Annotated in this window: 42 protein-coding genes and 1 pseudogene; 18 read left to right on the top strand and 25 right to left on the bottom strand. The window is 71.4% G+C overall.

Features of this window, described 5'->3' with window-relative positions; genetic code table 11:
* Nucleotides 1-246: 246 nt before the first annotated feature.
* The 4 genes from AB0411_RS36565 to AB0411_RS36580 all read right to left on the bottom strand — a co-directional run bounded on the left by AB0411_RS36565 (nt 247) and on the right by AB0411_RS36580 (nt 4,732).
* Nucleotides 247-1,281 carry an NUDIX hydrolase gene (locus tag AB0411_RS36565; protein WP_366421549.1) on the bottom strand — a complete coding sequence of 345 codons (1,035 nt, stop codon included), beginning with the start codon at nt 1,279-1,281 and terminating at the stop codon, nt 247-249.
* 351 nt (nt 1,282-1,632) lie between these two features.
* Entirely contained in the window at nt 1,633-2,526 is an 894-nt protein-coding gene (locus AB0411_RS36570; RefSeq protein ID WP_366421550.1) for a carbohydrate ABC transporter permease, read from the bottom strand.
* Nucleotides 2,526-3,434 carry a carbohydrate ABC transporter permease gene (locus tag AB0411_RS36575; protein WP_366421551.1) on the bottom strand — a complete coding sequence of 303 codons (909 nt, stop codon included), beginning with the start codon at nt 3,432-3,434 and terminating at the stop codon, nt 2,526-2,528. Before AB0411_RS36575 ends, AB0411_RS36570 begins: the two co-directional genes overlap by 1 nt.
* Nucleotides 3,435-3,475: 41 nt before the next feature.
* On the bottom strand, nt 3,476-4,732 hold the full coding sequence (locus AB0411_RS36580; RefSeq protein WP_366421585.1) for an ABC transporter substrate-binding protein: 1,257 nt from the start codon (nt 4,730-4,732) through the stop codon (nt 3,476-3,478).
* A gap of 269 nt (nt 4,733-5,001) precedes the next feature.
* On the opposite strand from AB0411_RS36580, the gene AB0411_RS36585 reads away from it, so the two are divergent.
* Nucleotides 5,002-7,059: an NPCBM/NEW2 domain-containing protein gene (locus AB0411_RS36585; RefSeq protein ID WP_366421552.1), complete on the top strand. Its 2,058-nt coding sequence runs from the start codon at nt 5,002-5,004 to the stop codon at nt 7,057-7,059.
* 174 nt (nt 7,060-7,233) lie between these two features.
* Here the strand turns inward: AB0411_RS36585 and AB0411_RS36590 are convergent, their stop codons facing one another.
* Complete coding sequence (locus AB0411_RS36590) at nt 7,234-8,190, bottom strand: ROK family protein (RefSeq protein WP_366421553.1); 957 nt, start codon at nt 8,188-8,190, stop codon at nt 7,234-7,236.
* Nucleotides 8,191-8,331: 141 nt separating this feature from the next.
* Here AB0411_RS36590 and AB0411_RS36595 point away from each other — a divergent pair, with 141 nt between their 5' ends.
* A complete protein-coding gene (locus tag AB0411_RS36595; protein ID WP_366421554.1) occupies nt 8,332-9,372 on the top strand; it encodes a LacI family DNA-binding transcriptional regulator in 1,041 nt (346 codons plus the stop codon).
* Between the two features lie 150 nt (nt 9,373-9,522).
* Here AB0411_RS36595 and AB0411_RS36600 read toward each other — a convergent pair whose 3' ends face one another.
* Together AB0411_RS36600 and AB0411_RS36605 are read right to left on the bottom strand one after the other, a co-directional pair.
* Entirely contained in the window at nt 9,523-9,753 is a 231-nt protein-coding gene (locus tag AB0411_RS36600; RefSeq protein WP_366421555.1) for a hypothetical protein, read from the bottom strand.
* On the bottom strand, nt 9,750-10,070 hold the full coding sequence (locus tag AB0411_RS36605; RefSeq protein WP_366421556.1) for a hypothetical protein: 321 nt from the start codon (nt 10,068-10,070) through the stop codon (nt 9,750-9,752). The genes AB0411_RS36600 and AB0411_RS36605 overlap by 4 nt, the downstream gene beginning before the upstream one ends.
* A gap of 72 nt (nt 10,071-10,142) precedes the next feature.
* On the opposite strand from AB0411_RS36605, the gene AB0411_RS36610 reads away from it, so the two are divergent.
* Entirely contained in the window at nt 10,143-10,769 is a 627-nt protein-coding gene (locus tag AB0411_RS36610) for a TetR/AcrR family transcriptional regulator (protein ID WP_366421557.1), read from the top strand.
* Between the two features lie 72 nt (nt 10,770-10,841).
* Here AB0411_RS36610 and AB0411_RS36615 read toward each other — a convergent pair whose 3' ends face one another.
* The gene (locus tag AB0411_RS36615; protein WP_366421558.1) at nt 10,842-12,125 is read right to left on the bottom strand and encodes a DUF6986 family protein; all 1,284 of its coding nucleotides are present in this window, start codon (nt 12,123-12,125) and stop codon (nt 10,842-10,844) included.
* Nucleotides 12,126-12,319: 194 nt separating this feature from the next.
* Between AB0411_RS36615 and AB0411_RS36620 the strand changes: the two genes are divergently transcribed.
* Entirely contained in the window at nt 12,320-12,838 is a 519-nt protein-coding gene (locus AB0411_RS36620; protein ID WP_366421559.1) for a DinB family protein, read from the top strand.
* Nucleotides 12,839-12,943: 105 nt separating this feature from the next.
* Here the strand turns inward: AB0411_RS36620 and AB0411_RS36625 are convergent, their stop codons facing one another.
* The 4 genes from AB0411_RS36625 to AB0411_RS36640 all read right to left on the bottom strand — a co-directional run bounded on the left by AB0411_RS36625 (nt 12,944) and on the right by AB0411_RS36640 (nt 16,015).
* Nucleotides 12,944-13,906, bottom strand: a complete 963-nt coding sequence (locus tag AB0411_RS36625; RefSeq protein WP_086716698.1) for an electron transfer flavoprotein subunit alpha/FixB family protein — start codon at nt 13,904-13,906, stop codon at nt 12,944-12,946.
* A gap of 49 nt (nt 13,907-13,955) precedes the next feature.
* Nucleotides 13,956-14,741: an electron transfer flavoprotein subunit beta/FixA family protein gene (locus AB0411_RS36630; protein WP_086716699.1), complete on the bottom strand. Its 786-nt coding sequence runs from the start codon at nt 14,739-14,741 to the stop codon at nt 13,956-13,958.
* A 212-nt stretch (nt 14,742-14,953) separates the two neighbouring features.
* Nucleotides 14,954-15,460 carry a flavin reductase family protein gene (locus AB0411_RS36635; RefSeq protein ID WP_366421560.1) on the bottom strand — a complete coding sequence of 169 codons (507 nt, stop codon included), beginning with the start codon at nt 15,458-15,460 and terminating at the stop codon, nt 14,954-14,956.
* Between the two features lie 222 nt (nt 15,461-15,682).
* Nucleotides 15,683-16,015, bottom strand: coding sequence for a TlpA family protein disulfide reductase (locus tag AB0411_RS36640; RefSeq protein ID WP_366421561.1), 333 nt, complete (start codon nt 16,013-16,015; stop codon nt 15,683-15,685).
* 323 nt (nt 16,016-16,338) lie between these two features.
* Between AB0411_RS36640 and AB0411_RS36645 the strand changes: the two genes are divergently transcribed.
* On the top strand, nt 16,339-17,052 hold the full coding sequence (locus AB0411_RS36645; RefSeq protein ID WP_086716701.1) for a lysophospholipid acyltransferase family protein: 714 nt from the start codon (nt 16,339-16,341) through the stop codon (nt 17,050-17,052).
* 72 nt (nt 17,053-17,124) lie between these two features.
* On the opposite strand, the gene AB0411_RS36650 is transcribed toward AB0411_RS36645, so the two are convergent.
* From AB0411_RS36650 to AB0411_RS36670, 5 genes are all read right to left on the bottom strand, one after another.
* Entirely contained in the window at nt 17,125-17,850 is a 726-nt protein-coding gene (locus AB0411_RS36650) for a B3/B4 domain-containing protein (protein WP_366421562.1), read from the bottom strand.
* 12 nt (nt 17,851-17,862) lie between these two features.
* Nucleotides 17,863-18,441 (bottom strand): transglutaminase-like domain-containing protein, encoded by a 579-nt coding sequence (locus AB0411_RS36655; protein ID WP_366421563.1) that lies wholly within the window; start codon nt 18,439-18,441, stop codon nt 17,863-17,865.
* Between the two features lie 89 nt (nt 18,442-18,530).
* Nucleotides 18,531-19,619, bottom strand: coding sequence for a threonine aldolase family protein (locus AB0411_RS36660; protein WP_366421564.1), 1,089 nt, complete (start codon nt 19,617-19,619; stop codon nt 18,531-18,533).
* Nucleotides 19,598-20,359, bottom strand: a complete 762-nt coding sequence (locus AB0411_RS36665; protein WP_366421586.1) for an SDR family NAD(P)-dependent oxidoreductase — start codon at nt 20,357-20,359, stop codon at nt 19,598-19,600. Before AB0411_RS36665 ends, AB0411_RS36660 begins: the two co-directional genes overlap by 22 nt.
* Nucleotides 20,360-20,418: 59 nt before the next feature.
* On the bottom strand, nt 20,419-21,816 hold the full coding sequence (locus tag AB0411_RS36670; RefSeq protein WP_366421565.1) for a DUF6421 family protein: 1,398 nt from the start codon (nt 21,814-21,816) through the stop codon (nt 20,419-20,421).
* A gap of 506 nt (nt 21,817-22,322) precedes the next feature.
* Between AB0411_RS36670 and AB0411_RS36675 the strand changes: the two genes are divergently transcribed.
* The 4 genes from AB0411_RS36675 to AB0411_RS36690 all read left to right on the top strand — a co-directional run bounded on the left by AB0411_RS36675 (nt 22,323) and on the right by AB0411_RS36690 (nt 25,761).
* A complete protein-coding gene (locus tag AB0411_RS36675; protein WP_366421566.1) occupies nt 22,323-23,006 on the top strand; it encodes a glycerophosphodiester phosphodiesterase in 684 nt (227 codons plus the stop codon).
* Nucleotides 23,007-23,171: 165 nt separating this feature from the next.
* Nucleotides 23,172-24,053, top strand: coding sequence for an ABC transporter substrate-binding protein (locus tag AB0411_RS36680; protein ID WP_366421567.1), 882 nt, complete (start codon nt 23,172-23,174; stop codon nt 24,051-24,053).
* Between the two features lie 14 nt (nt 24,054-24,067).
* Nucleotides 24,068-24,952: an amino acid ABC transporter permease gene (locus tag AB0411_RS36685; RefSeq protein WP_366421568.1), complete on the top strand. Its 885-nt coding sequence runs from the start codon at nt 24,068-24,070 to the stop codon at nt 24,950-24,952.
* Complete coding sequence (locus AB0411_RS36690; protein ID WP_366421569.1) at nt 24,949-25,761, top strand: amino acid ABC transporter ATP-binding protein; 813 nt, start codon at nt 24,949-24,951, stop codon at nt 25,759-25,761. The genes AB0411_RS36685 and AB0411_RS36690 overlap by 4 nt, the downstream gene beginning before the upstream one ends.
* Before the next feature lie 27 nt (nt 25,762-25,788).
* Here the strand turns inward: AB0411_RS36690 and AB0411_RS36695 are convergent, their stop codons facing one another.
* The gene (locus AB0411_RS36695; protein WP_366421570.1) at nt 25,789-26,352 is read right to left on the bottom strand and encodes a GNAT family N-acetyltransferase; all 564 of its coding nucleotides are present in this window, start codon (nt 26,350-26,352) and stop codon (nt 25,789-25,791) included.
* Nucleotides 26,353-26,493: 141 nt separating this feature from the next.
* Between AB0411_RS36695 and AB0411_RS36700 the strand changes: the two genes are divergently transcribed.
* The 5 genes from AB0411_RS36700 to AB0411_RS36720 all read left to right on the top strand — a co-directional run bounded on the left by AB0411_RS36700 (nt 26,494) and on the right by AB0411_RS36720 (nt 30,224).
* Nucleotides 26,494-26,880 carry a VOC family protein gene (locus AB0411_RS36700; protein WP_366421571.1) on the top strand — a complete coding sequence of 129 codons (387 nt, stop codon included), beginning with the start codon at nt 26,494-26,496 and terminating at the stop codon, nt 26,878-26,880.
* 123 nt (nt 26,881-27,003) lie between these two features.
* Nucleotides 27,004-27,630 (top strand): DUF5134 domain-containing protein, encoded by a 627-nt coding sequence (locus AB0411_RS36705; RefSeq protein ID WP_366421572.1) that lies wholly within the window; start codon nt 27,004-27,006, stop codon nt 27,628-27,630.
* Between the two features lie 172 nt (nt 27,631-27,802).
* Nucleotides 27,803-28,738, top strand: coding sequence for a M56 family metallopeptidase (locus tag AB0411_RS36710; protein ID WP_366421573.1), 936 nt, complete (start codon nt 27,803-27,805; stop codon nt 28,736-28,738).
* Nucleotides 28,739-28,785: 47 nt separating this feature from the next.
* The gene (locus tag AB0411_RS36715) at nt 28,786-29,529 is read left to right on the top strand and encodes a phosphatase PAP2 family protein (protein ID WP_366421574.1); all 744 of its coding nucleotides are present in this window, start codon (nt 28,786-28,788) and stop codon (nt 29,527-29,529) included.
* Nucleotides 29,526-30,224 carry an HAD family hydrolase gene (locus AB0411_RS36720; RefSeq protein ID WP_366421575.1) on the top strand — a complete coding sequence of 233 codons (699 nt, stop codon included), beginning with the start codon at nt 29,526-29,528 and terminating at the stop codon, nt 30,222-30,224. Before AB0411_RS36715 ends, AB0411_RS36720 begins: the two co-directional genes overlap by 4 nt.
* Nucleotides 30,225-30,238: 14 nt before the next feature.
* On the opposite strand, the gene AB0411_RS36725 is transcribed toward AB0411_RS36720, so the two are convergent.
* Together AB0411_RS36725 and AB0411_RS36730 are read right to left on the bottom strand one after the other, a co-directional pair.
* Nucleotides 30,239-30,637 (bottom strand): VOC family protein, encoded by a 399-nt coding sequence (locus tag AB0411_RS36725; protein ID WP_366421576.1) that lies wholly within the window; start codon nt 30,635-30,637, stop codon nt 30,239-30,241.
* A gap of 195 nt (nt 30,638-30,832) precedes the next feature.
* Complete coding sequence (locus tag AB0411_RS36730) at nt 30,833-33,052, bottom strand: NADP-dependent isocitrate dehydrogenase (protein ID WP_366421577.1); 2,220 nt, start codon at nt 33,050-33,052, stop codon at nt 30,833-30,835.
* Between the two features lie 312 nt (nt 33,053-33,364).
* Here AB0411_RS36730 and AB0411_RS36735 point away from each other — a divergent pair, with 312 nt between their 5' ends.
* Nucleotides 33,365-33,709, top strand: a complete 345-nt coding sequence (locus tag AB0411_RS36735; protein ID WP_403151068.1) for an SDR family oxidoreductase — start codon at nt 33,365-33,367, stop codon at nt 33,707-33,709.
* An 85-nt stretch (nt 33,710-33,794) separates the two neighbouring features.
* Here AB0411_RS36735 and AB0411_RS36740 read toward each other — a convergent pair whose 3' ends face one another.
* Entirely contained in the window at nt 33,795-34,364 is a 570-nt protein-coding gene (locus tag AB0411_RS36740; RefSeq protein WP_366421578.1) for a hypothetical protein, read from the bottom strand.
* 126 nt (nt 34,365-34,490) lie between these two features.
* Nucleotides 34,491-35,333, bottom strand: a complete 843-nt coding sequence (locus AB0411_RS36745; RefSeq protein ID WP_366421579.1) for a DUF3761 domain-containing protein — start codon at nt 35,331-35,333, stop codon at nt 34,491-34,493.
* Nucleotides 35,334-36,373: 1,040 nt separating this feature from the next.
* On the opposite strand from AB0411_RS36745, the gene AB0411_RS36750 reads away from it, so the two are divergent.
* Both AB0411_RS36750 and AB0411_RS36755 read left to right on the top strand, forming a co-directional pair.
* Nucleotides 36,374-37,315, top strand: coding sequence for a hypothetical protein (locus AB0411_RS36750; protein ID WP_366421580.1), 942 nt, complete (start codon nt 36,374-36,376; stop codon nt 37,313-37,315).
* Nucleotides 37,316-37,387: 72 nt separating this feature from the next.
* Nucleotides 37,388-38,920, top strand: coding sequence for an amino acid permease (locus AB0411_RS36755; RefSeq protein ID WP_366421581.1), 1,533 nt, complete (start codon nt 37,388-37,390; stop codon nt 38,918-38,920).
* Between the two features lie 87 nt (nt 38,921-39,007).
* On the opposite strand, the gene AB0411_RS36760 is transcribed toward AB0411_RS36755, so the two are convergent.
* From AB0411_RS36760 to AB0411_RS36770, 3 genes are all read right to left on the bottom strand, one after another.
* The gene (locus AB0411_RS36760; protein WP_366421582.1) at nt 39,008-39,892 is read right to left on the bottom strand and encodes a SigB/SigF/SigG family RNA polymerase sigma factor; all 885 of its coding nucleotides are present in this window, start codon (nt 39,890-39,892) and stop codon (nt 39,008-39,010) included.
* A 299-nt stretch (nt 39,893-40,191) separates the two neighbouring features.
* Nucleotides 40,192-40,986 carry a hypothetical protein gene (locus AB0411_RS36765; protein WP_366421583.1) on the bottom strand — a complete coding sequence of 265 codons (795 nt, stop codon included), beginning with the start codon at nt 40,984-40,986 and terminating at the stop codon, nt 40,192-40,194.
* 512 nt (nt 40,987-41,498) lie between these two features.
* On the bottom strand, nt 41,499-42,548 hold the full coding sequence (locus AB0411_RS36770) for a hypothetical protein (RefSeq protein WP_366421584.1): 1,050 nt from the start codon (nt 42,546-42,548) through the stop codon (nt 41,499-41,501).
* Between the two features lie 658 nt (nt 42,549-43,206).
* On the opposite strand from AB0411_RS36770, the pseudogene AB0411_RS36775 reads away from it, so the two are divergent.
* Nucleotides 43,207-43,578: pseudogene (locus tag AB0411_RS36775) on the top strand (hypothetical protein); the annotation flags it as partial.

Genomic DNA, 43,578 nt, shown 5'->3' on the forward strand with positions numbered 1-43,578 from the left:
GGGGTGGGTGTCCGGACGTAAAGCGAAGCAGTCCGGACACCCACCCGCGCAGGCCCGTCACCGCACCCGACAGCCCGCGCAGCGGCACCGCCCGCCGCCAGGCGCCACGGCGAGACAGCCAAAAACGAGCGGAGGCCAGGCGCAGCGGCCCCGCCCGCCGCCAGGCGAAACGGCGAGACAGCCAAAAACGTGGGCGGCAAGCAAAGCGCAGCGGACCCTCACGGCGGAAAAGACAAAAACGTACGGCTACCCCACGGGAACCCCCGCCTCCAGGTGAAGCGGACAGCCCCGCTCACGCGCCCGCAGCGCCCAGCGGAGGCGGTTCCACCGGACGGGCGGCAGCATCTTCTCCGCCTCGGACTCCGTGACGAAGCGCCAGTCGCGGAGTTCGGCGCCGGGGAGGAGGAGTTTGCTGATGCGGTCGTCGGTCAGGGTGCCCCCGTCGTAGAGGAGGCGCAGGCCGCCGAAGCCGGGTGGTTTGGGAGCTTCCCAGTCGAGGACCAGCAGGCGGGGCGCGCGGGGCAGTTCGATGCCGAGTTCCTCGGCGACTTCGCGGACGCCGGCGTGGGCGGGGGCCTCGCCGCGTTCGACGATGCCGCCGGGGAATTCCCAGCCGGCCTTGTAGGTCGGGTCGACGAGCAGTACCCGGTCCTGGTCGTCGAAGAGCAGGACGCCGGCCGCGAGCGTCTCGGCGGTCGGTTCGGGGGTCTGCACGATGTCGCAGGCGCCGGCGCCGGTACGGACGGCCTCGGCGACGCGTTCGGCGGTCTGGCGGGGCGTGAGCCGGGTGGTGTCGACGACATGGGCGTCGCCCCGGAGCCAGGGCAGGGCGTCGGCGTACGGGCCCAGGTGCTCCAGGCTCCACCGGCGCGTGGGCGCGGTGGCCCCGGCGTCTCCTGAGGGGTCCTGGCGCTCCGCTATTCGCGCTCGCAGGATCGTTTCCTCCGCGTGCAGCAGGACATGCCGTACGGGAATCCGGCGGGCGGCGAGGGCGCCGAAGATCTCGTCGCGGTACTCCTGGCGCAGCAGCGTCATCGGGGTGACCAGCGGTCCCGGCACCTCGGTGAGCAGGGCCGCGGCGGTGTCCACGACCATCCGCCGCCAGGACGGCAGGTCCTGGTAGTCGTCGATCTCCTCGAACCGCTTGGCCGGCAGCATCGACCGCAGTCCGCTGCCGAGGAGTTCGGGGTCGTAGAGCGTGCTTCCGGGAAGCAGGTCGAGCAATTCATGAGCCGTAGTGGTCTTGCCCGCACCGAACGTGCCGTTCAGCCAGACGATCACGGTTTCCCCTCTTCCCTAGACCCAGGTGAGTTGCCCGCCACACCCTGCCACGGAAACGCTCGGGGTCACGGGCCGCGCGCACGACCGGGAACGTTGCGCATTCGACCATCGGCGCGGCCAGGGAGGTTTCCCACACCCGGGGACGCGCCGGTCGCGAAATGCCTCGCGCGGTGGATGCCGGTCACTCTGTCCACCGCCGCGACGCCCCCGGCAAACAAGCGCTCCCCCGCCCCTCCTGTACCGAAACCCTCATACGCATACCGAGTTCCCGGGCCGCCGCGGCCCGGGAGACTCCGCATATGACGGCGGCCCATCGTGCCGTCGCCCTCTTGTTCCGCGCGGCCGGTTGGGCTACCCCTTGCTCGCGCCGAGGGTCAGTCCGGCGATGAAATGCCGCTGGAGGAGCAGGAAGACCACAATCGTGGGCAGCGCGACGAGCACGGAGCCCGCGGCGAGAAGGTTGTAGTCGGTGAAGAACTGCCCGCGCAGATTGTTGAGGGCCGAGGTGACGGGGAGTTTGTCGCCGTCGGAGAGGAAGACCAGGCCCCACAGGAAATCGTTGTACATCCAGGTGAATTGCAGGGTGCCCAGGGCGGCGAGCGCGGGCCGGCACAGCGGAAGGGTGACCCGCCGGTACTGCGCCCAGACGCCGGCTCCGTCGACGATCGCGGCCTCCAGGATTTCCCGCGGCAGGGTACGCATGAAATTGGCCAGGACGAAGACGCAGAAACCGAGTTGGAAGGCGGTCTGCACGGCGATGACGGCCCAGTAGGAGTCGTACATCGTGAGCGAGTCGGACATCCAGTACGGCAGCGGGACCTTGTTGAACAGGACGTAGAGCGGGGTGACGATCACCTGCTGGGGCAGCAGGTTTCCCGCGGTGAACACCATCAGCCAGACGAGGCCGCCGCGGATCCGCAGCCGGGAAACCGCGAAGGCCACGAACGAGGCCAGGAAAAGGGTGAGCAGGACTCCGGGAACCGCGATGAGCAGCGAGTTGAGAAAGTACCGGCTCATTCCGGAGTCGGCGAAGGCCTGCCGGTAGTAGTCGAAGGAGAGGTGGCGCGGGAGGGAGAAATAGCCGTGTGCCGCGGTCTCTTCGTAGGGGCGCAGCGAGGCGTAGACCGCCAGCAGCAGCGGGGCGAGGAAGGCGAGCGAGACCGCGGAGAGGAAGAGGTGGACGCCGAACCGGCCGCGGCGGCGGGGCGCGCGGACGGGCGGGGCGGTGGCGGCGGGTGCGGTCATCACCGTTCCTCCCCGCGGAGTTCCTGGACGAGATAGGTCACGATGAATCCCAGCGAGACCAGCAGCAGGACGACGGCGATGGCCGAGCCGAAGCCGATCCGGCCGGCCTCCCCGATGATGTTGTCGGTGACCAGCACGGACAGCAGCTCCAGACCGTTGCGGCCCTTGTTGACGGCGTAGACGATGTCGAAGGCGCGCAGCGATTCGATGACGGTGATGACGCCGACGATGACGTTCACCGGGCGCAGGGTGGGCAGCACGACCCGGAAGAAGGCCTGCCGTTCACTGGCACCGTCGAGGGCGGCGGCCTCTTTCAGGCCGGGGTCGACGGATTTCAGTCCGGCGAGATAAAGGATCATGACATAGCCGGTGTGCCGCCAGCAGGCGGCCAGCAGCACCATCCAGATGTTGAGTCCGGGATCTCCCAGCCAGTCGGTGGGGTTTCTGCCGCCGACGACGGCGTTCAGTGCGCCCTGGTCCCGGGAGAGGATCAGCTGGGCGATGAAGCCGACGACGGCGAGCGAGAGCACCACCGGCATGTAGAGCACCGACTGGTAGAAGCGGCTGAAGCGGACACCGCGGTCGACGAGCACGGCCAGCAGCAGGCCGAAGGGGGCGGCGAGCAGCCCGAGGAAGAGCAGCCACAGCAGGTTGTGGCGGACCGCCGGCCAGAACTGGGGGTAGGTGGTGAAGAGGGCGTCGTAGTTCTTCAGGCCCGCCCACCGGATGTCGCCGATGCCGTCCCAGGTGGTGAAGGACAGCCCGACGGAGGCCAGTGTCGGGCCCCAGATCAGGGCGAGGTCGAGCAGGATGGGTATGCCCAGCAGCGCGCCGAGGACGACGAGGTCACGGCGGGTGTGGCGCCGTGGCCCCGGTCTTCGGGCGCGCCGTGCGCGGGGATTCGGCACGGCGGTTCGCTCCCGTCTTTCACAGCGGCCTTCCGGCACCGTCATTCGGCGGAGAAGATCTGCTTCTTCTGGCGTTCGATGTCGTTGACCAGGCCGTCGATGTCATCCGGGCTGCTGAGGAACTGCTGGATCGCCTGGATCATCACGGTCGAGGCGAAATCGGGGCGGGTGTCGCGGTCCATGAACTGCGATATCTGCCGGGCTTCCGACACGAGTTGGACGGCCTTCTTCTGCAGCGGGGTGTAGGCGGCGGTGTCCGCGCCGCTGTGGACCGCGACATTGCTGGGGTCGGACGCGAGATAGATGTCCTCCGCCCTCGGCGTGGCGAGGAAGCGCAGCAGGTCCTTGGCCCCCGCCTTGTCCTTGGCCTTCTTCGACATCAGAAATCCGTCGATCGGGGCCTCGACCGCGTCCTGCCCGTAAGCCGGGTCGATTTCCGGGAAGGGGAAGAAGTCCAGGTCCTGCCGGTCGGCGGCACTGAACTGCTGGCCGGGATGGGGCAGTCCGAGCACGGTCATCCCGGCTTTCTTCTGCGCGAGGGTCTGTGCGGCCTCCTGCCAGGTGCGGCCGTTGGCGCCCTTTTGGTGATAGGGCAGCAGCCCGCGCCACAGGTCGAAGACCTGCTTGACCTGCGGACTGTTCCAGGCGCGCTGGCCGCGCATCAGCGCGATGTGGAAGTCGTAGCCGTTGGCGCGCATATTGAGGTAGTCGAAGGTGCCCATCGCCGGCCAGCCGTCCTTGTCGCCGAAGGCGAACGGCACCAGCCCGTCCTTCTGCATCTGCCGGGCGAGTGCGCGGTACTGGTCGAAGGTCCTGGGAATCTCGTACCCCTTCTCCCGGAACACGCTCTTCCGGTGGAAGACGGCCCACGGATAGTAGTAGTACGGCACCAGGTACTGCTTGCCGTCCAGCCCCGTCGACTGCTTCTTCAGCGCCTCGGAGAACCCGCCGAAGTCCCGCCACAGATCGCTGATGTCGGAGAGGAGGCCCTTCTGCGCGAAGTACTGCATACGGTTTCCGGCGAACCACATGAAGACATCGTCCGGGGTGCCCTGGAGATAGCGGTTGATGTTCTCCTGGAAGTTCTCGTGATTGACGGTGTTGACCCGCACCGTCTTCTTCGACTTCTTCTCATAGGCCTTGAAGGCCGCGGCGAAGGCCTTCTTCGGGACGGCGTCCGAGGCATTCGACCCCACGGTGACGCCCTCCGGGCCGCTGCCGCAGGCGGCGAGCAGCGACGGAAGGGCCACGGCCCCCGCGCCCAGCGCCGCGCTCCGCAGCAGCGCCCGGCGGGACATCCGACGTCCCACCGCTTCCCCGTACGTATCCGAACCGCTGAACGTTGACTGGACCATGTCCCCCTCCTCAGGGGTGGAACCAAACAGAAACGAACGCGAGTGGTGGGATCTCACTCCGAACGCCCGACCCAGTCAAGGGGTTTGGCCGGCGCACCAGGAACCGATACCGCTCCTCTTCCAACAGACTCCAACAAGCCCTACCGTAAACACTCGCACGCGACCGGTACATGACCCCACAACACCTCTCGCGAAGACGGAGGACGCGAACCATGCGCGTTCATATCCGCACCACCCACCGGCGAGGCCACCGAAGAATCGTCGGAGCGCTGTCCGCCGCGCTGCTGTGCACGGCAGGGGTGACCGCCCTGCCCGCCGCGGCCCGTACACCCGACTCCCCGGGCGCCGGCCCCGACCGCACCGCGCCCGCTCCCCGGCTCCCCGGCGGGCTGGCCGCGACGCCCCCGATGGGCTTCAACAACTGGAACTCCACCAACTGCCGGGCCGAGTTCGACGAAGCGATGGTCAAGGGCATCGCCGATATCTTCGTCGCCAAGGGCCTCAAGGACGCCGGCTATCAGTACGTCAATCTCGACGACTGCTGGGCGCTGCCCACCCGCGACGGGAACGGCAAGCTCGTACCGGATCCCCAGCGCTTCCCCCACGGCATCAAGGCGGTGGCCGATTACGTCCACTCCAAGGGTCTGAAATTCGGCATCTACACGAGCGCCGGAATCAAAACCTGCAATACGGCCGGATTCCCCGGCGGCCTGGGCCATGAGAAGTCCGACGCCCAGCAGTTCGCCGACTGGGGCGTGGACTACCTCAAGTACGACAACTGCAATAACCTCGGCGTGGACGCCAAGCAGCGGTACCGCACGATGCGGGACGCACTCAAGGCCACCGGGCGGCCCATCGTCTACAGCATCTGCGAATGGGGCGAGAACAAGCCCTGGGAGTGGGCGTCGGACGTAGGGCACCTGTGGCGCACGACCGGGGACATCAGTGACTCGTGGTCGAGCATGCTCGACATCGCCAAGCAGAATCTGCCGCTGGCCCCGCACGCCGGCCCCGGCCACTGGAACGACCCGGACATGCTGGAGGTCGGCAACGGTGGCATGACCGACACCGAGTACCGCAGCCACTTCTCCCTGTGGTCGATGATGGCCGCCCCGCTGCTGATCGGCTCCGACCTGCGCAAGGCCGGCCCGGAGACGTTCGAGATCCTGGCCAACAAGGACCTCATCGCCATCGACCAGGACCGCCTGGGCAAGCAGGCCACGGTGTTGAGGTCCGAGTCCGGTCGCTGGACGCTGGTGCGGCAACTGGCCGACGGCGACCGGGCGGTGGCGTTGTTCAACGAGACCGGGCGGCCGCAGCGGATCACCACCACCGCCCGGGAACTGGGCCTCCCGCAGGCCGACGGCTACCGGCTGCGCGATCTGTGGCGGCACCAGGACACCCACACCACGGGCACCGTCTCGGCGACCGTCCCGGCGCACGGCACCACCGTCTACCGGGTCTCCGCCGACAAGCGCTGGGCCGGCTACCCACCGGCCGTGGAGACCGGCACCGACCGTACGCCGCTGACCGAGGCCGGCACCCCCGCCGCCCTCCGCTCCACCGTCCGCAACCTCGGCGGCACCCCCGCACGGAACCTCACCGTCACCCTGAAGGCCCCGCAGGGCTGGCGGGTCCGGGCCACCTCCCCGTCGACGGCCCGCGCACTGCCCGGCGGCCGGACGCTCGGCACCGGCTGGCAGATCACCGCCCCGGCCGGCACCGCGCCGGGCACCTACGAGCTGCCGCTCACCGCCGACTACCGCTCGCCCCGCGGCGCACGGATCACCGACACGCTGCCCGGCACCGCCCATGTCGTGGTGCCACCGCCGTCCGGGACCACGGACGCCGCCGCGCTCCCCTGGCTCACCGCCGCCAACGGCTGGGGCCCGGTCGAGAAGAACACCAGCGTCGGGGAGCGCGATGCCGGGGACGGCAGGCCGCTCAGCATCGGCGGCACCGGCTTCGCCAAGGGCCTCGGGGTGCACGCCCCCAGCGAGGTGGAGTTCTACACCGGCGGGCGGTGCTCCGCCTTCACGGCGCAGGTCGGCATCGACGACGAGGCCGGTGACCGGGGATCGGTGGGCTTCGAGGTGTGGGCCGACGGCAAGAAGGCCGCCGCGAGCCCCGCGGTGACCGGCGCGGACACCGCCAGGACCGTCAGCGCCCCGCTCGCCGGCGCCCGGTCCGTCCGGCTCGTCGTGACCGACGGCGGGGACGGCATCGACTACGACCACGCCGACTGGGCGGACGCGAAGTTCACCTGCTGAGCCCCAACCGGGGCCAGTAGCGCGGGAGTTGACGACTCCGGGCGGGCGCTCGGCCCGCCCGGATCACCCGGCGCCCGGGAGGAGGGCGTCAGCAGGCGGCGGGCCGGGGCCCCGCGCCGGATGCGCCACGGCATCGGGCCCGGCCGTGACCTCGGGCCAAGCCCCCCGGAAGCGTCAGGGTGCGGGAACGAAGGCATCGGGGCGAGGGCGTTGCCCGGCGGCAGCGGCGGCGCCCACCACCCCGGCGTCCGTTCCCATTTGGGCCGGGACGACCGTCAGGCCCCGCACGAACGACAGCGTCGCGTAGTCCCGCAGGGCAGCCCGCAAGGGGGCGAAGAGGACCTCGCCCGCGCCCGCCACTCCCCCGCCGATCACCGCTATGTCGATCTCCACGAGCGTGGCGGTGGCGGCGATGCCGGCGGCCAGCGCGCGGGCGGCCCGTTCGAAGGAGCGGACGGCGACCGGGTCACCGGCGTGCGCGGCGGCGGCGACGGCGGCCGCGCTGGTGTCGCCGTCGGGGCCGGGCTGCCAGCCGTTGGCCAGCGCCCGGCGGGCGATGTTGGGTCCGCTGGCGATCCGCTCGACGCAGCCGCGGGACCCGCACGGGCAGGGGTCGCCGTCGACCTCGACGCTGATGTGCCCGATGTGCCCGGCGTTCCCCGTGGGGCCCGCGTGGAGCTGCCCGTTGAGGACGAGCCCGCCGCCGACGCCCGTGGAGACCACCATGCACAGCGCGTTGGCGTGGCCGCGGGCGGCTCCCTGCCAGTGTTCGGCCGCGGTCATCGCGACACCGTCGCCGACCAGCACGACCGGGCGCTCCCCGACGAGCGCCCGCACCCCGGCGACGAGCGGGAAGTCGCGCCAGCCGGGGATGTTGACGGGGCTGACGGTGCCGGAGGAGGCGTCGACCGGGCCCGCGCTGCCGATGCCGACGGCCGTCACCCGTGCCCAGTCGGGACCCGCGGCCAGCTCCGCGACCACCTCGGCCACCGCACGCATCACCGTCGCCCCGTCCTTGTCGGCGGGGGTGGGCCGGGCGGCCCGTTCGACCAGTCTGCCGCGGGCGTCCACCAGAGCACCGGCGATCTTGGTGCCGCCAATGTCCAACGCTGCGCTGAGGTCGGTCTGCATCGGTGTGGAATCTCCTGGTGGGCCCGGGGGCCGAGCGTACCGGCCCGGCGTGAGAACGCCAGTCTTCCCCCCATTGACAACGTTGTCTAGAGGCTATGCTCGACGCCACAGCCGACGCCGACAGAATCAGGACCGCACACCGTGACCGACACCGCGCGGGGCACCTCCCGCCGCTATGGCACCCGGCCCACGATGAAGGATGTCGCGGCGCGCGCCGGGGTCGGCCTCAAAACGGTCTCCCGCGTGGTCAACGGCGAACCGGGCGTCACACCGGACACCGAACGACGCGTACAGGAATCCATCACCGCCCTGGGGTTCCGCCGGAACGACTCGGCCCGGATCCTGCGCAAGGGGCGCACGGCCAGCATCGGCCTGGTCCTGGAGGACCTCGCCGACCCGTTCTACGGCCCGCTCAACCGCGCCGTCGAGGAGGTCGCCCGCGGCCACGGCGCGCTGCTGATCAACGGCTCCAGCGCCGAGGACCCGTCCCGCGAACAGGAGTTGGTGCTGGCGCTGTGCGCACGGCGGGTGGACGGGCTGGTCATCATCCCGGCCGCCGACGACCACCGCTATCTGGAGCCGGAGATCTCGGCCGGGATAGCGACCGTGTTCGTGGACCGCCCGCCCGGCCGGATCGACGCGGACGTCGTGGTCTCCGACAACTTCGGCGGGGCCCGGGACGCGGTGGCCCACCTCATCGCGCACGGCCACCGCCGGATCGGCTTCATCGGCGACCAGCCGCGGATCCACACCGCGCGCGAACGGCTGCGCGGCTACCGCACGGCAATGGCCGCCGCGGGCCTGCCCGTCGACGAGTCCTGGGTGTCGCTGGGCTCCACCGCGCCCGACCGGGTACGCGCCGCCGCCACCGGCATACTGGACGCCCCGGAGCCGGTCACCGCCCTCTTCGCGGGCAACAACCGGGTCACCGTCACCGCCGTGCGCGTCCTGCGCGAACGCCCGCGCCCCGTCGCACTGGTGGGCTTCGACGACTTCGAACTCGCCGATCTCGTCCGGCCCGCGATCACGGTCGTCGCCCAGGACCCGGCAGGCATGGGCCGGACGGCCGCCGGGCTGCTCTTCCGCCGCCTGGAGGGCATCGACGACCCGCCGCAGCGCCGCGAGATCCCCACCCGCCTGATCGCCCGCGGCTCGGGCGAGATCCCGCCTTCGGAGAGCTGAACTCCCGGACGGCCGCGGGCCGGACGCCGCGCGCCGCGCCATGGCGGGGCGGCTCCGGGACAGTTCCCGGGCCGGCCCGTTCCGCCCCCGGGCGATGGCGGGTCGGGGGGGCGACTCCGATACGCCCCCACGTCACCCCCCGGCGGCCGATCACCGCTCGTCGCGGTGCGGACCCCCGCCACGCCCCACCCGTTTCCAGATCAGCACCATCCCCAGCCCGAGCACGATCAGCGCGACGAGCACGATGACGCCCTTGAGCGCGGCGTCGGCCACCAGGTGAGCGAGGAGGTCGGCGCCTTCGTCACCCCTGCCGCCGCCCCCGCCCCGGGCGAGGGTGAGGGACGCCAGGCCGTCACCGGCCACCCCGCCGACGCCGGTCACCGGACCTCACCCGGTCCCGGCTCCCGCTGCCGCTGCCCGCGCCCGTCGTCGTCCAGCCGCCGGGCCGCCGCCCGCACCACCGCACCGGCCACCGACCCGCCGCCGCGGGACACCCCGCCCCGGCCCCGCGCGGCGCCCCGGTCGTCCAGATAACGGCTGACGGCATGCGCGGCGGGTGCCGCGTACCGCCGCGCGGCATCGAGCTTTCCCCGGCGCTTCAGGACCAGCGCCACGGCGAAGACCAGCAGGGCCAGCACCACCAGGCCGCCCACGATCAGGCCGAATCGGATGAGAAGAAGGTTCAGAACCCGCTCCACGGCCATCCCTCCATTCTTTGTATCACAGGTGTGATAGAAAACAATTTATCACAGCCGTGATACAAAGGGGCCATGCCCAAGCAGGTGGACCGAGAAGCCCGGCGCCGCGACGTCGTCGACGCCCTCTTCCGCGTCGTCGTACGCGACGGCATCCAACGCGCCTCGCTGCGCACCGTCGCCGACGAGGCGCAGCTCAACATCGGTTCGGTGCGGCACTACTTCGCCGGCCAGGAAGAGCTGATGCGCTTCGCGATGCGGTCGATGCTCGACCGGGTCGGCGCCCGGCTCCAGCGCCGCGTCGACGCGTTGGGCGATCTGAGCGGGCTGCCCGCGGCGCGGATCCGCGACTGCGCGGTGGAGCTGCTGTCCGAACTGCTGCCGCTGGACGACAGCCGGCGCGCCGAGGTCACCGTCCTCGTCGACTTCTCCACCGCCGCCCGGACCCACCCCGCCCTCGACGACCTCGCCCGGGAGACCGCCACCGGCACCCGGTCCCTCGTCCGCCGCATCCTCGCCCGTCTCGACACGGCGGGCGGCCTGCGACCGGGACTCGCCCTCGACACCGAGACCGAGCGGCTGACGTCCCTCCTGGACGGCCTGGCCTTCACCGCCGTCCTGCGGCCGGACGTGCTGGACGCGGCGACCTGCGCCACGGTCCTGCGCGCCCATGTCGACGACCTCGGAGGGGCCGCGGCCTGAACGCGGAAGGCCCCCGCCGTCCCGGCGGGGGCCTCGTGGTGGCTGCCGGACGGCGGGGGCGCCGTCGTGCCGTCAGGCGGTGGCCGCGGGGCGGCCCGCGAGGGCGTCCAGGTCGGCGCGGGTCAGCCCGGTCAGCCGGGCGACCTCGGCGGTGTCCACGGCGCCGCAGTCCAGGCCGCGCAGCAGGTAGCCGCTGAGCGCCTTGGCGGTGGCGGGCTCGTCCATGACGTCGCCGCCGGCCTTGGCGACGTACGCCGCGAGCCGGGCCGCGGCCTGCTCCAGGCCCTCGCGGTAGAAGGCGTAGACCGCCGCGTAACGGGTCGGCAGATGAGCCGGGTGCATGTCCCAGCCCTGGTAGTACGCACGGGCCAGCGAGCGGCGCACCAGGCCGTGGTGCAGGCGCCAGGCGGCGTGCACCTGCTCCGTCGGGCCGACCGGCAGGACGTTGGTGGAGCCGTCGGAGAGGCGGACGCCGGTACCGGCGGCGGCCACCTGCATCACGGCCTTGGCGTGGTCGGCCACCGGGTGGTCGAGGGACTGGTGGGCGGCGCTGACGCCGCAGGAGGCGCTGTAGTCGAAGGTGCCGTAGTGCAGGGAGGTGGCGCGGCCCTCGGCGGCCTCGATCATGCGGGCGACGGTGGCACGGCCGTCGGCGCCCAGGATCGACTGGGTGGTCTCGATCTGGATCTCGAAACCGATCCGGCCGGCCTCCAGGCCGTGCGCCTTCTCGAAGGCCTCCAGCAGCCGGACCATGGCGGTGACCTGCTCGGCGTAGGTCACCTTCGGGAGCGTCAGCACCAGGCCGTCGGGCAGGCCGCCGGCCGCCATGAGGCCGGTGAGGAAGATGTCGAGGGTGCGGATGCCGCGGTCGCGGACGGCGGCCTCCATGCACTTCATCCGGATGCCCATGTAGGGGGCGGCGGTGCCGTCCCGGTAGGCGGCGGCCACCAGGGCGGCGGCGCGGGCCGCGGCCTCGTCCTCCTCGGCGTCCGGGCGGGGGCCGTAGCCGTCCTCGAAGTCGATGCGCAGGTCCTCGACGGGCTCGCGGGTCAGCTTGGCCCGGACCCGGTCGTGGACGTCCGCGGCGAGCGCGTCGGGGATGCCGAGGACGGCGGCGAGCGCACCGGCGTCGGGGGCATGCGCGTCGAGGGCCGCGAGCGCCTGGTCGCCCCAGGAGCGCAGGGTGCCGGCGGTGAAGACGTCGCCGGGGACGTAGACCGTGTGGACCGGCTGGCGGGTGCCGGGGTCGCCCGGGTAGCGCCGCGCCAGGTCCGCGTCCACCTGGGCGAGAGCGGCTCCGATTCCCTCACGTACGGTGTCCGCGAGGCTCGTCGCCACGCTCTCCTGCTGCCCCATTCGATACCCTCCCGGTGCGCACGCCCGACGATCGAGCGTTTTCCGCTCAACGGAATCAACAATCCGTATAGCGAAGTTAACCGGCCGGTTTGCCAAGGTCAACACCCTCACCCGGCACGGCGCAGGTCACGGCGCACGGGCAGGCCCGGAAAACTCCGTGGCGGGTCCGCCGCGGTAGCGCCAGACTCGCCCCCATGACTTGGATCGCACCCTCCGTCGAACGCAGAGAACTCCCCACCGTGGCCGGTGAACGGGAGATGCTGCAGGGCTGGCTCGACTTCCACCGTGACACCCTGCTCGCCAAGTGCGCGGGCCTGACGCCCGACCAGCTCGTCGAGGCGAGCGCACCGCCGTCCGCCCTCACCCTGCTCGGCCTGGTGCGCCATATGGCCGACGTCGAACGCACCTGGTTCCGGGTGCGCTTCCTGGGGCAGCGGATCGGCGACCTGTACTTCACCGACGACGACCCGGACGCCGACTTCCACGGCGCCGACCCGGCCGGCGCCGAGCGCGATGTCGCCGCGTTCCGCGCCGAGATCGAGGCCTGCGACAAGGCGGTGGCGGACCGCGGGCTGGACGAGACCTTCTCCCCGCGCCCGGGGCGCACCCTCAACCTGCGCTGGATCTACGTCCACATGATCGAGGAGTACGCCCGGCACAACGGCCACGCGGACCTGCTGCGCGAACGGATCGACGGGGCCACGGGCAGCTGACGACACCGCACCGCTCGCGGGTGCCGCCACGGCACGAGGCCCCGTACGCACCGCGCGTACGGGGCCTCGTGCGAGGTCCGGAGCCGGGCTCCGGCGGGACGGTGGTCAGCCCTTGCGGGTCTTGACCTCGTCGGTGAGGGCCGGGACGACGTCGAAGAGGTCGCCGACCACGCCGTAGTCGACCAGCTCGAAGATCGGCGCCTCTTCGTCCTTGTTGATGGCGACGATCGTCTTCGAGGTCTGCATACCGGCACGGTGCTGGATCGCACCGGAGATGCCCGCCGCGATGTACAGCTGCGGCGAGACCGACTTGCCGGTCTGGCCGACCTGGTTGGTGTGCGGGTACCAGCCGGCGTCCACCGCGGCACGCGAGGCACCGACGGCCGCGCCGAGCGAGTCGGCGAGCGCCTCGATGACCGGGAAGTTCTCGGCGCCGTTGACGCCGCGGCCACCGGAGACCACGATCGCGGCCTCGGTCAGGTCCGGGCGGCCGGTCGACTCGCGCGGGGTGCGCGAGACGATCTTGGTGCCCTTGGAGGAGTCGGCGACGGTCACCGCGAGCTGCTCGACGGTGCCGGCGGCCGGGGCGGCCTCCGGGGCGGCCGAGTTGGGCTTGACGGTGATGACCGGGGTGCCCTTGGTGATGCGGGACTTGGTGGTGTACGAGGCCGCGAAGACGGACTGCGTGGCCACCGGGCCCTCGTCGCCGGCCTCGACGTCGACGGCGTCGGTGATGATGCCGGAGCCGATGCGCAGCGCGAGGCGGGCCGCGATCTCCTTGCCCTCGGCGGAGGACGGCAGCAGGACGGCGGCCGGGGAGACCGCGTCGTAGGCGGCCTGCAGCGCGTCGACCTTGGGGGCGACGAGGTACTCGGCGAACTCGGGCGCGTCGGCGGCCAGCACCTTCACGGCACCGTGCTCACCGAGGATCTTCGCGGCGTCCTCGGCGTTCGCACCGAGGTGCACGGCCACCGGCTCGCCGATGCGGCGGGCGAGGGTGAGCAGTTCGAGGGTGGGCTTGCGGACGGCGCCGTCCACGTGGTCGACGTAGACAAGGACTTCAGCCATGGGATTGCTCTCCTGCGGGAAGAATGAGGGCGGGGATAAGGACTGCGGCTCAGATGAACTTCTGGCCCGCGAGGAACTCGGCGAGCTGCTTGCCGCCCTCGCCCTCGTCCTTGACGATCGTGCCCGCGGTGCGGGCGGGGCGCTCGGCGGCGCCGTCGACCTTGGTCCAGGCGCCCTCGAGGCCGACCTCGTCCGCCTCGATCTCCAGGTCCTCCAGGTCCAGGGACTCCACCGGCTTCTTCTTGGCGGCCATGATGCCCTTGAAGGAGGGGTAACGCGCCTCACCCGACTGGTCGGTGACGGACACGACGGCCGGCAGCGCGGCCTCCAGCTGCTCGGTGGCGGTGTCGCCGTCGCGGCGGCCGGTGACCTTGCCGCCGTCGACGGACACCTCGGAGAGCTGGGTGACCTGAGGGACGTTCAGGCGCTCGGCGAGCAGCGCGGGCAGCACACCCATCGTGCCGTCGGTGGAGGCCATGCCGCAGACGACGAGGTCGTAGCCGGTCTTCTCGATGGCCTTGGCGAGCACGAGCGAGGTGCCGAGCGCGTCGGTGCCGTGCAGGTCGTCGTCCTCGACGTGGACGGCCTTGTCGGCGCCCATCGACAGCGCCTTGCGCAGCGCGTCGTTGGCGTCCTCGGGGCCGACCGTGAGAACCGTGATCTCCGCGTCGTCGGCGGCTTCCTTGATCTGCAGGGCCTGCTCGACGGCGTACTCGTCGAGCTCCGAGAGCAGACCGTCCACATCGTCACGGTCGACGGTCAGGTCCTCGGCGAAGTGCCGGTCGCCGGTGGCGTCGGGCACGTACTTCACACAGACAACGATCCTCAGGCTCACGCCGGCTCTCCTACCTGCTTCGTCTCTTCAGAACTGCCTTGTGCTGGCAGCATAGGCGCCTGTCGGGGCGGCTCCCGGTCGGATGCGGTTCCCCACGCCGACCGTCATATTACTCGCCAGTACATCGACTCTCGTGCCCCGAAGCAAGGCCGTCGAAATGTGACCTTGCCAACGGACCCGACCGGCGGACGAAGCAGCGGAACGGGAACCCGTCAGTCCCTCAGCGCGTTGAAGCGCCCCTGGTGGTACAGCAGTGGACGGCCGGGCCCCGCGGGGTCGCCGACGACGGGCTGGGCGAGCACGATCCGGTGGTCGCCGGCCGGCACCCGCGCCACGACCTTGCAGACCAGCCAGGCCAGCACGCCGTCCAGGAGGGGCACGCCCTCGGGGCCGGTGCGCCAGGAGGTGGCGGGGCCGAAGCGGTCGGCGCCGCTGCGCGCGAAGGTGGCGGCCAGCTCCTGCTGGTGCTCGCCGAGTATGTGCACGCCGATGTGCTCGGCCTCCGAGACGGCGGGCCAGCTGGAGGCGCCGGTGCCGATGCCGAACGAGAGCAGCGGCGGGTCGGCGGCGACGGAGGTGAGGGAGGTGGCGGTGAAGCCGGCGGGGCGGGCGCCGTGGGCGGTGATCACCGCGACGCCGGCGGCGTGCTGCCGGAAGACGGAGCGCAGCAGCTCCGGGGAGGCGGTGCGGGGCGTGCCGAGGCCGGTCGAGGCCGTCATGGAGTTGTCCTTCTGCTGGGGTGTACGAGCCCGGGCGGAGCCGCCGGCGGTCCGATGGCCGGCGGCAATGATGTCGTCGCGCTTCACGCGCCCGGACAGCGGGCGCTGGCAGTCCGCAGAAGGTCGACGTGGGCGCGTCCGTACAGAAGGGTTCCTGGCCGCATCACGTCAGAGTGACGAGGTGTGACCCACAGCGTCAAGGGGCGCCTGCCATCTGGGAGATCAATCACGGACGGCCGCGCCCAGCGCCGCGATGACATCCGCCTTCCTCGGCTGTCCGGCGGCGCGGCGCACGATCGCGCCGCCCGCGTCGAGCACCAGCACGGTCGGGGTGCGCTCCACCTCCAGCCGCCGTACGAGGTCCAAGTGGTCCTCCGCGTCGATCTCGACATGGGCCACCCCCGCAACCATCCCGGCGACCTCGGCGAGGGTGCGCCGGGTGGCCCGGCAGGGCTGGCAGAAGGCACTGGAGAACTGCAGCAGGGTGGCCCGCTCCCCCAGCTCCGCACCGATCTCGGCGGCACCCAGCCGCGCCCCGTCGTCCCGCTCCCGCACCGTCAGCGCCCCTTCGAAGTGGGTGCCACCGGTCCGGGAGCGCCCGCCGCCGCGAGCGCCGCGCGGGGCACCATGAGTCCGGTCATCGAGGGGTGCAGCGTTCCCGGGGCCGCAAAGATTCCCGGGGCCGGGAGGCGCCTTGTGCCCGGGCGGTCGACGGGTGGAGCGGGCCTGCACGTGACAAGAATCTCCCGGCCCCGGCGGCCCGCGCGCTGGTGGCCACGGCCGAGATCGGGCACGATCTCCCGAAAGCCGCAGCTACGGCTGCGTAGGTTTCCGCCGGGAGAACCCTCCCCAGGCGTGGAAAAGGGGTCCTCCGGACAATGGCAGAGCTCGTCTACCCGCCGGTGATCGGCGCCGCCCGCACGCTCTTCAAGGCGCTCGATCTGAAATTCGACATCGCCGGGACGGACCACGTTCCGCGCAGCGGCGGAGCGGTTCTGGTGAGCAATCACATCGGCTACCTGGACTTCGTCTTCGCGGGCCTGACGGCGCGTCCCGCCAAGCGGCTGGTGCGCTTCATGGCGAAGGAGTCGGTGTTCCGGCACAAGGTGTCCGGGCCGCTGATGCGCGCGATGAAGCACATCCCCGTGGACCGTGCGCAGGGCATGCACGCCTACAAGCACGCGCTGACCGCGCTGCGTTCGGGCGAGATCATCGGGGTCTTCCCCGAGGCGACGATCTCCGAGTCCTTCACCCTGAAGACCTTCAAGTCCGGTGCGGTGCGGCTGGCCCAGGAGGCCGGGGTGCCGCTGCTGCCGGTGGCGCTGTGGGGCACCCAGCGGCTGTGGACCAAGGGCCACAAGCGCGACCTGGGCCGGAACCACCTGCCGATAACGATCCGGGTGGGCGAGCCGATGGAGGCCGATCCGGCCGAGCAGGCCGAGAAGATCACCGACCGGCTGCGGGCCCGTGTGCAGGACCTGCTGGAGGCGGCGCAGCGCGCCTACCCCGCGCGCCCCAAGGGCCCCGAGGACACCTGGTGGCTGCCGGCCCACCTCGGCGGCACGGCACCCGCGGCGCCCGGTACCGCCTGACGGCGGACCCGCCGGCCTCAGCGCACCGCCGTCGTCGCGGCGGCGCCTGCGGCCGGCGGTCCGGCCGTCCGGTCACGGGGCCCAGATGTCACCGGTCTCGATACGGGCGTCCGGGCAGGCCTCCCGCAGCGCCCGGGTCAGCTCCGCGCCCGCGTCGGCCAGCTCGTCGAGCGTCATGGGAGCCATCCGCTCCAGCAGGAAGAGGGCGCTGACCGAGTCCTCGGTGAGGCGGGTGCGGACGCCCTGCCGCCAGTTCCAGCGCCGGCAGGTGACGCCCTCGTCGTCGCACCAGACGACCTCGCCCGCGTCGGGGTGTTCGACGGTCTCGGCGCCGCCGGCCGCGGTCACGAACGGCTCGTCGCCGGTGGCCCGCACCAGCCGCATCCCGCCCTGGATGCGGTCGAGGTCCTCACCGCCCACGGGGACGAGGTGGGCGACGCTGACGGCGTTGTAGATGTCCACGAGGCGGTTGATGCGCGGCAGCCCGCCGTCCGCGAGCGCCCGCCTGGCCAGTGCCTCGGCGGAGTTGCGGGTGCGCGAGGGCTTGCTGCCGAACGCGGTGTACGCGGCGCGCCAGGCGGCGACGTGCGGATCGTCCTGCGGGGCCCGTCCGTCCAGGCGCGCGGCGAGGCGGCGGGCGGCCTCGTCCAGGAGCGCCGCTCCGGTCTCGTCGCTGGGCCCGTTGGTGAGGCCGTGGGCTTCGACGGCGAGGTAGCCGAAGCCGGGCGCCAGGGCGCGTACCTCGTCGGAAACATGCAGGCGGCAGGTCGTGCCGGAGACGTGCGAAGAGCTGGGCATCGGGGCCGTTCCTCAGAGATCGATGGGGAGCGTCTGCCAGAGGTGAGACCGGTCGACGGCCTCCTGGAGGCATTGGAGCACGGCCGGATGTGGTTCAGCAAATAGCACCGGGTAGTCCACTTCGTTGCACTCGGGCCGCACGGGGAAGGCGAGCTGCTCCCGGTCCAGGCGGAACTGTGCGTCGACACCCGGCTTGTTGCCCCGCGGGTCCTGGCGCGCCCAGCGGTCCTCGCCCGGCAGCCGGACGGCGATCAGGCCGTGGACGGTGTCGAGCTTCTGGTAGCACAGCCCGGCGGGGATGCCCTCCGCACGCAGCAGCGCCACGAGCGCATGCGCCTTCGCGAAGCAGATGCCGGTGCGCTGCGCGAGCACGTCCGAGGCGCGCCAGGTGACGCGCGGGTCGTCGGCGTCCGCGCTGTGCGCAATGGCGTCTCGGACGAAGCGGAAGGCGGCCTCGGCGTATGCGTATGCATCCGGGGCTTCGGCGGCGAGGGCGGCCGCCGTGGCCCGGACGCGCGGATGGTCGTGGTCGATGACCTCGTCGGCCGCCAAGTAAGCAGAAATATCCGGGATGTTCTGGATCGGCTCCATACCCCGGGAACGTAGCGATGCGCCCGGCCGAGAGTCAATGACTTTTCGGTCGGACGCATAGCTATTCAGTTCGGAGTGGTGCCGGACGCCTAGCGGCCCAGCTCCTCGCGGAGCGCGGCGAGGAAGCCGTCGACGTCCTCCTCGGCGGTGTCGAACGCGCACATCCAGCGCACCACACCCGCCGACTCGTCCCAGAAGTAGAAGCGGTAGCGCTTCTGCATCCGCTCGGCGACATCGTGCGGAAGCCGGGCGAACACGCCGTTGGACTGCACGGGGTAGAGGATCTCCACCCCGCCGATCTCCCGCACCCCGGCCGCCAGCCGCTGCGCCATGGTGTTGGCGTGCCGGGCGTTGCGCAGCCACAGGTCCTTGGCGAGCAGTGCCTCCAACTGGACGGAGACGAAGCGCATCTTGGAGGCCAGCTGCATGGACAGCTTGCGCAGATGCTTCATCGCCCGCACCCGGTCGGGGTTGAGCACCACCACGGCCTCGCCGAAGACCGCACCGTTCTTGGTGCCGCCGAAGGAGAGGATGTCGACACCCACGGCGTTGGTGAAGGCCCGCATCGGGACGTCGAGCGTCGCCGCGGCGTTGGCGATCCGCGAGCCGTCGAGGTGCACCACCATGTTGCGCTCATGCGCGTGTTCGCAGATCGCCCGGATCTCGTCCGGCGTGTAGACCGTGCCGAGCTCCGTGCTCTGGGTGATCGAGACGACCTGCGGCATGGCCCGGTGCTCGTCGTCCCAGCCGTACGCCTCGCGGTCGATCAGCTCGGGGGTGAGCTTGCCGTCCTCGGTGGGCACGGTCAGCAGCTTGAGCCCGCCGATCCGCTCGGGCGCACCGCACTCGTCCACATGGATGTGCGCGGAATCCGCGGCGATCACCGCGCCCCAGCGGTCGGTCACGGCCTGCAGGGCGACGACATTGGCACCGGTGCCGTTGAACACCGGGAACGCCTCGGCGCGCTGCCCGAAGTGGCTGCGGAAGACGCGCTGGAGGTGTGCGGTGTAGTCGTCCTCGCCGTAGGCGACCTGGTGGCCGCCGTTGGCGAGGGCGAGCGCGGCCAGCACCTCGGGGTGCGCGCCCGCGTAGTTGTCGCTGGCGAAGCCGCGTATCTCGGGGTCGTGGTGCTGCCGTGCGTCGGTCTTCGCTCCGGTCACGGCTCGGGGGTCAGCCACAGACGCTGTCCATTCACTTCCTGGGCGGGCCGGCTCCAGACCCCGGCGATGGCCTCGGCCAGCTCCGTGACATCCGTGAAGCCCGCGAACTTGGCGTTCGGTCGCTCGGCGCGCATCTGGTCGTTGACGAGCGCCTTCACGATCAGGATCGCAGCCGCGGCGCGCGGTCCCTGCTCACCCCCCGACTTGCGGAAGCCGTCCGCCATGGCGAGCGTCCAGGCCTCGGCGGCCGCCTTGGAGGCGGCATAGGCGGCGTTGCCGCCCGTGGGCTTGCTGGCGCCGGCCGCGCTGGTGAGGAGGAAGCGGCCGTTGCCGCTGCGTTCGAGCGCTTCGTGGAAGGCGAGCGAGGTGTGCTGGACGGTGCGGATCAGCAGCTTGTGCAGCATGTCCCAGTCCGCGAGGTCGGTCTCCGCGAAGGTCGAGGAGCCGCGCCAGCCGCCGACGAGGTGCACCAGGCCGTCGATCCGGCCGAATTCCTTCTCCGTACGAGCCGCCCATTCGCGGGTCTGGTCGAGGTCGAGGAGGTCGACGGTGTCCCCTATCACCGTGGCGCCGCCGTGGGCGTAGCGGGCCGCGTCCACGGCCTCCGCCAGCCGCTCGGGGTGGGAGTCCGAGCCGACCACCACCGCACCCGCTTCGGCCAGCCGCAGCAGGGTCGCACGGCCGGCCGGTCCGGCCGCGCCCGCCACCGCGATGACCGCACCCTCCAGCGGCCCCTGGCCGCCCGTCGAAGTAACCATCTCCGTCGCCTCCTCGTCCTGCTCCTGGACGGCCTTCGGCCGGGTGTTCCGGTCGTTCGTCATGCCGCCGCCAATTCATCGCTGTGGGCCGTGATGCCCTTGGTGGATGCGATCACGGCGCGCAGCTTCTTGGCGAGCGCCTCGTAGAACATGCTCAGGGGGAATTCGTCGGGGAGCACGTCGTCCACGAGCTTGCGCGGCGGCTGGTCGAGGTCGAGGGCGTCGGGTCCCTTGGCCCAGACCGAGCCCGGGTGCGGTGCCAGGTAGGTCGAGACGAGGTCGTACGCGGCGAACCAGTGGACCAGCTTGGGCCGGTCGATACCGTCGCGGTAGAGCTTCTCGATCTCGCCGCACAGCTGGTTGGTGACCTTGGGCGCGCGCTCCCAGTCGATGTGCAGTGTGTTGTCCGTCCAGCGTACGACGTCGTGCTTGTGGAGGTACGCGAAGAGCAGCTGTCCGCCCAGGCCGTCGTAGTTGCGGACCCGGTCGCCGGTGACCGGGAAGCGGAACATCCGGTCGAAGATCACGGCGAACTGCACATCACGCGCCTGGGTGTACCCCTCGGCCTCCAGCTTCACGGCCTCCTTGAAGGCGGTGAGGTCGCAGCGCAGCTCCTCCAGGCCGTACATCCAGAACGGCTGGCGCTGCTTGATCATGAACGGGTCGAAGGGCAGGTCGCCGTGGCTGTGGGTGCGGTCGTGCACCATGTCCCACAGGACGAACGCCTCCTGGCAGCGCTCCTGGTCGCCGAGCATCTCGCGGATGTCCTCGGGGAGTTCGACGCCGAGCGTCTCGATGGCGGCCTCGCTCACCCGGCGGAAGCGGGCGGCCTCGCGGTCGCAGAAGATCCCGCCCCAGGTGAACCGCTCGGGGGCCTCGCGCACGGCGATGGTCTCCGGGAAGAGCACGGCGGAGTTGGTGTCGTAGCCGGCCGTGAAGTCCTCGAAGGCGATGCCGCAGAAGAGGGGGTTGTCGTAGCGGGTGCGCTCCAGCTCGGCCAGCCAGTCCGGCCAGACCATGCGCAGGACGACGGCCTCGAAGTTGCGGTCCGGGTTGCCGTTCTGGGTGTACATGGGGAACAGCACGAGGTGCTGGAGGCCGTCGGCACGCTGCCGGGCGGGCTGGAAGGCGAGCAGGGAGTCCAGGAAGTCCGGCACGCCGAAGCCGCTGTCGGCCCAGCGGCGCAGGTCGGCGACGAGCGCGTCGTGGTAGGCGGCGTTGTGCGGCAGCAGCGGGGCGAGCTCGCCGAGGGCCGCTATCACGCGGTCGACCTCCGTACGGACGGCCTCGGCGCGCGGGGCGCCGTCCGCCGCCAGGTCGATCGAACCGTCCTTGGACTGCCAGGGGCGGAGGGTCTCGACCGCCTCCTTGAGCACGGGCCACGCCGGGTGCTCGACCACGCTCCCTGCGGTCGTGGTGGCCCCACGGACACCCACAGGCGAAAGAATTTCCGTCATGACTGCCCTCCGGCGATAGATCGTGTTGTCAGAACACGGTAACCAGCCGAGGATCGCCCACTCAAGTGGCGCTGCTGAAAATTATTCTGCCCACCCCCGCCGCTCGCGCCTGTTTTTCCTGCCGTCAGCACCAAGGGCGGGACTTCCTGCCAGTAATGCCAAGGGTTTCGGCGGTTTCTCCGGGTCCGCGCCGGGCAGCAAACCTCCGGAACGTGTGGCATATGCCATAGCCGCCGCGCGGGGCGGACGCCGGGCCCGCGGCGGCCGACCTGCCGTCCCGGGCGCCGTCAGCGCCACGAGGACTCGCCCACGCGAGGGTGAGACGGTCTGAAGCCGGATATGGCGGGTACCCGTACTGGACACACCGCGGTCCGGTCCGGCAGCCCGTTTTCCGCCGGTCGGTCCCGTTAGGCTGTGCGCCATTTCGTAGCGCCCTTGCCGACGCCCGACGGTCGGCACGTGGACAGAGCCGACACCAGCACCGAGCCGACAGAAGCGAGGCAGCCTTGTCCTTTCTCACCATCGGACACCGCGGGATGATGGGCGTGGAGCCGGAGAACACCCTGCGGTCCTTCGTGCGCGCCGAGCACGAGGGCCTCGATGTCATCGAACTCGACCTGCACCTGAGCAAGGACGGCGCGCTCGTGGTGATGCACGACGCGGATGTGGACCGCACCACCGACGGCGCCGGCCCGATCGCCGAGCGCACCCTCGCCGAGCTCCGCGAACTCGACGCCGGGCGGGGCGAGCGGATCCCCGTCTTCGAGGAGGTCGTGGAAGCGGTCAGGGCGCCGCTGCAGGCCGAGATCAAGGACGTGGCGGCCGCGCAGGCGCTGGCCGAGGTGATGCGGTCGCGCGATCTGGTCGGCCGGGTCGACGTGATCTCCTTCCACGACGAGGCGCTGGCGGCGATCCGGACCCTGCTGCCCGGCGTGCGCACCGCGCTGGTCGGCAGCAGGTACGGCGCGGACGTGGTCGACCGGGCGCAGGCCGTCGGCGCGACGATGCTCTCCTTGAACATCCGCCGGCTCACCCTGGAACTGGTCGAGCGGGCACATGCCGCGCATCTGAAGGTCGTGGGCTGGACCGTCAACACCCACGATCAGCTGCGCCTCGCGCGGGGCTTCGGGCTGGACGGTGTGGTGACCGACCAGCCGGAGATCCGGCGGGCGGTCCGCTTCACGGCGTGAGGCGGCACCGGACGAGCTGAGCCGGGTGGGGCGTGCCGACTCCTCGGGCCCCACCCCTGCCGGCGGGGAAACGTGCACGTCACAGCGCCGCAATGTGATTCCAGCATGCGGACGTTTCCCCCGGTGATCTCGACAGACTGCCTCGCGCACTGCCACTCTCCCGCCATGCGCCTCGCCAACCGCCCCCTCGGACTTGCCGCTTGCGCCACCGTCGCGCTGCTCACCGCGGCCGTCGGCTGTGCCCCGCAGGACGCGTCGCCCGGCGGCCCGGGCGCCGCCGGGCCGCGACAACAGAGCTGTGACCGCGGCAGATTGGCCACCGTGGCGGACGGCAAACTCACCGTCGGCACCGACAAGCCCGCCTACGCGCCCTGGTTCCATGACGACGACCCGGCCAGTGGCAAGGGCTTCGAATCGGCCGTCGCCTACGCCGTCGCCCGCCGGCTGGGCTACGGCAAGGGCGCGGTGGACTGGCGGACCGTGCCGTTCAACAACGCCTTCGCGCCCGGCGCGAAGAAGTTCGACTTCGACATCAACCAGATCTCCATCAGCCCCGCCCGCAAGCGGGCCGTCGCCTTCTCCTCCGGCTACTACGACGTGCGCCAGGCCGTCGTCGCCCTCAAGGGCTCTCCCGCGGCCAAGGCCAGGAGCGTCGCCGACCTGCGGCGCCTCAAGCTCGGCGCGCAGGTCGGCAGCACCAGCCTGGACGTCGTCGAGGACACCGTCCGGCCGGCGCAGCGCCCCGCCGTGTTCCAGAAGAACGACTTCGCCAAGTCCGCGCTGAAGAACGGCCAGGTCGACGCGATCCTGACCGACCTGCCGACGGCCTTCTACATCACCTCGGCCGAGGTGAAGAACGCCGAGGTGGTCGGGCAGTTCGCGGATACCGGCGCCGCCCACGAGCAGTTCGGCCTGGTCCTGGACAGGGAGAGCCGGCTCACCCGGTGTGTGACGGCCGCGGTCGACGCGCTGCGCAAGGACGGTACCCTCGCCGCGCTGGAGAAGAAGTGGCTGACCGACGCCGTGTCCGTCCCGGTGCTCAAGTGACGTACGGAGAAGGTGTGTCGAAACTCCGGACGGCACGGGACGGGGCCGACGACGGGTACGTGCCCTCGCAGCGGCGGATCGAGCGGGAGCGCTTCCGGCGAGCCAGGACCCGGCGCGCCACCGCCGTCGCCGCGCTGAGCACCCTGGTCACCGCCGCCGTCCTCTACCTCGTGATCACCCGCTCCCCCGGCTGGCCGCGTACCCGGGAGACGTTCTTCAGCGCCGAGTACGCCGCCAAGGCGCTGCCGGAGGTGCTGGACGGGCTGCTGCTGAACCTGCGGCTGCTGGTGGTGTGCGGGGCGGCGGTGCTGGTGCTCGGGCTGCTGCTGGCGGTGGCCCGGACGCTGCGCGGCCCGGTGTTCTTCCCGCTGCGCGCCCTGGCCACCGCCTACACCGACTTCTTCCGCGGACTGCCGCTGATCATCTGTCTGCTGATGGTGGTCTTCGGGGTGCCGGCGCTGCGGCTGCAGGGCGTGACCACCGACCCCGTGCTGCTCGGCGGCTCCGCGCTGGTGCTGACGTACTCGGCCTATGTCGCCGAGGTCTTCCGGGCGGGCATCGAATCGGTGCACCCCTCGCAGCGGGCCGCGGCCCGGTCGCTGGGCCTGACCAGCGGACAGACGCTGCGCTTCGTGGTGCTGCCGCAGGCGGTGCGGCGGGTGGTGCCGCCGCTGCTGAACGACCTGGTCTCGCTGCAGAAGGACACCGGTCTGGTGTCGATCGCGGGGGCGGTGGACGCGGTCTACGCGGCCCAGATCATCGCCGGCAAGGACTTCAACTTCACGCCGTACGTCGTGGCCGGGCTCGTCTTCGTGGCGCTCACCATCCCCATGACGCGGTGCACGGACTGGGTGACGGCCCGTATGGACCGCCGGCGCGCCCAGGGAGGACTGGTATGAGCACCACGGACGACACCCCGCGCCCGGCCGGCGACAAGGCAGGCGAGGCGGCGCCCGCCGGCGGCCCGGTGCTGCGGCTGGAGTCCGTGCGCAAGTCGTACGGACGCGGCACGGTCGTGCTGCGGGACGTGGATCTGGCGGTCGCGCCGCACACCGTGACGGCGCTGATCGGCGCCTCGGGGTCGGGCAAGTCCACGCTGCTGCGCTGCGCGAACCTGCTGGAGGAGATCGACGACGGCGCGATCTTCCTGGACGGCGCGGAGATCACCGATCCGCGGGCCGACGTGGACGCGGTGCGCCGCCGGATCGGCGTCGTCTTCCAGGCCTACAACCTCTTCCCGCACATGACCGTGCTGGACAACATCACCCTGGCGCCCCGCCGGGTGCACGGGGTGCCGCGCGCCGAAGCGGAGGCGCGGGCCCACGAACTGCTGGAGCGGCTCGGGCTCGGCGGGCGGTCCGGGGAGTACCCCGACCGGCTGAGCGGGGGCCAGCAGCAGCGGGTGGCGATCGTCCGGGCGCTGGCCGGGCGGCCCCGGCTGCTGCTGCTCGACGAGATCACCGCGGCGCTCGACCCCGAGCTGGTCGGCGAGGTGCTGGGCGTGGTCCGCGACCTCAAGGAGGAGGGCATGACCATGGTCATCGCCACGCACGAGATGGGCTTCGCCCGGGAGGTCGCCGACCAGGTGTGCTTCCTGGACGGCGGGGTGGTGGTGGAACGCGGCACGCCCGAGCGGGTCTTCGGGGACCCGCGGCAGGACCGCACCCGGCAGTTCCTGCGGCGGATCATCGAGGCGGGACGGCTCTGAGCATCCGGGCGGGACGGCGCCGAGCGGTCAGGAGGCGACCGGCCGGCCCGTCGCCTCCTGGCCGAGCGGCTTGACCAGCAGCTCGAACTCCAGGTCGGCGCGCTGCGGGATGCCGAACCGCTCGTCGCCGTACGGGAACGGGGTGAGCTGCCCGGTCCGCCGGTAGCCGCGGCGCTCGTACCAGGCGATCAGCTCGTCGCGCTGCCGGATGACGGTCATCCGCATCTCGCGGGCGCCCCAGAGGTCCCGGGCGGTCCGCTCGGCCTCCGCGATGATCACCTTGCCGAGGCCGCCGCCCTGGAGCTGCGGGCGCACCGCGAACATCCCGAAGTACACATGGTCCCCGCGGTGTTCGAGCTGGCAGCAGGCGATCAGGGCGCCGTCCCGCTCGGCGACGAGCAGCCGGCCGGACTCGGCCCGCACCACGGCGGCGACACCGTCCGGGTCGGTGCGCTGCCCCTCCAGCAGGTCGGCCTCCGTCGTCCAGCCTGCCCGGCTCGCGTCGCCCCGGTACGCCGACTCGATGAGGTCGACGAGACCGGGGATGTCGGCGTCGTGGGCGGTACGGAAGGTCAGCTCGCCGGTGGGCATGGTGCGCACAGTCCTCTCAGGGCCGGACAAAGGGCTGTACGGAGGCTAACAAGCGGCATGTGCGGCGTGTCAGGGCCGTTCGGCACGGACTTTCGGCGTCGGTGGCCCGGGGGCGCGCGGGGGACGGCGTAGGGTCCTGGCATGGTGCACGTACTGAGCAGCAGGGTGCTGGTGCGGCCGTCCGACCCCGAGCGGTCGCGGGCGTTCTACGGCACGGCGCTGGGGCTGGAGATCTACCGGGAATTCGGTACCGGACCCGAGCGCGGCACGGTCTACTTCCTCGGCGGCGGCTTCCTGGAGGTCTCCGGCCGCGCCGCGGTCCCGGCCACCGAGACCCTCCAGCTGTGGCTCCAGGTGGCCGACGCGGCAGCGGCGCACGAGGAGCTCCTGGCGCACGGGGTGGAGGTGCTGCGGCCGCCCGTCCAGGAGCCGTGGGGGCTCATCGAGATGTGGATCGCCGATCCGGACGGCCACCGGATCGTGCTGACGGAGGTTCCGGCGGATCACCCGCTGCGCTACCGGCCCTGAGGGACCTCCCGGCGCACCCGCTCACGCTCCCCCTGCGTGCGTCCGTGCGCTCCCGTGTGCCGGGCGCCGGGCGGGCATTCTGCACCCGATCCGTGCGGCAGGCGGTACTCGGGGAGGTGCGCCGTGCACGAACCGGTGTGGGTCGGCTGGCTGCTGGTGCTGTTGTGCGCCGGGGCCGCCGCGTACTGCCTCGTCCGGGCGCGGACCGGTCCGGCGGCGCACCGGGGCGAAGCCCGCGGCGAAGGGCTGATGGCGCTGGGCATGGCGGCGATGGCGCTGCCCGCGTCCGCGGTGACGCCCCCTCAGTGGTCGCCCTGGGTGTTCACCGCGGTCTACGCGACGGCCGGAGCGTGGGCGCTGGCGCGGCGGCATCTGCACCACGCGGTGGGCACGTTCGCCATGGCGTACATGGCGTCGGCGATGGCCGTGCCGGCAGACCTCACGGGCCCGGCGGGCACCGTGGGCCCGCCGGGGCCGGCGGCTGCGCCGGGCGCGATGGGCGCGATGGGCGGGATGGAGCACGGCGGGCCGGGCGGAGTGCCACTGCTGACGGGCCTGTTGCTCGCCTACTACACGGTGTACGTGATCGCCGCCGGGGTCCGGCTGGGGCCGGCGGGCGCCCGGGCGGCGGACTCCGCGGCCGGCGGGACGGCGGCGGGCGCGCCGGCGGACGCCGGGCCGCCGGGGGTGCTGCGGGCCTGCCGGGTGGCGATGGGCATCGGCATGCTGGCGATGCTGCTGGCCCTGTGAGCTGCGCCGAAGCGCCTCCGTACGGCCTCCGTACGGCCTCCGTACGGCCTCCGTACGGCCTCCCGGCGGCGGGCGGCGGGTCCGGCGGCCCACACCCTTGACGCAGGTGGTATACGTCACATCCGCCTCGCGGCCGTACCAACGGGTAGTCGCCCGCTCATAGGCTGACGCCATGATGGTCCCTCTCGCGCTGATGGTTCTCGGCGTGCTGGCCGCGGCAATGGCGCCACGGCTGATGGCCCGTTCCGACTGGCCCGACCGGGAGCCGGTGCTCGCCCTGTGGGTGTGGCAGTGCGTGGTGGCCGGTGTCCTGCTGTGCTGTGTGCTCGCGATGTCGCTCAGCGCCTCGGCCGCCTGGGAGACCGTCCGCAGCCCGGTGTTCGGCTTCGCCCCCCGGGTGGTCGTCGAGGCGTACGCACTCAAGGGATACGGGCCGTGGGCCGGGGTGCTCGCGCTGCTCCTGGCGTGCGGCGGGGCCTGGACGGCCGTCGCGCTGACCCGCGAGGTACGGGCGGCGCGCGCCCGCCGCCGGCAGCGCCGGGCCGAACTCCTGCGCCGCGCACCGCTGTTGCCCGGCGAGGAGCCCCGCGCCGAGCGCCTGGTCGTCCTGGAGGGCGACCGCCCCGAGGCCTGGTGGCTGCCGCACTCCTCGCCCCAACTGGTCATCACCACCTCGGCGTTGCGGCGCCTGAAGGGTCGACAGCTCGATGCGCTGATCGCCCACGAGCAGGGCCACGCACGGGCCCGGCACGATCTCCTGCTGTACAGCGCCTCCGCGCTCGCCGTGGGCTTCCCGCAGATCCCGGTCTTCGCCGCGTTCCGCGACCAGGTGCACCGGCTGGTCGAGCTGGCCGCCGACGACGTGGCCTCGCGCCGCTTCGGCCGGCTGACGATCGCCCTGGCCCTGGTCGAACTGAACGAGGACCGCGGGGTGTTCGGCCCCTGCCCGACCCAACTCGCACAGGTCCCCCAGCGGGTGGACCGGCTGCTGTCCCCCGCGCCCCGGTTCACCCCCGGCCGCCGGCTCCGGATGACGGCGGTGGCGACACTGGTACCGGCCGTCCCCCTGCTGGTCGCCTTCATCCCGGGCCTGCGCGCACTGACATAGGGCGTGGCCCCTCGCGAGGAGCGCCGGTCATCGGCGAGGATCGTCCCATGCCCTCGACGCCGCTCCCCACCACCCGTACGTCCGCCGAGGAAGACCACAGCCGGCGGGCATCCGCCCCTCTCCTCCCCGCCCTCCCCTGCGCCCTGCTGTGCACGCTCCTCTTCGGCGTGCTGCTCGCCCTCGTCGTGCTGCGGTGGGGCCCCTTGATGTCCCTCGACGCCTCCTTGGCGAGCACCTTGCACCGGACGGCCGTCGCCGAGCCCGGCTGGACCCGCCTCAACCGGGTGCTCACCGACTGGGTGTGGGACCCGTGGACGATGCGCGCGGTGCTCGTGGCGGCGGTCTGTCTGCTCGTACGGCGGGGGGAGCGCCGGCTCGCCCTGTGGGTGGCGGCCACCGCGCTCCTCGGGACGGGGCTGCAGCAGGCGGTCAAGGCCCTGGTCGGCAGGGACCGCCCCGTCTGGCCGGACCCGGTGGCCTTCGCCCACTACACGGCGTTCCCCTCCGGGCATGCGCTGTCCGCGCTGGTGGCGGGAGCCCTGGTCCTGTGGCTGCTGCGGCGGACCGGGGCGCGGCCGCTGTGGCACTGGACGGCCCGGACGGTGGCCGGGCTCTCGATCCTCGGTGTCGGCTTCACCCGGGTCTTCCTGGGCGTGCACTGGCTGTCGGATGTCGTCGGGGGCTGGCTGCTGGGCGGGGCCCTGGTGGCCGGATCGGCCGCGGTCCACGGTTTCCTGGCGTCCCGGCCGTATTGGCCCGGCACCGCACGGCGGGCAGGATGGCGCTCATGACGGTGATCGAGGGTGTGCTGTTCGACTTCTCCGGAACCCTGCTGCGGATCGAGTCCGCCGAGTCATGGCTGCGTGCGGCGCTGACCGCGTCCGGCACGGACATGGACGAAGCCGAGCTCGTCCGGTCGGCGGCCGCACTCGAGCGCGCCGGCGCGCTGCCCGGCGGCTCCACGCCCGTCGAGCTCCCCGCCGCCCTGGCCGGGCTGTGGGAGATCCGGGACCGCGACGCCGGCCACCACCGGGCGCTGTACACCGGGCTGGCCCGCCAGGTCCCGCTCCCCGATCCGGGCCTGTACGACGCGCTCTACGAACGTTCCCGGGCGGCGGAGGCCTGGCAGCCCTACCCCGACGCCGCCGAGGTGCTCGCGGAGCTGCACCGGCGCGGCATCCGTATCGGCGTCCTCAGCAACATCGGCTGGGATCTGCGGCCGGTGCTGCGCGCCCACGGCCTGGCCGGCCATGTCGATCGCTGTGTGCTGTCCTACGAGCACGGCCTGCAGAAGCCGGACCCCCGGCTCTTCGCCCTCGGCTGCCGGGAGCTGGGGCTCGACCCGGCCGCCGTCCTGATGGTCGGCGACGACCGCAGGGCGGACGGCGGCGCCACGGCGGTCGGCTGCTCCTTCCTTCCGGTGGACCCGCTTCCGGTGGACCGGCGCCCGGACGGACTGCGGCCGGTGCTGGACCTCGTGGGCTGAGGAGCCGCGGCGGATCAGACCGCTGCGCGCGGCCGCAGCCACTGCTGGAGCTCGACGATGTTCCCGTCGGGGTCCTTCAGGTGGGCGACCCGCATCCGGTCCGTCATCGGGGCCGGGCCGTGCACGAGGACGGCGCCGCGTCCGGTGAGCTCCGCGCAGCGGCCTTCGAGGTCGTCGACGCGCAGGACGACCAGGGACCGGTATCCGTCCGGCGCCGCCCCGAGCTCACCGAGCACCTCGGCCATCTGGGCTCGCTCCTGCAACGCGATACCCGCCGAGCCGTCGGCGCAGCTGAACTTGGCGTACGGGCCCTCGGGCGCCTCGAACTGCGGAGCGAGGCCCAGCACGTCCCGGTAGAAGCGGTAACAGCCACGGAAGTCCGTGACGAGCAGGCGGACTTGGGTGAGTTCCATCGGTGTACCCCCGTGAGTGATGGCCGGTCGCCGTGCGGGCCGACGCTACTCCTGCACAGGGCACCGCCCCACCGGCGCCGCGGCACACCCGCCCATGGGGCGAAGGCGCCACGGCTCCGCCGGCGCCCGGAAAAACGGAACCGCCCCGGCCGGCTGGGCGCCGGCCGGGGCGGAAGAGCCTTCCGCGCTCTCGCGTCAGCTGAGGGTCGCGAGGGCCTGGTTGAGGGTCGTCGACGGGCGCATGACCGCCGCGGCCTTGTCGACGGACGGCTGGAAGTAGCCGCCGATGTCGGCCGGCGAGCCCTGCACCGCGATCAGCTCGTCGACGATGGCCTGCTCGTGCTCGGTCAGCGTCTTGGCGAGAGCCGCGAACGCCTCCGCGAGCTGGGCGTCGTCGGTCTGCTTGGCCAGCTCCTGCGCCCAGTACAGCGCGAGGTAGAAGTGGCTGCCGCGGTTGTCGATGCCGCCGAGCTTGCGGCTGGGCGACTTGTTCTCGCTGAGGAAGGTGCCGGTGGCGCGGTCGAGGGTGTCGGCGAGCACCTGGGCGCGCGCGTTGCCCGTCTTCTGTGCGAGGTGCTCGAAGCTGACCGCGAGCGCCAGGAACTCACCCAGGCTGTCCCAGCGCAGGTAGTTCTCCTTGACCAGCTGCTGGACGTGCTTGGGCGCGGAGCCGCCGGCACCGGTCTCGAACAGCCCGCCGCCGTTCATCAGCGGGACGACCGACAGCATCTTGGCGCTGGTGCCCAGCTCCAGGATGGGGAACAGGTCGGTCAGGTAGTCGCGCAGCACGTTGCCGGTGACCGAGATGGTGTTCTCGCCGCGGCGGATGCGCTCCAGGGAGAACGTGATCGCGTCGACCGGCGCCATGATCTCGATCTGCAGGCCCTCGGTGTCGTGCTCGGGGAGGTGGGCCTTGACCTTCTCGATCAGCTGCGCGTCGTGCGCCCGGCCCTCGTCCAGCCAGAACACCGCCGGGTCGCCGGTCGCGCGGGCGCGGGTGACGGCGAGCTTGACCCAGTCGCGGATCGGCGCGTCCTTGGTCTGGCACATCCGGAAGATGTCGCCGGCGCCGACGACCTGCTCCAGGACGGCGTTGCCGCTCTCGTCGAGGACCCGCACGGTGCCCGTGGTCGGGATCTCGAAGGTCTTGTCGTGGCTGCCGTACTCCTCGGCCTTCTGCGCCATCAGGCCGACGTTCGGGACCGAACCCATCGTCGAGGGGTCGTAGGCGCCGTTCGCCCGGCAGTCCTCGATCACGGCCTGGTAGATGCCGGCGTAGCTGCTGTCGGGGATGACCGCGAGGGTGTCGGCCTCCGCGCCGTCCGGGCCCCACATGTGGCCGGAGGTGCGGATCATGGCCGGCATGGAGGCGTCGACGATGACGTCGCTCGGCACGTGCAGGTTGGAGATGCCCCGGTCGGAGTCGACCATGGCGAGCTCCGGGCCCTCGGCGAGCTCGGCGTCGAAGGACGCCTTGATCTCGGCGCCGTCGGCCAGCGACTCCAGGCCCTTGTAGATGCCGCCGAGGCCGTCGTTCGGGGTGAGGCCGGCCGCCGCGAGCGACTCGCCGTACTGGGCGAAGGTCTTCGGGAAGAAGGCGCGGACCACGTGGCCGAAGATGATCGGGTCGGAGACCTTCATCATCGTGGCCTTGAGGTGCACGGAGAACAGCACGCCCTCGGCCTTGGCCCGGGCGACCTGCGCCGTGAGGAACTCGCGCAGCGCGGCCACCCGCATCACGGAGGCGTCGACGACCTCGCCCGCGAGGACCGGTACCGACTCCCGCAGGACGGTGGTGGAGCCGTCGTCGCCCGAGAGCTCGATGCGCAGCGAGCCGTCCCGGTCGATGACCGCGGACTTCTCGGTGGAGCGGAAGTCGTCGACGCCCATGGTGGCGACGTTCGTCTTCGAGTCGGCCGACCAGGCACCCATGCGGTGCGGGTTGGCCTTGGCGTAGTTCTTGACCGACGCCGGCGCCCGGCGGTCGGAGTTGCCCTCGCGCAGGACCGGGTTCACGGCGCTGCCCTTGACCTTGTCGTAACGGGCGCGGATGTCGCGCTCCGCGTCGGTCTTCGGGTCGTCCGGGTAGGCCGGCAGCGCGTAGCCCTGCTCCTGCAGCTCGGCGATCGCGGCCTTGAGCTGCGGGATCGAGGCCGAGATGTTCGGCAGCTTGATGATGTTCGCGCCGGGAGTCTTGGCCAGCTGCCCGAGCTCGGCGAGGGCGTCGTCGATGCGCTGGCCCTCCTCCAGGTACTCGGGGAAGCTCGCGATGATGCGACCGGCCAGGGAGATGTCACGGGTCTCCACGCTGACGCCGGCCGTCGACGCGTATGCCTGGATCACAGGCAAGAACGAATACGTCGCCAGGGCCGGGGCCTCGTCAGTGTGGGTGTAGATGATGGTCGAGTCAGTCACCGGGTGCTCCGCTCCACGTCTGCAACATTGCTCGACATCAAGATATCTCGTGACCGGCCCCCTCTCGACAGGACCCCGCCCCGGGCAAAAGTGGAGGAACTAGTTCCGGACGGTCGAGAAGGGGGGAAATCGGCATGCGGTCCGGTGGGCGGGCGGCAGGGCGGCCGGTTTTCCGCGCGGAGGGATTGCCGGGCCCCCGCACCGAGCATGATCGATTCGGCGGACGCGCCGGTCCCGTGCGCATCCCCGCCCACCCCCGGTTCCCACGGGCCCGGCCCCCGTGCCGGCGACCGCCAGGAGGAGCACCCGCCCATGACCGCCACCGGCTACCTCGACGCGCTCTTCTCCCTCGCCGGACGGACCGCCCTGGTCACCGGCGGCAGCTCGGGCATCGGCCGGGCCATCGCCGGGGCCCTGGGACGCGCCGGCGCCGAGGTCGTGCTGCTGGCCCGGAACGAGGACCAACTGCGGTCCACCGCCCGGGTGTTGCAGGACGCGGGTACGACCGCCGACTGGATCGCTGCGGACCTGGGCGACCGGCACGCCCTCGCACCGGGCCGCGGCGGAGACGGCGCGGTGGCGTTCCTGGCCGGACCGGGGGCGGCGTACGTGACCGGTCAGACGCTGTTCGTGGACGGCGGCTTCTCGGTGACCTGACCACCGGGCGCGCCGCGGCCACGGCCCGCGGCGACGACGAAGGGCGCGGCCCCGTAAGGCGCCGTGCCCTGCGCCGTGCGGGCGGTCAGCCGACCTTCACCCACTCCTTGCAGCCGTTGGTCTTGAACGTCTCACCCTTGTTGACCGTGACGCGGGCCGGGCCCTGGGGCGTGTCGTTGGCGATGATGCTGTCCATCTCACCGCTGGAGTCCTTGGCGCGCTCCCAGTAGCACAGCGGGCTGTCGGAGGCATCCGGACCTGCGGTCTTGTACATGCCGGCGGCGATGTCCTCCCCCACGAGGTAGCTGCCCTCGCCGACCGTGATGTCCGGGCCCGTGGGCGCGTCCGCCTCCTTCGCGGGCTTCGCGGCACTCCTGGCCTTCTCCGCGGGCTTCGCCGCGCTCTTCGGCTTCACCGCCGCCGCCTTCGCGGTGACGGTGACCGTGACGGTGGGGGCGGGCTTCGCCACGGTCTTCTCGGCGCCGTCGCCGCCGCTGCCGACCGCGGTCCCGAGCCCGAAGACGATGCACGCACAGACCACGCCCACGGCGATCCTGAGTGCGGAGTGCTTCTTCTTCGGCGGCTGCGCGACCGGCGGCGGAGCGTAGGGATGGGGCTGCCGGCCGAACGGTGCGGGATGCTGCGAGTGAGACATGAACAATCCCCCTTGCATCTGTGATGGTGCTGTGAAGACCACTCATAGCCGTTGAAGGTTGTACGGTCGTGTGCCGCACCTGCCACGCACCTCCCCCGGCCCGTCTCCCCTGGTCGGGGCGACCGTTCAGGCCGGAAGACTCCGCAGCCAGACGGCGACCCCGTGGTGACGGCTGCAGGTGCCACGCCGATGCCGGCTGTAGCTGTACGTCCCGTCGTTGCATTGCGCGGAGGCACCCGCCGGAGCCTGCGCGCCGCCGCCCGTGGAACTGCTGCCGCCGCCGGAACCCGACCCTCCGGAGGAACCGGAACCTCCGGAGGAGGCCGACCCGCCGGAAGAACCACCGTCATCCGCACCGGAGCCGCCGGAGACCGCGGAGCCGCCCGAGGACGCGGAGCCGCCCGAGGAGGCCGACCCACCGGAGGCGGCGGAACCGCCGGCGCCGGTCGGCTCCTGCGTGGGCCCGGACGCGCCGTCGCCGCCCGTGGCCCCCGCCGCGTCGGGCTCGTCGCAGCTCTCCTCGGTCTTCACGACGGCGAACGTCAGCGTTTCGGTGTCCTGCATGACGGCCCCGGCGGCCGGCTCCTGTTCGCAGACCTGCCAGTTCCGGTCCCACACCTGCAGACGGTTCCGGGCGGACAGGTCGCGGCTCTTGAGCAGGTGGATGCCCTTGCGCTGGGCGGCGTCCTGCGCCTCCTGCAGGATCCGCCCGGTGTAGTCCGGCACCGTGATGGCGTCGTCCGGACCCTCGGAGGCCTCGGGCTCCTCGGTGGCGTCGGAGTCGTCGGGATCGGACGCGGCCGGGGACGTGGCGGCCGATGTCGCCGCGGACTTCGCGGCCGACGTGGTGGCCGGCTGCGTCTCGCCGTCACCGCCGCTCACCAGGTTGACGCACCCGCCGACGAGCAGCACGAAGACCGCGACGACCGCACAGCCGAGCCGCGCGTTCTTCTTTTCCTCCGGCGACATCGGCCGTTGGTTTCCCGGCATGACAGCCCCCTTCCTTGCGACTGCACACTCCCCTGCGTGCATGGCCCTGCCCACGGTCGCGAACCGCCGCCCGGCTGAAACCGGAGGGACACGTGGTGAAGCGTGAGGCGAGGTGAGCGCGAAAGCCGCCCGACGTCATGGGAGTTGACCCCATATCGCGGATACGCACCGTTCCCGCACGTACCTCCCGAGGCGTCCAGGACGGGAAGAGTACCGAGTGGTTGAACATCGAAAGAGATGAAGTGAAGAACCTGTGACGATGTCGTGACCGAAGTGCATGGGGCGAGACAGGAAGGGCAAGGCCGGGGCTCGTCGGCGTCAGGGCGCCGGACCGCTCGGCGCGAAAGCATTCGTCACCGCTCCCCGATCCGGAAGGACGGACGGACGACGAACGGCGGGCGCCCGCCACATCCTTCACCCACACCGCGAAGGTACGTACCAGGCCACAGGGGGAGCGCGTGCCACTACCGCACGCCGCCCAGGAAGCCACCTCGCACGACTTTTATCGCCGAAGGAATGTGCGCGGCCGCGCGTCAGTGAATAGTCTGCTTTCCCTAGTCGGCACTTCATGATCGAAGTTGACAGCCCGCTTGCGCAGCACATGTATCCCCACGTACAGGAGATTCCGGTGATTGCCCCTCACGGCCGAATCGGACTTCCGCCTGCGCACGCGACGACGCGGTACGGGCCGGATGATCCGGGAGCCACGGGCACCGCCCTCCGCCCCCACCGGAGTCCCGGCGGGCGCCTCACCCACGACGCCGGGCCGGTGCAGCCCCGCCCCGTCTCCCCTCCCTGCCGCCCCGACCGGCAACACCGTCGTCCCGCCCGTCGAGGGCGCCGGGCATCCGAGGCCTGCCGGCCCCCTGGCCGTCCGCCCGGCACGACGCACTCCCCCCTACGCCGGACTCCGCCGCGGCGGACGCCCCACCGGAGGCCTGAAAAGTGCCTGTTCACGCCCGCCCCGCGCCCGGTGAGGACCTGCTCCTGCCGCCCGAGAAGACTGTGACGGGGCGGCCGTGAGACGCCAACCGGCATTCGACCGGCATCCGGCACGGGACGACTCCCGACTGCGCTCCGTGGTGGAGGACGCCGCGATGGGCCGATGGGAGAGCGTGGGCGAACTGCTGACCGCGACCGGCGCCGACTGGGACCGCCGCATCTTCCGCCTCCAGGTACTCGCCCGCGCCGGGGCCCGGCTCACCTTCGCCGACACCTGGGCGCAGGCCGAACCCCGTTCCCCCCACGCCCTGGCCCTCCTCGCCACCGTCCGGGCGCTGCGCTCGATGGCCCGCCCCCGGGGGCAGGGCAGCAGTCCCGAGATGGAAGAGGCCTGGGAGACCTGCCACGCCGCCGGCGACGCCCTGCCGGCCGATCCCACGCCCTACGTCGTGATGCTGGCCCTGCTGCGCTTCCACTCCCCCGACCGCGACCCGCAGTGGCGGGAGACGGTGCACAGCGTCTGGCGGGAGGCCGAGGCGCGCGACCCGTGGAACAGGGAGGCCCACCACGAGCTCCTCACCTACATGTTCCCCGACTGGCACGGCGTGGCCGGCGAGATGTTCCACTGGGCGCAGGAGCGGTGCGCCCATGTGCCTCGCGGGATGCCGCTGCACACCCTGCCGCTGGTCGCGCTCGCCGAGTCGCACCGCATGCGGATGGAGAAGGAGGGCCACCGCTACGGCCTGACGGTCCATCCGTGGACCGACAACCCGTCGACGCAGCAGGCGTGGGTGAACTGGTGGACGTACCGGGCCCCTTCCAGGCCGCACGCCGCCTTCCACGAGGACGCCAACTACCTGGCCCACGCGATGTCCTTCGCGAACCAGCACCGCGCGGCGGCCGAGGTGTTCGACGCCATCGGCCCGTACGCGACGGATGTGCCGTGGAGTTACTGCGGAGACGCCCAGCAGCTCTTCGCCCGCCACCGGAAGTGGGCGGTCAAGGGGTCCGCGCCCTAGCGCCGCCCCGGGACCGCACGGACCGACGGTGTTCCGCAATCCGACGCGCCACCAAGAGGAGAGGCTCCAGCCATGCCATTGGACATACCAAGCGTCACGCAGACGGAGGAGGAACGCCTCGCCGAACTCGGTATCACCCAGACGTTGGACCGCTCGATGTCCGGGCGGCAGAACTTCGCGGTCTCCTTCACGATCATCAGCATCCTGTCCGGCTGCCTGACCATGTACGGGTTCGGCATGAACACCGGCGGGCCCGCCCTCATCATGTGGGGCTGGGTGCTCGTCGGCCTGATGACGTTGTTCGTCGGCCTGTCCATGGCCGAGGTCTGCTCCTCCTACCCGACCTCCGCCGGCCTCTACTTCTGGGCGCACAAGCTCGCCCCGCAGAAGTCCGCCCCGGCCTGGGCCTGGTTCACCGGCTGGTTCAACACGCTCGGCCAGGTGGCCGTCACCGCGGGCATCGACTTCGGCGCCGCGTCGTTCCTCAACGCCTACCTGAACCTGCAGTTCGGCTACGCCGCCACACCCGTCCACACGATCACGCTCTTCGGTGTGATCCTCCTGCTGCACGCCGTCGTGAACACCTTCCGCGTGCGTGTCGTCGGCTTCTTCAACACCGTCTCGGTGTGGTGGCACCTGATCGGCGTCGTGGTGATCGTCGGCGCCCTGCTGCTGATCCCCGACAAGCACCAGTCCCCCGGCTTCGTCTTCACCGAGTTCGTCAACAACACCGGCTGGGGCTCCGCGGTCTACGTCGCGCTCATCGGTCTCCTGATGGCGCAGTACACCTTCACCGGCTATGACGCCTCCGCCCATATGACCGAGGAGACGAAGAACGCCTCGGTCGAGGGGCCGAAGGGGATCGTGCGCTCGATCGTGGTGTCCTGGGCGGCCGGGTTCGTGCTGCTCTTCGGCCTGACCTTCGCCATCCAGTCGTACACCGGCGCCCTGAAGTCGGACACCGGGGTACCGCCGGCGCAGATCTTCCTGGACGCGCTCGGCGCGAGCACCGGCAAGCTGATGCTGCTGGTCATCATCGGCGCCCAGCTGTTCTGCGGGATGGCCTCGGTGACCGCCAACTCCCGCATGATCTACGCCTTCTCCCGCGACGGCGCCCTGCCGTTCTCCTCCGTCTGGCACAAGCTCCACCCGGGGACCCGCACCCCCACCAACGCCGTGTGGCTCGCCGCCGGCGGTGCGTTCGTCCTCGGTCTGCCGTACCTGTTCAACACCACCGCGTACGCCGCCGTCACCTCCATCGCGACGATCGGCCTCTACATCGCCTACGTGGTGCCCACCCTGCTGCGGCTGCGCCAGGGGGAGAACTTCCGGCGCGGCCCCTGGCACCTGGGCCGCTGGTCCAAGGCCGTGGGCCTGACCGCGGTCGGCTGGGTCGTGATCATCACGGTGCTGTTCATGCTGCCCCAGCAGAGCCCGGTGACCCTCGAGACGTTCAACTACGCCCCCATCACCGTGGGCGTGGTCCTGGTCTTCGCCGGCACCTGGTGGCTCGTCTCCGCCCGCAAGTGGTTCCTCAACCCCCAGCACCCGCGCAGCAACCCGGCACCCTCGCCGGTGCCGGGCCCGACGGCTTCTTCGCTGTAGGACCGCACCACGCCGCGCCACCCGAGAAGCCAGGTCGGACCCGGTCCGGCCTGGCTTCTCGGGTTTCGCACGCGACGCGACGTGGGCTCACGCCTCGGCGAGGAGGCCCTCGCGCAGGGTGGCGCACGCACGGGTGAGGAGGCGGGAGACGTGCATCTGGGACAGGCCCAGCTCCTTGCCTATCTCGGACTGCGTCATCTCCGCGCCGAATCGGAGTTCGAGGAGCGTGCGCTGACGCTCGTCGAGCTGCGCCATGAGCGGCTTGAGCGCCTGAAGGTTTTCCGCCAGGGCGAGCGCGGGGTCCTCGTTGCCGATCAGGTCGGCGATGAACCCGGTCCGCTGCTTGCCGCCGCCGGCTTCGATGGGCCGGTCAAGGGAGTCGGCGTCATAGCCGTTGCAGGCCACCAGCCCCTCGGCGACCTCCTCCTCCGCCAGCCCCAGATGGGCCGCATAGTCGGCGACGGACGGCTCGGGATTCCCGCGGCCCTCCATCTCCTCACGGGCACGCGCAAGATCCACCCGCAACTCCTGCAGCCGGCGCGGGACGTGCACCGACCAGGTGGTATCGCGGAAGAACCGCTTGATCTCCCCGGTGATGTACGGGATCGAGAAGGTGGTGAACTCGGTCTCCCGCGAGACGTCGAAGCGGTCGATGGCCTTGATCAGACCGATCGTGCCGACCTGCACGACGTCTTCCATCTCCTGCCCCCGGCTGCGGAAGCGGCGCGCGACGTAGCGCACCAGCGACAGGTTCATCTCGATGAGCGTGTTGCGCGCGTACTGGTACTCCGCCGTGCCCTCTTCAAGGGTCGCCATCCGCTCGAAGAACAGCTTCGACAGACGACGCGCATCCAGCGGGGCCACCCGCTGGGCCTTGTCCACCAGCGGCAAGGAAGGCCGTGCGGACTCGGGCGCCGCCTCCTCCTCCGCGCGGTTCACGGACGTGTGGACCTGCCTCGCTGCCGTCGCCATGGTGGCTGCTCCTCTCTGTTCCCCGTCACTGCGTCGCTCCGTCACCTACCCGTGTGCCTCACGCAAAACATTTTCCATGGGGAAACTATTTTCGCGAGGCAATCGTGGCGGGGATGCGGCGGCGACGAGCCCCCCACCGGCGGCGACGGAGCCCGGTCGCCGCCGGTGAACTGCTCGGCCGTTCCAGCCCCTCGTCGCAGCGGCCGGCGGGGAGGAACGCCGGCCGCTGCCGGACGGAGCGGGAGAGGAGGCGGCCCCGCCCGGCCTCGGCCCGGACGGCGAAGCGCCCCGCCCCTCCGCTACCCCGCTGCGGGCTGCCCGGCGGCTGGAGGAGCCGGCCGGCCGGGGTCGTTCGGTTCGGCACCGGGGTAGACATCCCGGTATATGGCGCGCGAAACGGCCTCTATCGTGTCGATCCCGTAATTCCACCCTTCCTCGGCCGGGCGGCCCTCGGGGACCCTGTTGTTCTCGGTGAGCACGACCAGCCCGGAGTTGTAGGCCTTCCCCGTGAGGGCGGCCAGGCTGTTCACCTTCCAGTCGCCCCTGTCGAAAGCGTCGACATCGGGATTCCGGCTGCGCTGCAGCCAGCCGTTCTTCACATGGATCAGGGAGTCGAGCGGCGCGCCGGCCGTCGCTCCCCAGCTCTGGGTGCTCCGGACGTGATGCATGAGGTCCAGCGCATAGGTCCGCGCCTTGCCGCCGAGGACCGAGTCGTCACTGCCCGAGAAGATGCGCAACAGCTTGGCCAGGTCGCCTGCCGTGACCTGGGTGAGGCCCCAGGAACCTTCCTTGTCGAGCACGGTGTTGCCCATGCCGGCCTTGTCGAGGAATTCCTGGATCCTGACCGGGTTCGGCTTCTTGGGGTCCTGCAGATCGGACAGCTCCTTCCAGAGGGTGGTGGTGGAGTCGTTGTCCGATTCGGTGATCATTTTGCGTGCGAGGGCGTCTTCCTTCGCGGTGAGGGTTCCGCCCTTCTGGTGGAGCAGGGCTCCGAGGATCACCGCCTTCACGGCGCTGGCCGAGTCGTACTGCTTTGACGCGTCCAGCGTGCAACGCGTGCCGGAGGGACGGTCGTAGAAGGACAGCGACGCCATGCTCTTTCGGCCGGCCAGCGCCTTGGATATGTGACGCGACAATGTGTCGGCCAGCGCTGTGTCCGTGGAGGTGCATTGCACCGCCGGCCCGGGTGTTGCGGCTTTCTGCCCGGCTGCGGCGGAAGGGGTGGCCGCCGCGACGGGCCCTGCGAGCGCTCCGGCTCCTATGGCCGCAGCGGTGACCGTGGAAACCCACCGCATATCTGATCACTGTCCTTTCGGGATGCCTGAAGCATCGGCTGGAGGGGGAGGGAGATGCCGCCGCCCGGGCCGTGGCGAGCGGGGCGACGGAACGGGCGGCAGGGGGTCGAGGCTACGCGGTGCCGATCACCGCGACCTTGCCGCCCCGGACGACCCTCGTACGCGGGGCAGTTCGTCGTGACGAGGTGTCAAGAACAGTCCAAGGGCTCGCCCCTCGCACTGATCGCCCGGCACCGGCCTGGGCTGGGCTCCTGCCTCAGGGACGGTGCCGGGCGTGGACCACCGGGCGGAGAGCGCCGGGCGGGTCTGCCTCAGCTCTCCTGATACTTGAAGTAGGTGACCGGCCTGCTGGACTGCGGGGACTGGACGAAGACCCGGGCGGGGATGGCGAACAGGCGCTCCTTGTTCGCGGCGCTGGACGCCGGGTCCCCGACACTGTCGACGACGATGTAGCCGACGTAGTACGCGCCGTCGCGCCGCCCCTGCAAGCTGCCCTTCTTGTCGCTCGGGAACTCGACCTCGGTCTGGTCGTCCACCTGCTGCATGTTCCGCTTGGTCGAGGTGGAGGAGTAGCTGTAGGTGAAGCTGAACTCGGGGCCGGCCTCTCCCCCGGCTCCTCCGTTCGCGGGCGTCGAGGTGACCTTGCCCGAGACCTTGCCGCCCACCGACCAGCCGGCCACGTCGCTCTTTTCGTCGGTGAGCTGCTGCGAGACCTTGTAGGTCTTCTTTCCTCCGCCCGCGATGCCCGTACTGGCCCCGGCCTTGGGGTACTTGGAGTCGGGTGCGGTGTCCAGCTTGCCGATGAACATGCACGGTGACGCCCCGGCGGTGTTCAGCGTCCCGTCGGAGCCGACGCGGCCCTCGCAGTAATTCGGGGCAGGGTTCCTCTGGCCGTCGGGCCAGATGTTGTCGTCAAGGGTGTTCTGGCGGGTCTCCGGCTCGGTGAGGGTGGTGTCCGCGATCTGCCGGGCGGCGTCCCCGAGAAACTTCTTGGTGTTCGGGTCGTCGGCGTACTTCTTCGCGGCCACCTTGGCGTCCGCGACCGCCTGCTGGGGGTCGTACTTCTGCATCACATCCGCCAGGTCGACGGACGTGATATTGCCCTTCTCGTCCCGGATGCCCTTCGGGTATCCCATGACGCTCTCTGCCGATTCGACGGGCGACCACTTCTCCATCGCCGCGAGAATGTCGGCCTCGGAACCGTACGTCTTCGTGTCGTCGATCGTCTGGCCGTCGGCGGCCACGGCCGGTGTCGCGGTGCCCACCAGGGGCGCCGCGACCAGCATGGCCGCGGCCAGTATGGCGGCTCTGCCGGCCGTGCGGCGGGCTGCCCGCCGCGGGACGGGAACGGAATTCATCATGGCGTTTTCTCCCTTACGGCCTGCAAGGTGGAGCCCCATGGCAACACCGGCAGCAACGGGGCCGGCCAGAAAAGCCCAGGAGGGCGATTGCGCCCGTCCTGCCCCCTGAATGTCCGCCATTGAAATCCAGCGGTGGGGCCTCGTCCAGGGCTTCTGGGAAACTCTTCGGTCGACCACGAGACGGCCGACGGCCCACCACGAGAACAACGGCCCGCACCCCGGGAAATTGCGACGATCGGCCACGAGATGACTCCGGAACCGAAAAGGTGAGAAGCATTCTCAGGATTCTTCGCTACGGTTTCCCGCCGTCCGGGATCCATGCGCGGGCCGATCGAAATGGGCCCCCTCGGACCCCTGGGCCGCTCGGCCTCGGTGGCCCAGGGGTGGGCTGCCGGGCGCCCTGGCGCCCGGCCACCCGGCCACCCCGCCCCCGGCCGCCCGGCCGAGACTTTGTGGTCACCGCCATCGGGGATGCACAAGGCGTCCAGGCCCGGGTAGAGGGAGTGGTGAGACCGCCTCTTAGATCGCCGAGGTGAACTGGAGAGGTCCGCCCTGCGGCAGTGAAGGGATGGGCACGCGACATCGCCACTTCGGTGGAGGCGCCCGCGGCGGACCACGCGTGCCCACCACATCGCACAGCCTTCGTCTGGAGCAGCTCATGACCTCACCGCACACTCCGGCGTCCGAACGGCCCCTCCTGCCACGCCAGTTGCCGCCTGCCACCGAACAGCAGGTGCCGGCCCGGCCGCGACGCCGCCGGATGCGCCGCCTGCTGACCGTCGCCACACTGCTCACGGCGGGCGCGTTGACGCTCTCCGCCTGCGGCGACGGACCCTCGGCAGGCACGGGCGACGACGGCAAGAACGGTGCGGGCGCCGACGCCGGCAACGCGTCCGCTGCCAAGATCCGGATTTCGTCGAAGGACGGCGCCACCCACGCCAGCATCAACGACACCGGTGTGAAGGTCACCGGTGGCAAGTTGACCGATGTGAAGCTCACCGAGGCCGACTCCGGCAAGGACGTCGCCGGT

The sequence above is a fragment of the Streptomyces angustmyceticus genome (assembly GCF_040701845.1).
Lineage (GTDB): Bacteria > Actinomycetota > Actinomycetes > Streptomycetales > Streptomycetaceae > Streptomyces > Streptomyces angustmyceticus_A.

What these genes read in the sequence shown, in the direction of transcription:
- AB0411_RS36570 (WP_366421550.1), bottom strand. Translation starts at nt 2,526, where the DNA reads ATGACCGCACCCGCCGCCACCGCCCCGCCCGTCCGCGCGCCCCGCCGC.
- AB0411_RS36580 (WP_366421585.1), bottom strand. Translation starts at nt 4,732, where the DNA reads ATGTCCCGCCGGGCGCTGCTGCGGAGCGCGGCGCTGGGCGCGGGGGCC.
- AB0411_RS36585 (WP_366421552.1), top strand. Translation starts at nt 5,002, where the DNA reads ATGCGCGTTCATATCCGCACCACCCACCGGCGAGGCCACCGAAGAATC.
- AB0411_RS36590 (WP_366421553.1), bottom strand. Translation starts at nt 8,190, where the DNA reads ATGCAGACCGACCTCAGCGCAGCGTTGGACATTGGCGGCACCAAGATC.
- AB0411_RS36610 (WP_366421557.1), top strand. Translation starts at nt 10,143, where the DNA reads ATGCCCAAGCAGGTGGACCGAGAAGCCCGGCGCCGCGACGTCGTCGAC.
- AB0411_RS36615 (WP_366421558.1), bottom strand. Translation starts at nt 12,125, where the DNA reads ATGGGGCAGCAGGAGAGCGTGGCGACGAGCCTCGCGGACACCGTACGT.
- AB0411_RS36620 (WP_366421559.1), top strand. Translation starts at nt 12,320, where the DNA reads ATGACTTGGATCGCACCCTCCGTCGAACGCAGAGAACTCCCCACCGTG.
- AB0411_RS36625 (WP_086716698.1), bottom strand. Translation starts at nt 13,906, where the DNA reads ATGGCTGAAGTCCTTGTCTACGTCGACCACGTGGACGGCGCCGTCCGC.
- AB0411_RS36635 (WP_366421560.1), bottom strand. Translation starts at nt 15,460, where the DNA reads ATGACGGCCTCGACCGGCCTCGGCACGCCCCGCACCGCCTCCCCGGAG.
- AB0411_RS36645 (WP_086716701.1), top strand. Translation starts at nt 16,339, where the DNA reads ATGGCAGAGCTCGTCTACCCGCCGGTGATCGGCGCCGCCCGCACGCTC.
- AB0411_RS36650 (WP_366421562.1), bottom strand. Translation starts at nt 17,850, where the DNA reads ATGCCCAGCTCTTCGCACGTCTCCGGCACGACCTGCCGCCTGCATGTT.
- AB0411_RS36655 (WP_366421563.1), bottom strand. Translation starts at nt 18,441, where the DNA reads ATGGAGCCGATCCAGAACATCCCGGATATTTCTGCTTACTTGGCGGCC.
- AB0411_RS36665 (WP_366421586.1), bottom strand. Translation starts at nt 20,359, where the DNA reads ATGGTTACTTCGACGGGCGGCCAGGGGCCGCTGGAGGGTGCGGTCATC.
- AB0411_RS36670 (WP_366421565.1), bottom strand. Translation starts at nt 21,816, where the DNA reads ATGACGGAAATTCTTTCGCCTGTGGGTGTCCGTGGGGCCACCACGACC.
- AB0411_RS36680 (WP_366421567.1), top strand. Translation starts at nt 23,172, where the DNA reads ATGCGCCTCGCCAACCGCCCCCTCGGACTTGCCGCTTGCGCCACCGTC.
- AB0411_RS36690 (WP_366421569.1), top strand. Translation starts at nt 24,949, where the DNA reads ATGAGCACCACGGACGACACCCCGCGCCCGGCCGGCGACAAGGCAGGC.
- AB0411_RS36695 (WP_366421570.1), bottom strand. Translation starts at nt 26,352, where the DNA reads ATGCCCACCGGCGAGCTGACCTTCCGTACCGCCCACGACGCCGACATC.
- AB0411_RS36700 (WP_366421571.1), top strand. Translation starts at nt 26,494, where the DNA reads ATGGTGCACGTACTGAGCAGCAGGGTGCTGGTGCGGCCGTCCGACCCC.
- AB0411_RS36710 (WP_366421573.1), top strand. Translation starts at nt 27,803, where the DNA reads ATGATGGTCCCTCTCGCGCTGATGGTTCTCGGCGTGCTGGCCGCGGCA.
- AB0411_RS36715 (WP_366421574.1), top strand. Translation starts at nt 28,786, where the DNA reads ATGCCCTCGACGCCGCTCCCCACCACCCGTACGTCCGCCGAGGAAGAC.
- AB0411_RS36720 (WP_366421575.1), top strand. Translation starts at nt 29,526, where the DNA reads ATGACGGTGATCGAGGGTGTGCTGTTCGACTTCTCCGGAACCCTGCTG.
- AB0411_RS36725 (WP_366421576.1), bottom strand. Translation starts at nt 30,637, where the DNA reads ATGGAACTCACCCAAGTCCGCCTGCTCGTCACGGACTTCCGTGGCTGT.
- AB0411_RS36735 (WP_403151068.1), top strand. Translation starts at nt 33,365, where the DNA reads ATGACCGCCACCGGCTACCTCGACGCGCTCTTCTCCCTCGCCGGACGG.
- AB0411_RS36740 (WP_366421578.1), bottom strand. Translation starts at nt 34,364, where the DNA reads ATGTCTCACTCGCAGCATCCCGCACCGTTCGGCCGGCAGCCCCATCCC.
- AB0411_RS36745 (WP_366421579.1), bottom strand. Translation starts at nt 35,333, where the DNA reads ATGTCGCCGGAGGAAAAGAAGAACGCGCGGCTCGGCTGTGCGGTCGTC.
- AB0411_RS36755 (WP_366421581.1), top strand. Translation starts at nt 37,388, where the DNA reads ATGCCATTGGACATACCAAGCGTCACGCAGACGGAGGAGGAACGCCTC.
- AB0411_RS36760 (WP_366421582.1), bottom strand. Translation starts at nt 39,892, where the DNA reads ATGGCGACGGCAGCGAGGCAGGTCCACACGTCCGTGAACCGCGCGGAG.
- AB0411_RS36765 (WP_366421583.1), bottom strand. Translation starts at nt 40,986, where the DNA reads ATGGCGTCGCTGTCCTTCTACGACCGTCCCTCCGGCACGCGTTGCACG.
- AB0411_RS36770 (WP_366421584.1), bottom strand. Translation starts at nt 42,548, where the DNA reads ATGATGAATTCCGTTCCCGTCCCGCGGCGGGCAGCCCGCCGCACGGCC.